Annotated in this window: 46 protein-coding genes and 2 pseudogenes (1 of these 48 running past the window's edge); 19 read left to right on the forward strand and 29 right to left on the reverse strand. The window is 62.0% G+C overall.

What is annotated here, in order from left to right:
* Positions 1 to 241: 241 nt before the first annotated feature.
* On the reverse strand, positions 242 to 2,251 hold the full coding sequence (locus KZX46_RS01410) for an amidohydrolase family protein (RefSeq protein WP_216711299.1): 2,010 nt from the start codon (positions 2,249 to 2,251) through the stop codon (positions 242 to 244).
* A gap of 29 nt (positions 2,252 to 2,280) precedes the next feature.
* Between KZX46_RS01410 and KZX46_RS01415 the strand changes: the two genes are divergently transcribed.
* Positions 2,281 to 2,640, forward strand: coding sequence for a hypothetical protein (locus KZX46_RS01415; protein WP_216711300.1), 360 nt, complete (start codon positions 2,281 to 2,283; stop codon positions 2,638 to 2,640).
* A 42-nt stretch (positions 2,641 to 2,682) separates the two neighbouring features.
* Here KZX46_RS01415 and KZX46_RS01420 read toward each other — a convergent pair whose 3' ends face one another.
* Positions 2,683 to 3,771 (reverse strand): YeiH family protein, encoded by a 1,089-nt coding sequence (locus KZX46_RS01420; protein ID WP_219774219.1) that lies wholly within the window; start codon positions 3,769 to 3,771, stop codon positions 2,683 to 2,685.
* A gap of 105 nt (positions 3,772 to 3,876) precedes the next feature.
* Between KZX46_RS01420 and KZX46_RS01425 the strand changes: the two genes are divergently transcribed.
* Entirely contained in the window at positions 3,877 to 4,788 is a 912-nt protein-coding gene (locus KZX46_RS01425) for a LysR family transcriptional regulator (protein ID WP_216711301.1), read from the forward strand.
* A 92-nt stretch (positions 4,789 to 4,880) separates the two neighbouring features.
* Complete coding sequence (locus KZX46_RS01430; protein WP_219774139.1) at positions 4,881 to 5,669, forward strand: hypothetical protein; 789 nt, start codon at positions 4,881 to 4,883, stop codon at positions 5,667 to 5,669.
* Positions 5,670 to 6,453: 784 nt separating this feature from the next.
* On the opposite strand, the gene KZX46_RS01435 is transcribed toward KZX46_RS01430, so the two are convergent.
* The 3 genes from KZX46_RS01435 to KZX46_RS01445 are packed head-to-tail and all read right to left on the reverse strand — an operon-like array spanning position 6,454 to position 7,691.
* Positions 6,454 to 7,023, reverse strand: coding sequence for a recombinase family protein (locus KZX46_RS01435; protein WP_219774140.1), 570 nt, complete (start codon positions 7,021 to 7,023; stop codon positions 6,454 to 6,456).
* Positions 7,024 to 7,032: 9 nt separating this feature from the next.
* Entirely contained in the window at positions 7,033 to 7,419 is a 387-nt protein-coding gene (locus KZX46_RS01440) for a type II toxin-antitoxin system VapC family toxin (protein ID WP_216711304.1), read from the reverse strand.
* Between the two features lie 14 nt (positions 7,420 to 7,433).
* The gene (locus tag KZX46_RS01445; protein WP_216711305.1) at positions 7,434 to 7,691 is read right to left on the reverse strand and encodes an AbrB/MazE/SpoVT family DNA-binding domain-containing protein; all 258 of its coding nucleotides are present in this window, start codon (positions 7,689 to 7,691) and stop codon (positions 7,434 to 7,436) included.
* Positions 7,692 to 7,918: 227 nt separating this feature from the next.
* Here KZX46_RS01445 and KZX46_RS23365 point away from each other — a divergent pair, with 227 nt between their 5' ends.
* Together KZX46_RS23365 and KZX46_RS01450 are read left to right on the forward strand one after the other, a co-directional pair.
* A complete protein-coding gene (locus KZX46_RS23365; protein ID WP_370647440.1) occupies positions 7,919 to 8,602 on the forward strand; it encodes a DUF4158 domain-containing protein in 684 nt (227 codons plus the stop codon).
* A gap of 10 nt (positions 8,603 to 8,612) precedes the next feature.
* Positions 8,613 to 10,598 (forward strand): annotated as a pseudogene (locus tag KZX46_RS01450) (Tn3 family transposase); the annotation flags it as partial.
* 88 nt (positions 10,599 to 10,686) lie between these two features.
* Here KZX46_RS01450 and KZX46_RS01455 read toward each other — a convergent pair.
* Entirely contained in the window at positions 10,687 to 10,989 is a 303-nt protein-coding gene (locus KZX46_RS01455) for a hypothetical protein (protein WP_219774141.1), read from the reverse strand.
* Between the two features lie 113 nt (positions 10,990 to 11,102).
* On the opposite strand from KZX46_RS01455, the gene KZX46_RS01460 reads away from it, so the two are divergent.
* Complete coding sequence (locus tag KZX46_RS01460) at positions 11,103 to 11,891, forward strand: IS110 family transposase (protein WP_226895883.1); 789 nt, start codon at positions 11,103 to 11,105, stop codon at positions 11,889 to 11,891.
* A 330-nt stretch (positions 11,892 to 12,221) separates the two neighbouring features.
* On the opposite strand, the gene KZX46_RS01465 is transcribed toward KZX46_RS01460, so the two are convergent.
* The 3 genes from KZX46_RS01465 to KZX46_RS01475 form a co-directional block, all read right to left on the reverse strand.
* Positions 12,222 to 12,737, reverse strand: a complete 516-nt coding sequence (locus KZX46_RS01465; protein WP_226895884.1) for an NUDIX hydrolase — start codon at positions 12,735 to 12,737, stop codon at positions 12,222 to 12,224.
* A 473-nt stretch (positions 12,738 to 13,210) separates the two neighbouring features.
* On the reverse strand, positions 13,211 to 13,690 hold the full coding sequence (locus tag KZX46_RS01470; RefSeq protein ID WP_216711624.1) for a CHRD domain-containing protein: 480 nt from the start codon (positions 13,688 to 13,690) through the stop codon (positions 13,211 to 13,213).
* Between the two features lie 247 nt (positions 13,691 to 13,937).
* Positions 13,938 to 15,923 carry a M1 family metallopeptidase gene (locus KZX46_RS01475; protein ID WP_219774220.1) on the reverse strand — a complete coding sequence of 662 codons (1,986 nt, stop codon included), beginning with the start codon at positions 15,921 to 15,923 and terminating at the stop codon, positions 13,938 to 13,940.
* Between the two features lie 325 nt (positions 15,924 to 16,248).
* On the opposite strand from KZX46_RS01475, the gene KZX46_RS01480 reads away from it, so the two are divergent.
* A complete protein-coding gene (locus KZX46_RS01480) occupies positions 16,249 to 16,878 on the forward strand; it encodes a hypothetical protein (RefSeq protein ID WP_216711623.1) in 630 nt (209 codons plus the stop codon).
* 219 nt (positions 16,879 to 17,097) lie between these two features.
* Entirely contained in the window at positions 17,098 to 18,261 is a 1,164-nt protein-coding gene (locus tag KZX46_RS01485; protein ID WP_216711622.1) for a hypothetical protein, read from the forward strand.
* 242 nt (positions 18,262 to 18,503) lie between these two features.
* On the opposite strand, the gene KZX46_RS01490 is transcribed toward KZX46_RS01485, so the two are convergent.
* From KZX46_RS01490 to KZX46_RS23135, 5 genes and pseudogenes are all read right to left on the reverse strand, one after another.
* The gene (locus KZX46_RS01490) at positions 18,504 to 19,808 is read right to left on the reverse strand and encodes an Nramp family divalent metal transporter (RefSeq protein WP_219774142.1); all 1,305 of its coding nucleotides are present in this window, start codon (positions 19,806 to 19,808) and stop codon (positions 18,504 to 18,506) included.
* A 319-nt stretch (positions 19,809 to 20,127) separates the two neighbouring features.
* Positions 20,128 to 20,778: a mechanosensitive ion channel domain-containing protein gene (locus KZX46_RS01495; protein ID WP_370647441.1), complete on the reverse strand. Its 651-nt coding sequence runs from the start codon at positions 20,776 to 20,778 to the stop codon at positions 20,128 to 20,130.
* A 197-nt stretch (positions 20,779 to 20,975) separates the two neighbouring features.
* Positions 20,976 to 21,800 (reverse strand): annotated as a pseudogene (locus tag KZX46_RS01500) (IS5 family transposase).
* 73 nt (positions 21,801 to 21,873) lie between these two features.
* Positions 21,874 to 22,830 carry a transposase gene (locus KZX46_RS01505; RefSeq protein ID WP_255614717.1) on the reverse strand — a complete coding sequence of 319 codons (957 nt, stop codon included), beginning with the start codon at positions 22,828 to 22,830 and terminating at the stop codon, positions 21,874 to 21,876.
* Positions 22,779 to 23,249, reverse strand: coding sequence for a transposase (locus KZX46_RS23135; RefSeq protein ID WP_370647422.1), 471 nt, complete (start codon positions 23,247 to 23,249; stop codon positions 22,779 to 22,781). The genes KZX46_RS01505 and KZX46_RS23135 overlap by 52 nt, the downstream gene beginning before the upstream one ends.
* Positions 23,250 to 23,347: 98 nt before the next feature.
* On the opposite strand from KZX46_RS23135, the gene KZX46_RS01510 reads away from it, so the two are divergent.
* Positions 23,348 to 23,632: a hypothetical protein gene (locus tag KZX46_RS01510; protein ID WP_219773769.1), complete on the forward strand. Its 285-nt coding sequence runs from the start codon at positions 23,348 to 23,350 to the stop codon at positions 23,630 to 23,632.
* Positions 23,633 to 24,372: 740 nt separating this feature from the next.
* Here KZX46_RS01510 and KZX46_RS01515 read toward each other — a convergent pair.
* The gene (locus tag KZX46_RS01515; protein ID WP_219774144.1) at positions 24,373 to 25,743 is read right to left on the reverse strand and encodes a DUF2254 domain-containing protein; all 1,371 of its coding nucleotides are present in this window, start codon (positions 25,741 to 25,743) and stop codon (positions 24,373 to 24,375) included.
* Positions 25,744 to 25,752: 9 nt separating this feature from the next.
* On the reverse strand, positions 25,753 to 26,781 hold the full coding sequence (locus KZX46_RS01520) for a hypothetical protein (protein ID WP_219774145.1): 1,029 nt from the start codon (positions 26,779 to 26,781) through the stop codon (positions 25,753 to 25,755).
* A 290-nt stretch (positions 26,782 to 27,071) separates the two neighbouring features.
* Between KZX46_RS01520 and KZX46_RS01525 the strand changes: the two genes are divergently transcribed.
* Positions 27,072 to 28,346 carry a mechanosensitive ion channel family protein gene (locus KZX46_RS01525; RefSeq protein WP_226895886.1) on the forward strand — a complete coding sequence of 425 codons (1,275 nt, stop codon included), beginning with the start codon at positions 27,072 to 27,074 and terminating at the stop codon, positions 28,344 to 28,346.
* On the opposite strand, the gene KZX46_RS01530 is transcribed toward KZX46_RS01525, so the two are convergent.
* From KZX46_RS01530 to KZX46_RS01540, 3 genes are read right to left on the reverse strand one after another with little or no spacing between them, the layout of a single operon-like run.
* The gene (locus KZX46_RS01530) at positions 28,343 to 30,055 is read right to left on the reverse strand and encodes an SLC13 family permease (RefSeq protein ID WP_216710894.1); all 1,713 of its coding nucleotides are present in this window, start codon (positions 30,053 to 30,055) and stop codon (positions 28,343 to 28,345) included. The genes KZX46_RS01525 and KZX46_RS01530 overlap by 4 nt on opposite strands.
* Positions 30,052 to 31,317: a sodium:proton antiporter gene (locus KZX46_RS01535; protein ID WP_226895887.1), complete on the reverse strand. Its 1,266-nt coding sequence runs from the start codon at positions 31,315 to 31,317 to the stop codon at positions 30,052 to 30,054. The genes KZX46_RS01530 and KZX46_RS01535 overlap by 4 nt, the downstream gene beginning before the upstream one ends.
* An 8-nt stretch (positions 31,318 to 31,325) precedes the next feature.
* Positions 31,326 to 32,879, reverse strand: a complete 1,554-nt coding sequence (locus tag KZX46_RS01540) for a DUF389 domain-containing protein (protein WP_226895888.1) — start codon at positions 32,877 to 32,879, stop codon at positions 31,326 to 31,328.
* Positions 32,880 to 33,055: 176 nt separating this feature from the next.
* Here KZX46_RS01540 and KZX46_RS01545 point away from each other — a divergent pair, with 176 nt between their 5' ends.
* Both KZX46_RS01545 and KZX46_RS01550 read left to right on the forward strand, forming a co-directional pair.
* On the forward strand, positions 33,056 to 33,847 hold the full coding sequence (locus tag KZX46_RS01545) for a DUF535 family protein (protein WP_216710891.1): 792 nt from the start codon (positions 33,056 to 33,058) through the stop codon (positions 33,845 to 33,847).
* A gap of 272 nt (positions 33,848 to 34,119) precedes the next feature.
* Positions 34,120 to 34,833, forward strand: coding sequence for a hypothetical protein (locus tag KZX46_RS01550; RefSeq protein ID WP_226895889.1), 714 nt, complete (start codon positions 34,120 to 34,122; stop codon positions 34,831 to 34,833).
* Between the two features lie 262 nt (positions 34,834 to 35,095).
* Here KZX46_RS01550 and KZX46_RS01555 read toward each other — a convergent pair whose 3' ends face one another.
* The 5 genes from KZX46_RS01555 to KZX46_RS01575 all read right to left on the reverse strand — a co-directional run bounded on the left by KZX46_RS01555 (position 35,096) and on the right by KZX46_RS01575 (position 41,680).
* On the reverse strand, positions 35,096 to 36,175 hold the full coding sequence (locus tag KZX46_RS01555) for a dipeptidase (protein ID WP_219774147.1): 1,080 nt from the start codon (positions 36,173 to 36,175) through the stop codon (positions 35,096 to 35,098).
* Positions 36,176 to 36,587: 412 nt separating this feature from the next.
* Positions 36,588 to 37,571 (reverse strand): transporter, encoded by a 984-nt coding sequence (locus KZX46_RS01560; RefSeq protein ID WP_226895890.1) that lies wholly within the window; start codon positions 37,569 to 37,571, stop codon positions 36,588 to 36,590.
* Between the two features lies 1 nt (position 37,572).
* The gene (locus tag KZX46_RS01565) at positions 37,573 to 38,280 is read right to left on the reverse strand and encodes a MarC family protein (protein WP_226895891.1); all 708 of its coding nucleotides are present in this window, start codon (positions 38,278 to 38,280) and stop codon (positions 37,573 to 37,575) included.
* A gap of 10 nt (positions 38,281 to 38,290) precedes the next feature.
* Positions 38,291 to 39,838, reverse strand: coding sequence for a putative glutamine/gamma-aminobutyrate antiporter GadC (gadC, locus tag KZX46_RS01570; protein ID WP_216710889.1), 1,548 nt, complete (start codon positions 39,836 to 39,838; stop codon positions 38,291 to 38,293).
* 66 nt (positions 39,839 to 39,904) lie between these two features.
* The gene (locus tag KZX46_RS01575; RefSeq protein ID WP_219774148.1) at positions 39,905 to 41,680 is read right to left on the reverse strand and encodes a pyridoxal-dependent decarboxylase; all 1,776 of its coding nucleotides are present in this window, start codon (positions 41,678 to 41,680) and stop codon (positions 39,905 to 39,907) included.
* A 617-nt stretch (positions 41,681 to 42,297) separates the two neighbouring features.
* Here KZX46_RS01575 and KZX46_RS01580 point away from each other — a divergent pair.
* A complete protein-coding gene (locus tag KZX46_RS01580; RefSeq protein ID WP_219774222.1) occupies positions 42,298 to 44,385 on the forward strand; it encodes a copper-translocating P-type ATPase in 2,088 nt (695 codons plus the stop codon).
* A gap of 61 nt (positions 44,386 to 44,446) precedes the next feature.
* Positions 44,447 to 45,064 carry a hypothetical protein gene (locus KZX46_RS01585; protein WP_219774149.1) on the forward strand — a complete coding sequence of 206 codons (618 nt, stop codon included), beginning with the start codon at positions 44,447 to 44,449 and terminating at the stop codon, positions 45,062 to 45,064.
* A gap of 3 nt (positions 45,065 to 45,067) precedes the next feature.
* Here the strand turns inward: KZX46_RS01585 and KZX46_RS01590 are convergent, their stop codons facing one another.
* From KZX46_RS01590 to KZX46_RS01600, 3 genes are read right to left on the reverse strand one after another with little or no spacing between them, the layout of a single operon-like run.
* Positions 45,068 to 46,174 carry an alkene reductase gene (locus tag KZX46_RS01590; protein WP_216710886.1) on the reverse strand — a complete coding sequence of 369 codons (1,107 nt, stop codon included), beginning with the start codon at positions 46,172 to 46,174 and terminating at the stop codon, positions 45,068 to 45,070.
* A complete protein-coding gene (locus tag KZX46_RS01595) occupies positions 46,171 to 47,157 on the reverse strand; it encodes an NAD(P)/FAD-dependent oxidoreductase (RefSeq protein ID WP_219774150.1) in 987 nt (328 codons plus the stop codon). The genes KZX46_RS01590 and KZX46_RS01595 overlap by 4 nt, the downstream gene beginning before the upstream one ends.
* Positions 47,157 to 48,644, reverse strand: coding sequence for an FAD-dependent oxidoreductase (locus KZX46_RS01600; RefSeq protein WP_216710884.1), 1,488 nt, complete (start codon positions 48,642 to 48,644; stop codon positions 47,157 to 47,159). The genes KZX46_RS01595 and KZX46_RS01600 overlap by 1 nt, the downstream gene beginning before the upstream one ends.
* Positions 48,645 to 48,966: 322 nt before the next feature.
* Here KZX46_RS01600 and KZX46_RS01605 point away from each other — a divergent pair, with 322 nt between their 5' ends.
* The 3 genes from KZX46_RS01605 to KZX46_RS01615 all read left to right on the forward strand — a co-directional run bounded on the left by KZX46_RS01605 (position 48,967) and on the right by KZX46_RS01615 (position 51,932).
* The gene (locus tag KZX46_RS01605) at positions 48,967 to 49,617 is read left to right on the forward strand and encodes a BON domain-containing protein (protein ID WP_216710883.1); all 651 of its coding nucleotides are present in this window, start codon (positions 48,967 to 48,969) and stop codon (positions 49,615 to 49,617) included.
* 52 nt (positions 49,618 to 49,669) lie between these two features.
* Positions 49,670 to 50,491 (forward strand): universal stress protein, encoded by an 822-nt coding sequence (locus KZX46_RS01610; RefSeq protein ID WP_226895892.1) that lies wholly within the window; start codon positions 49,670 to 49,672, stop codon positions 50,489 to 50,491.
* A gap of 487 nt (positions 50,492 to 50,978) precedes the next feature.
* Entirely contained in the window at positions 50,979 to 51,932 is a 954-nt protein-coding gene (locus tag KZX46_RS01615; RefSeq protein ID WP_216710881.1) for a L,D-transpeptidase, read from the forward strand.
* A 16-nt stretch (positions 51,933 to 51,948) separates the two neighbouring features.
* Here KZX46_RS01615 and KZX46_RS01620 read toward each other — a convergent pair whose 3' ends face one another.
* A complete protein-coding gene (locus KZX46_RS01620; RefSeq protein WP_226895893.1) occupies positions 51,949 to 52,446 on the reverse strand; it encodes a murein L,D-transpeptidase catalytic domain-containing protein in 498 nt (165 codons plus the stop codon).
* Between the two features lie 173 nt (positions 52,447 to 52,619).
* Positions 52,620 to 52,979: a PRC-barrel domain-containing protein gene (locus KZX46_RS01625; RefSeq protein ID WP_216710879.1), complete on the reverse strand. Its 360-nt coding sequence runs from the start codon at positions 52,977 to 52,979 to the stop codon at positions 52,620 to 52,622.
* 212 nt (positions 52,980 to 53,191) lie between these two features.
* Here KZX46_RS01625 and KZX46_RS01630 point away from each other — a divergent pair, with 212 nt between their 5' ends.
* Both KZX46_RS01630 and KZX46_RS01635 read left to right on the forward strand, forming a co-directional pair.
* Positions 53,192 to 57,535, forward strand: coding sequence for a CheR family methyltransferase (locus tag KZX46_RS01630; RefSeq protein WP_219774153.1), 4,344 nt, complete (start codon positions 53,192 to 53,194; stop codon positions 57,533 to 57,535).
* 64 nt (positions 57,536 to 57,599) lie between these two features.
* Positions 57,600 to 57,671: the beginning of an oleate hydratase gene (locus tag KZX46_RS01635; RefSeq protein WP_216710877.1), read on the forward strand. 1,539 nt of this gene lie beyond the right edge of the window; the window shows 72 of its 1,611 coding nt (coding positions 1-72); the start codon lies at positions 57,600 to 57,602; its stop codon lies off the right edge, out of view.

The following is a 57,671-nucleotide window of genomic DNA, read 5'->3' on the forward strand; positions in this document are numbered from 1 at the left end:
GCATTCACAATGGAACGACGCCGCATAAAACATGAAATAGCGGCGGCGCGACAGAAACCTCGTTGGGCCGAATCGACACAAAGCCCGTTAATCCACTGATCTTTAATGGCTCTACAGGTCCTGGCGTTTGTTCATTTTGGGCAGCAAGGCTGATAGCCCAACGGCGTGGCTCGGCGTTCGAGATGGTTGCTTAGCTCTCGCCCAAAAGCCGAAGCCGACACGACATCACGAGAGCGACCTCTCAATGCGGTATCTGAACCGTCGGTGCCTTCGTGAACGGCGTGATTCCGAACTTCGGATAGACCTCGGTCGGATAGTAGAAGACGCCGTCCTTGACGACCATCGAGATTGTCTTGATCGCCTTGAGGTCTTTGGTCGGATCGCCGGGAATCAGGAAGAAATCGGCGAGCTTGCCCTTGTCGATCGACCCCATCCGCTGGTCTTCGCCGACGTATTTCGCACTGTCATAGGTCGCGCGCTTGAGGATCTCGGGCGCTGTCATGCCAGCCTTTTGATAGAGTTCGAGTTCGCGGTGATACGTGAACGAGCCGCCGGTGTCGGTGCCAAACACGATGAAGACGCCGCGGTCGTGGAGCATGCGGACGGTATCGACCAGCTTGGTAAACGCCTGACTGTAGAGCTTGTCGTCGCCCGGGGCCGAGGTGTCGATCCACGCCTTCATCGCGTCGCGCCGCGTGCCGATCGGCATATGGTCGATGTAGTCGACCGCGCCCGGCGGAACCTTGCCGTCGCGGTTCTGCAACAGGTTCTCGTGGATACCGAGCGTCGGGTCGATCGCCTTGTGGCCGTCGACCATCAACTGCAGCGTATGCTGGACCTTGGGTTCGTTGAGGTCGAGCGCCGGTAGCCGTTTGAGCGCAGTCAGGCGGAACAGCGTGCGCGTGTCTTCCTTGGGACCGATGACCCAGCCGAGAACGAACTGATTAATGTGGGTCATCTCGTCGTAGCCGGCCGTGATCATCTGGTCGGCGTTGGCGAATGCGGGGACATGGCCCGCGACGCGCATCCCGAGCTTGTGCGCCTCGGCGACCATCGCCGGGACCCATGCCGGGTTCATGCTGTTGTAGATCTTGATCTGCCAGAAGCCCCGCGCGCCGTACCAGCGGACCGCGTCGACCGCCTGCTGCTGGCTGTCGACCAATATGCCATTGTTCGCGCTGAACGGGCTCTTCCCCTCGATGAAGCCCGAGCGGATGATGTGTGGGCCGCCGATCTCGCCGGCGTCGATGCGCTTGATCAGCGTCGCCAGCACCGCGTTGTCGTTGCCCATGTCGCGGACCGTCGTGATGCCGGCCACGAGGTTGAGTAGCGCGATGTCCTGCCCGATATGGCCATGCATCTCGTACATACCGGCGATCAGCGTTCCGCCGGCCCCGTCGATGGTGACCTCGTCCGGCGTAGCGGGGCTGTCGATCGGTTCGATCGCTGCAATGATCTTGTCATTGACCAGCACCGACACTGGTGCGGTCAGGCTGCTGGTCTTCGGATCGAATAGCCGGACGTTGCGGATGCGGACGGGCGCGCCGTAATCGTGGGCGACCTCCTTCTGCATCGAGGTGTAGCGTGCCGTCGTCCAGTCGGCGGCAAGGCCACGCAGGCGCTTCTCTTCGCCTTCGTAGCCGGCGCGGACGACGATCGAGTTGGGGCTGACCGAGGCGAACAGCAGGCCTTGATCGTCGAGCAGCATTGTTTCGGGCGTCAGGTCGATCCCACTCAGCGTGTAGCGCGTCACCTTGAGCGGGCCGCCCGCGCCGGCGACGGCAACGGTCTCGCCCTTCTCGAGGCGCAGCGTCCCGCCGGGGAGCGCTGCCATCGACATTCCGGGCGCCTTCAACAGCGCCGTCGCGTAGATCTGATCGGACCACGGGCTGCCGCTTTGCGCGACGTACAGGCCTGGACCTTTGACGGCAGCGGTGCCGCTGCCGGTCGAATCGGTCCACATCGCCTTGTCGTCAACGCGGGTAAATTTCTCCTCGACCTTGCTGCCGAAGGTCGTTGCGCCGGTGATCGCCCATGTCGTCGGCAGCCCGTCGGTCCCGAGGGTCAGGGCCTCCTTCATCGTCGGCCCGCGACCGTTGTTCTTGACGTCGTAATCGACGGTGACGTTGTCGCCCTGCCGGTCGACGATGACATGGCCGACGTTCTTGCCGCCGAAAATCGCGGTGTAGCGCACCGTCTCCCCCGATGCGGTCGTGGCGAGAAGGGCAGCGGCGATAAGGATTCTGGTCATTCCGTAAGGTACGGCGGTGGCGAGGGCGCATGCAACGAAATACGCATGAAGGTGTGCTGCGGTTGATGCCGCTTACGCCGGCGGTCTGCGCCTTTGGGCGTCGTCCCGATTCCGGAGCGCTGGAGTGGCATCGTCAGCTTGTCATTGTTGGCGCAAAGTATGCGCGCATCTGGGCAGCAATATTACGTCTGCTTCCTGACCACGATCCCCCGGCATACGTCAGTGATCGTCACGACCCGGCCAGACACGATCTCATCTCGAATTCAGCGGGATCCTTCTTCGGCGCCTATCCACATTTGTCTTTTCGCGCGCGCGACGGCGCCACGCTGATGCTGGACCGGTCACACTTATCATTTTGGATTCGAGCAATCATCATGTTGCAAGACTAAATCCAAGGACGATCTCGGTGGGTTGCGAGCCTTCACATGTAGCTAAGCCAGACGCAGGAGGGCGAGTAGCGCAAAACTGATCGCGCCGAGCCCGACTAGCGATATCACTACGGCGGCCGTAACCCGGCCCCCGGCCTTCACCACGGTGCGAACATCGACACCGAGTCCGAGCGCCGCCATCGACACTACGGTCAGCAGCGTCGCTATCCGACCGATCGGCGCGATCGCTGCGGTCGGCACGAGGCCCAGCGACCGGCAGGCAACTAACGCCAGGAAGCCGATGATGAACCATGGCACGAGATGCGCGAGGCCAGGCCGCTTCCCGGGGACGTCGCCGGCAACGAATTTGCCATCTGGCTCCGCCTGGGGTGAAAGCCGGGGAGCGATCAGTGACAGGATGAGGCTGACCGGCCCGAGCATCAGCACGCGCATTAGTTTCACCAGCGTGCCGGTCTGAACCGCTATCGCCCCCATCGGCGATGCTGCCGCAATCACCTGCGGCACAGCATAGACTGTTAGTCCGGCAAATGCGCCGTAGGCGATACCGCTCATCCCCAGAGCGACCCCAAAAAATGGCAATCCCACGACGACCACTACACCCAGCACCGCGGTGAAGGCGATCGAGGCGGCGACGTCGTCGCTGTCTGCACCGATCACCGGCGCCACTGCGGCGATTGCCGAATTGCCGCAAATCGAGTTTCCGCATGCAATCAGCAACGCCATGCGGGTGGGCAAGCCCAGCAAGCGGCCGATGCCGAAGCTCAGTAGGATGGCGACGGCGACCACGACGACAATGCCGACCAGCAGCGCCGGTCCGGCCGCGAGAATGGTCGCAGCACTGACCGAGGCACCAAGCAGGACGACGGCGACCTCGAGCAGATATTTGGCGCTGAAGACGATCCCGCCATCCCACCGGGCGCCAGGCATCCATACGCTGCGAACGGCGGTTCCGACCAAAATAGCGAGCACCAGTGCCTCAAGCCATGCCTTGCCGGCGACCGCGCGCTCGCCTGCTTCCAGTCCATAGGCGGCTATGGTCACGGCGGCGCAGAGCAGGATGCCCGGGATAAGTTCGCCATTGTATTGGTCGAACTCCGTATCCAGCTTCGACTGCGGATCGAGATTTGGCATCATGGTATCCTTCCACAGCGTTTTAACCGATGGGAATCGTTCAAACCAACGCATCATTCTTATCATTTCAATCGTCTGACCTGATTGGTCGTGCTAGGCGCCGCCATGACGTTCGAGCAACTTCGTATTTTTGTCGGCGTCGCCGAGCGCGAACACATGACTTTGGCTGCCCGCGCGCTTCATATTACCCAATCGGCCGCATCAGCTGCGATCGCAGCACTCGAAGAGCGGCACGGCGTAAAACTTTTTCACCGCGTGGGCCGCGGTATTGGCCTGACCGAGGCGGGAAATGTCTTCCTGATCGAGGCACGTAGTATTCTCGCCCGGGCCACGGCTGCCGAAACCATTCTAGATGAGTTGGGCACCCTCAAGCGGGGCACGCTTCGCGTCGTTGCCAGCCAAACGATCGCGGCATACTGGCTGCCGCCGATCCTTGCTGTCTTCCACGATCGTTATCCGTTGGTGTCGGTTGTGCTGACGATCGGCAACACTAGGCAGGCAGCGGTGCGCGTCCGCAATGACGAGGCCGATCTCGGGTTTGTCGAAGGCGAGGTCGACGATCCTACCCTCGTCGTTTGGCCGATCGGCGAGGACAGGTTGGTGTTGGTCCGATCAGTGCCGTTCGCGGAGGAGACGGTCGATGCCGACTGGCTGCGGCAGGCGCGTTGGGTTGAGCGTGAGCCGGGTTCGGGCACCCGTTCGACGCTCGATCGTCACCGACTTGCGCTCGGCGTTGATCCAGCGATGCTCGATGTGGCGCTGGTGCTGCCGTCCAATGAAAGTGTCCGAACCGCGGTCGAGGCCGGTGCCGGCGTCGCCGTGTTGTCGTCACTTGTCGTCGCACCGGCGCTAAAGGCGGGCTTGCTGTACGCGGCACCGATCACCTTCCGACCACGACCGTTCTACGGGCTGCGTCACAAGGAGCGATACCGGACCAAGGCGACGGATGCGCTGCTCGAATTGATCGGATCGTCCCGCCCTGGGCAAACAACTGAGATGTTTAGTCTTGGAATTTAATGGGTCGGATCTGACGTAAGTCGATGGGCCTCGCTGGGCCAGCGTTTGCAGATCGCTTCGTGTCAACTCGATCCCGCATCGATTGAAAAGGCTTGGCCATCATCAGCAGGCGGCGCATGATGTGCGAGATGACGCCTTTATTTGCTCGTATTGCAGTCGGCGTCCTCGCTGTCGCCGTTGCTTGCCCGACTACCGTGAGCGCGGAGCCGACGCATCTAATGGTCCGTGCCCAGAGTGTCGACGCCAAGTTTATGGGAACGCACACCGGCGGCGTGGCGGTCACGGTCACCGACGAGCGGTCAGGGAAGGTGCTCGCGAAGGGGATGATCAAGGGAGGAACAGGCGACACCGAACGGATCATGGAGAAAGCTCACGCACGTTGGCAGGTGATTTCTGACGCCGAAACCGCCGGTTATGACGCATCGCTTGACATTGAAGCGCCAACCCTCGTGCGAGTTGACGCGCGGGGTCCCATGGGTGCGTCTGCTGCCGCTATTACGGTCTCCTCGACCCTCTGGATGCTCCCCGGGCGCAACGTGCTCGGCGACGGGTTGGTCCTCACTTTTCCGGGTCTGATCATCACGCCTGCCACAACGCGCAATCCTGATGGTACGCTCCGCATCGACGCCCAAGTGACGATGATGTGCGGATGCCCGATCACACCCGGTGGGATATGGGACGCCAAGGACTACACGGTTACGGGCTATGTGCTGGATCATGGTCATGTCGTAGCAACGGCAACGATGCATTATGCGGGCCAGCCGAGCCAGTTTACATCCGGTGACTTAAAGATCGCCCGCAATCGTCTGTCGGTCCGACTCGTCGCCAGTTCCAATCTCACCCCTAACGTCGGCGTCGTCGAGACGGATATCGGTAACTAGAGACCTTCGCAGATGTAATCAGGCGGCGTGCGGGCCCCTTAGCGTCGCCAAATCACAAACATGCCAACCGCGGCCCCCAGCATCGCGGCCGTCTGTAGTCATCCGACCGATTGCAGCACCGGAGAGGTCCCGAATTCTCCAATCATTTTCGGCCGGTTTGCAAGATTCGTCATCGCGATTTCATGCGGTGGAGACACATGTGGCAGGCTAAATGTGCGAATAGGCGTTGAAGCGGGATCCTACCGCACTCGTGGCAAGTATTTGTAGTCAAACGCTTTCCCTCCTGCAGAGGGGGTCTCGATCGGCGCCGATTGGGACCCCTCTATGGCAAGAACCGTCAAAGATTACAGCTATTGCCCGAAACTGAAGCGGGACCCCACTCAACTCGGGGCAAGTGATTGTAGGCAAGCGCTTTTCCTCCCGCGAAGGGGGTCCCGATCGGCGCCGATCGGGACATCGCGTTGATAGAGGTTTCCAGCACGATTTCAAAGGTTTACGCAGTGAAACAAGTAACCGGGGCAAATTCCTGTGCGGGGTGTCTTCCCAGATTGGTCCGGGTGTGATTCACACTGCCGGTGACTCCTTCTGGCTCAGACTCGGTTGATGCCCTGCCGCTAGCGGATTTGCGGCGTGTGGTTTCGGCTTTGGTCGCACAGGTGGCGACGCTTCAGGAAACGGTCGACAGGCTGACCACCGAGAATGAGGTCATCGCAACGGATGTTGTCTGAATTGCGCTAGACGCGAACAGACCGGGAACGGCAGGCTAAGCGGCCTGCCAAAATGCCTACGCCGGTCGACTGATCCCCAAACGTCTCATCTCGCGGTAGATGGTTGAGCGCCCCAGTCCGAGTTGTCTTGCGGCTTCAGCAGGTGGCGTATTGGCCTGGATAAGCGTCAGCGCCGCATTGAGCTTTGTCACATCGAGCGGCTGTCGCCCCGGCTTCCTGCCCTTTGCACGTGCCGCAGCAATACCGTCCTTCGTTCGCTCTGAGATCAGTCGTCGCTCGAAATGGGCAATGGCACCGAAGACGTGGAAAATCAGTTCGCCGGCGGCCGAGGAGGTGTCGATCTTTTCCTCGAGGCTGAGGAGCGCGATCTTGCGTTCGCGCAGCATCGTGACCGTGGATAGCAATTCCGCCAGCGAGCGACCGAGCCGATCGAGGCGCACCACGGCAAGCGTGTCCCCCGACCGTGCATAGGCGAGAAGCGCCGTAAGGCCGGGCCGATCCATGCTTCTGCCCGACATGACATCGGTAAAGGTCTTGATGGCGCCGGCCTCGGTCAACCGCATGGTCTGGCCGGCGACATCCTGGTCGCCGGTACTGACCCGGGCGTAGCCAAGGATATCAGGCATGGGAGTCCTTTATCGCGCCAGCATCAGTTTCAGGCCCGGGATTTCGATCCTGGCCCATTCCCGATCCGCAGTGAGGACCGGCAGGCCTTCAGCGATCGCCAAGGCCGTGCAGGTACGATCGCCAAGGCCGCTGCCGAATGCCTTGGTCGCAGGATAGAGGTTGGCCGCGGCGACCGCATCGTCACGCCCGTGCGGACGCACGTCGAGATGCAAGGCGTCGAGCATCGCCAGCGCCGCATCGTTCGGCACCTCGCGACGCAACAGGCCCTTGATCACCTCCTGGAAGTTGACCGCCGAGATAAGCCCGTCACCGATGTACTGCGCAACAACATCGGCGCCTGGCTCATCGCGTAGCAGCGCCAGTATCGCCGAGGCGTCAAAAACGATCGATGCCATACTTGTTCCGGGGCCTAGTCGAGGTCTTCGCGCGCGGCTTCGGCCCGGCGCTCGGCAATGAAGTCATCCACCGGAAGATCGTTTGTTGCATGTTGACGGTATAGATCCTGGGCACGCTTGATGCTCTGCCGCATCGACGTAAGCTTCACGTTGTCACCGTCGATTGACAGCACGACGACGCCAGCTCCCGTAACGCCAAGCGCCTTTCGCGCCGATCGTGGCAGCACCATGCGACCGTTCTCGGCAATTCGGATATCGATCATTTCCTGCACGAGTGGCACCTCGCTGTTAGTGACATAGCTTGCATATCTGTCATATCGCAGTGATTGTCTATTGCTGTCACGTTGCACCGGCTTTTACGGGAATGCGCCGTCTCGCAACCGACCGTTCTGGGGACAGCAGGCGAAGCCGCGCTTTGATGGTCCCAAACCCGTCCAGAGACTACGTCTCTTTATTGCCTTATGTCCACAATCTTGTGCAACCTTGATGGACTGTTTTCATGGCCCGGCGCGATCTCCTGACTTCTGACGAACGGCAAATGCTGTTTGGCGTCCCGACGGACCGGGAAAACCTCGCCCGCCACTACAAGCTGTCCTCGCAGGACATGTCGCTGGTCGCGACGCGCCGCGGTGATACGAACCAGATCGGGTTCGCCGTGCAGCTCGGGTTACTGCGTCATCCAGGGTTCAGATTTACTCTCGACGAGGGCGCGCCAACCGAGCTTGTCGGGTTCATGGGCGAGCAGATCGGCGTTCCGCCAAAAGCGTTCGAGCGCTATGCGAGCCGGCCCGCGACCGCATCCGTCCACGCACGCGAAGCCGAGGCGGCACTTGGCCTGCGACCACCGGTCAACGCCGATCTGCCGCTCCTCATCGACGCCGCAACAAAAGCGGCCTGGGCGACCGATCGCGGCGTGCCGATTGTCGCCGGCATTACGGATGCCCTTCGGGCTTCGTGCATTACGCTACCTTCGCCGTCGGTGATCGAGCGTGCCGGGCTCGCCGGGCGGGCCCGTGCCCGACAGCGTGCCTATCAGGCAATGCTGGCCGGCGTGCCGGCCGACAGCATCGCCAGGCTCGATGCTATCTTGATCGTTGATCCAAAAAATTGGTCTGACGCCACTTGCCTGGCTGCGCGATATCGCCACCGCGCCGACCGCCGACAATGTCTGCGGGCTGCTTGAACGCCTGCACCGCATGCGCCTGTTCGATCGCACCGTCGCCGCGCTCGAGAAGTCGCAGGACAGCGGCATCGACGGGTTCGCTGCGGTCGATGCCGCGGTTGGCTGGGACAAGTTGCTGCGCGCGCGCAGCGAGGCGCGGATCATCGCTGATCTTGCCGAGGAGAACCCGCTGATCCGTGCTGCCGATCGGTGGAAGACGCTGCGCAAGTTTGCGCCGCTTCTCCTGGAGGCAATCGACTTCAAGGTGGGCCGGGGCAGCTCCTCGACCATCGCCGCCGTCAATGCTTTGCGCGAATTGAACCGGTCCGGCCGACGCGATGTGCCGGCGGACGCGCCGATGCCGTTCCGCAAGGAATGGCGCGCACTGGTGAAAGAGGGTGGCGACAAGCCCGACAGGCACCTTTGGGAAACCGCCGTCCTTGCGCATCTTCGCAACAAGTGGCGCTCGGGCGACGTATGGATCGAGCGGTCGGCGAATTACCGGCGCTTCGACAGTTACTTGCTTCCGCCGGCTCAGGTCGCGCCGATTGCAGCCGGTCTGAAGCTGCCGGCGACCGCTGACGAATGGCTAGCCGACCGGGGCCGCGAACTCGACCGGCGGCTGAAGCGATTTGCGCACCGGCTCGGGCGCGGCGAGGTCGAAGGCGTGTCCTTTGAGAATGGAAAGCTTTCCATCTCGCCGGTGCGCGCTGATGAGTCCGTCGCCGCCAAGCAATTGGCGGCACGGATCGACGGTATGATGCCGCGGGTGCGTATCACCGAGCTTCTCCACGAAGTCGCACGCTCGACCGGCTTTGCGCAGGCCTTCACCAACGTCCGGACCCGCGAACCGCACGACAATGAAAACGCGCTGCTGGCCGCGATCCTGGCTGACGGCTCCAACCTCGGTCTCGCCCGCATGGCCGAGGCCAGCCAGGGCGTCACCGCCGATCAGCTGATCTGGACGAAGTCGGCGTACATCGCCCCCGACAACTACAAGGCCGCCCTGGCGCGCATCATCGACGCTCATCATGGGCTGCCGATTGCAGCCGTCTGGGGCCAAGGCACGACCTCGTCATCCGATGGTCAGTTCTTCCGCTCGGGCAAGCGCGGCAGCGGCGCCGGCGATTTCAACGCAAAGTACGGGGTCGATCCTGGGTTCTCATTTTACACCCATGTCTCCGACCAGCACGGGCCGTATCATGCCACGGTCATTTCGGCGGCCACGCACGAAGCGCCATTTGTGCTCGATGGTCTCCTCCATCACGGCACCGGTCTCGAGATCGACATGCACTTCACCGATACCGGCGGCGCCACCGATCACGTCTTCGCGCTCTGCCAAATGCTCGGCTTTCGGTTCTGCCCGCGTCTGCGCGATTTTGGCGACCGCCGCATGGCGAGCATCGAGGCGCCAGGACAATATCCCTTGCTGAAACCGCTGATGGGCAACCGGATAAAGGTCGACGTCATCCGCGCGCACTGGGACGAAATCGTCCGCCTGGTTGCGTCGTTGAAAACCGGCACCGTCTTGCCCTCGGCAATGCTGCGCAAGCTTGCCGCCTACGAACGCCAGAACCAGCTCGACCTCGCGTTGCGCGAGATCGGCCGTGTTGAACGCACGCTGTTCATGCTCGACTGGTTGGAAAGCCCGTCGCTGCGGCGGCGCTGCCAGGCGGGCCTCAACAAGTCCGAACAGCGCCACTTTCTGACGCAGGCGATCTGCACGTTCAAGCAGGGCCGTATCGCCGACCGGACCCACGAGGCCCAGCAGTTCCGTGCCTCCGGCCTCAACCTGATCATCGCTGCCATCGTCTACTGGAACTCGACCTATATCGCCGATGCCGTCGCCCACCTCCGAGCGAGCGGCGAAATCGTGCCCGACGAGCTTCTGGCGCACACATCGCCTGTCGGGTGGGGCCACATCGCATTCTCGGGCGACTTCCTCTGGGACCGCGCCGCTGCGATGGCACCCGGGCGCCGACCGCTCAACCTTGGCCGAACGAGCCTTGCGGCATGAAACTCGGGAATGTTCGTGATACGTTCACGTCTAGCGCAATTGAGAGAACATCCGTTGCGATGACCTCTAGACGGTCGGGGAGGGGTGGTCAGCCGCAATCACTGTCGTGCTGAGCCGAGGCGAACCGAGCCTCGCCCACAGTCACTTTGTTCTGTTCTAGATAGCGCAGCCCGAAGAAGACTGCAGCACTCATAGCGATTAGGAAAGCTGCGAGAAAAATGTTCCAGATCAGATGATTAGGCTCGTGCAATTCTCGCCAGAGCGGGATTGCGAGGAATGCGCTTACCCAAAAAACCGCGTACCGTTTAGACATCGCGCCCACCAGTGTTCTGCTGCCGATCCTCATCATAGCGAGACAGTCTATGTCCGCCAGGGGGTCGGGAGCTGCCATCGGATCCGTGATCCGTTGAACGGCAGCTATTTGCATTTCATGCCGGAAAGCGGACAGGCAGCAAATGATGCGGTGGACGGCTCTCCTACCCGACCTGCGATATAATCTGCGGGTTGAGCCAGAAGGAGAGCGATGATGCGGCCGATGCCGAAGCGATCTGCGAGGCGGTGACAAGGCCGACGATGCGCTTCGTCGCAGTGAAGACGCCCGAGCAGCAGAGCGTGATGATGCTCCATCGGGTGCGACTGATGCTGAGCCGCCAGCGGACGCAGGTGTCGAACGCGATGCGAGCGCACCTGTCGGAGTTCGGCATCGTTGCCGCCATCGGACGCGGCGGGATCGAGCAGCTCCTGGCGGTGCTCGCGGACCCGAACGATGCGCGCGTCCCGCCCGACGCGCGGCTGTGCCTCGAAATGCTGGCGGCACAGCTGGCGGTGGTGAAGGCGCAGATCCTCGACAACGACCGCCGCATCCGGGAGAGCGCGCGGGAGACCGAGGTCGGTCGGCGGCTGATGGAGATCCCCGGCGTCGGCCCGGTGATCGCCAGCGCGTTCGTCGCCGCGGTCGCTGAGCCGGCGGTGTTCAAGAGCGGACGCAACCTCGCGGCGTGGATCGGGCTCGTCCCGAAGCAGAACTCGAGCGGCGGCAAGGAGCGGCTCGGCGGGATCACAAAGGCAGGCAACAGCTACCTCCGCCAGATGCTCGTTGTCGGCTCGATGGCCGTGATCCGCACCGCCGAGCGACATGGCACCCGGCGACCGTGGGTGCTGCAGCTGCTGGCGCGACGTTCGAAGATGGTCGCCGCCGTCGCGCTGGCCAACAAGATGGCGCGGATGATCTGGGCGCTGATGACGAACGGCGAGCGCTACCGCGATCCCGTCGTCGCGACAGCCGCGGCATGAGCATGAGGACACAGAAATAGGCGCACGCACCGACGCGCCGACGAGGTTGGAAAGGGCGGACACGAGTTAATGCACCAAGCCGGTCGATACCGCCGGATCAGGAAAACCCAGTGGGGCCGTGGCACTTAGAGTGCGAGCTACCGATCGGGACCTGAGACGCGCGAATGGCATTATGGCCAGCGGCACATGATAAGGCCGCACTACAGGTCGAACACATGGCCGCACCGACCAACGAACGTGCAGAAGCTCAAGAAAGCCCTTGCCAACGGAGAGCCGTCCACACACGGCCCCAAAGCTGCCGGACCGCTGACGGTTCCCGTACAATACCTCTCACGCAGGGAGCGGGTGGCGGAAAGCAGCGATGATCAATTTAAGTTCAGGTTCTTCGACCGCGTTGGCGGCGTCGTTCAGGCCAAACCATTCCGTTACGCGCTCATGCTGCTCAGGCCAATGCTTGGCGCGCCCGAGCACGGCGAGAGGAAATACATCCACCCGCGCCGCCCGAGTTGTGCCGTCGTTGATCACCTTGGCATAGCCGTAGCTGCCGATCGCCTCCGCCTTGACGACGCCAGAGATGCCCGCTTCCTCGAAGGCTTCGCGCGCCGCGGCCAAATGTGGTAACAATCCGCGGATTGGATTGCCCTTCGGAATAATCCAACGCTTGGTAGTACGTGATGTAATTAACAGCACCTCGAGCAAACCGCTCGGACCGTCACGGAATGGTAGCGCGGCAACCTGCTTGATGGCGATAGTCCTCCGTAAATCTACCAATGCGTTATACGCCGAAAGTGCTACCTTGTGAAATCCTGGAGTTGAGCCTTCTTCCACTGGATATACTGCGTTCACCGGTAGCGTCCTCAGGCCGCGCTCGAAACTCATGCAATGACGCTGCGGTTATCGAGAGGGCCGCCAATGTTTGGCCCCGAGCACAGAACGTCCACCTGTTCGCGATTTTCTCCATCGCTTCGGTCATCTGCTGGCGCAGCGGCTTCCCTGATTCCGACATATCCGACTGGGCCCTACCTTCTTGAGTTTGCTCGCCGGATGTCGACGCGTCATTCAATACCGATCCGATCGAAAACCGATCCACTGAAGATCGACTATGCGCCGATAGGTTCGCCGTAAATCGTGATCCGATGCATTAGCCGACGATCACCCTGATAGTCGTTCACCGCATAGTTCCATGTCGAGAGGTTATCCCACACCGCGATCGCGCCTGAAGCCTGGCGCACCAATTTTATAAGGCCAGGTGCTCAACGAAGCTGTCAGCCCCCCGACCCGAATAACCGTGCTATCCGGGCCGTTCACTCGTCTGAGCATTAGCGGCTTAACTGTCCTCGCATCGCTCCCTTCGGGAAGGCGGCCGTATGGACGTTGACGTAATAATCCGAGGGAGTGGCGATAATTGCACTCATTACGTCCGCGGCAACGGGTGTGCAGCCCTTCGCGCGGCCGTTTGCGGGAGCGGTTAGCGAGACGACTACAGGACCAGGCGTGCCGATCGCGCCCTTGTGGATGTGAGCCATCGTGGGCGTGTCAGTTCCGCTAGCGGTCAGCGTGTAGCAGACATGACCCTTCTCGCTATCGAAGGCCAACTTGGCCAAGCCGGTTCCCTTCTCGGCACCCGGACCCGGCGCTTCGGCCGCGCCTATCAGCTTGGTCGACATTTTTGTGGTGGTGGCGACGGCTGGCACCGCGAGGACAACGGCCATCAAACTCGGCAGAAGATATCGCATGGGGTACTCCTTGTTGCCTGCAACAAACACCTCGGTGATCGAGCGGTCAAGCGCGATCGCCATTGTTTGGCTATAGACGTCGAAGCGTATCCCCCTACGTTCCACTAAGTATCCCTTCGAAATGATACCGAAACCGCTATTACAATGATCTGAATTCTCGATTGGGAACCATTTTTCGTGAAGAACGATCGGAAATTACACGCCCTTGCATAGAGTTTGCTCGGCTGTAATCAGGCGTCGAAGCGGGATCCTAATCCTTAATAGCCTATTGTGAGTCTTCGATGCAATTAAGTGGATCTTCTCCGTTCTCTCAAGGCACGAAGCTGTTGTTGCTTCGATCACGGTCCGGCAAAAGATGGTCGGGGTCGAGCATGACCAATGTTATGCGGCCGGCAGGTGCCGCGATGACGGGCTTAATCCGCATCCATGTTTCGACGGGCAGCTTAATCCGCGTGGCGTGTCCGTCAGCATATTTAACCTCCAGCACCGCCGGCATGACCAGCTTGTCGCGGCTCTCCAGCGTGATGCTGGCCCCCTTGGCTGGGTCGCCATCGGTATAGGCGATGTTCGTCACCGCCAGATCGAGCTGCCAGTTGTTGAAGAACCAGCCGCGCCAGAACCAGCTAAGGTCTTCGCCAGATTCGCTCGACATTTCGCGGAAGAAGTCGGACGGGCTGGGATGTTTGAACGCCCAGTCGGCGGTATATTTGCGGAAGGCAGGATCGAACCGGTCGGGGCCAAGGACGACATCGCGCAACAGGCGCAGCCCCAGCGCGGTCTTGAAATAGCTCACCGAATGGCGGTATTTTTCGCCCATGACGTCGGGATAGCTCATGATCGGCGGCGCATCCCGGTCGGCGAGCAGCGGCAGAATCTCGTCCACCGGATTGCCGCCGTCCGGCGCATATTCGCTGTCGCGCTTGGGGCCGAACACACCGCTCTTGAACTCGTCGCTTTCGAACGTGTCGATGAAGGTGTTGAAGCCTTCGTCCATCCAGGCGTCGCGGCGTTCGTTCGAGCCAACGACCATGGGGTACCAGCTGTGGCCGATCTCGTGTGCCGTGATCCAGAACAGCTCCTTGCCCTTGTCGGGGATGCCGTCGAACGCCATTCCCGGATATTCCATGCCCGTCGACCCGCCGGCGATGCTCCACGCGGTCGGGTAGGGATAGGCGAACCAATGCTGCGAGAAGCGCTCGACCGAATCCTTCAGATATTCCGTCGACCGTCCCCAGCCGGCGTCACCGGCACTCTCAATCGGATAGACGCTTTCCGCCAGCGCGGTCTTGCCGCCGGGCAGGTTCATCCGCGCCGCATCCCACACGAATGCGCGCGAGGCGGAGAAGGCCACATCGCGGGTATTGGCGAAGTGATAGCGCCACGTCTTCTCGGTTTTCGCCGCCGGACGCGCACTGTCGCGCGCCACTTCATCGGGCGTGCGGATCATCACCGTCGCGTCGCTGGCAGCCGCCTCGGCGAGGCGTGCGCGCTGAAGCGGTGTCAGGACTTCCGCCGCATTGATCAGCACGCCGCCGCCGGCGACGATCATGTCGGCGGGTACGGTGACCGCGTAATCCACATCGCCATATTCGCAGTAGAACTCGGACCCGAGGTAGGGGAGCGTGTCCCAGCCGCGCAGATCGTCATAGACGGCCATGCGCGGGAACCACTGAGCGATATCGAAGATCGTCCCGTTCGGCGTGTCGAGCCACGAGTTGCGCCCGCCCCATATGCCCGGGATGGCATAATGGTAGGCGATCCGGAACTTAAGCTTCGTCCCGCCGCCCTTTATCGGCTGATCGAGCCGGAGGTTCATGCGCGTATCGGAGACAACAAAAGGAATATTCAACCAGGCCTTGCCGCGCAGCACTTCCACTGACGCGATTTCATAGCCGTCGCTATGCTCGCCCCCGCCGCCGCCCTTACGCCGGCCGCCTATCGTCGCCGCGCGCGAGTCCGGACGATAGATATTCTGGTCTAGCTGCATCCACAGGCTTGGCAGGACGTCGGGACTGTTGTTGGTGTAATCGATCGTTTCGGAGGCTGTCAGCGTTCTGGCTGCAGCGTCGATCCGTGCGGTGATCGCGTAGTCAACCCGGTTCTGCCAGTACCCTGGCCCGGGTGCGCCGTTGGACGAGCGATAGACGTTCACCCCGTGCGGCAGCGGCTGCGCGGCGAAGGCAACCTTGGGGTCGAAGTCGGCAGCCCGCATCGGAGCCGAGCACAGAACCGCAGCAGCGCAGGCGCAACGTAGAATCGCCCGCGACAAATGATGTCTCACCGACCCTCCAGGCATTTGAACTTGCGCATAATGACCGTTCAGCAGCACTTTGAAAGCGGTCAAATGCCCGCAAATCCGGATATCGATCAAGTACTCAGCACGATGCCGGCTTTGCGTGTTCGGCGCTAAGGTTTGCCGGTCCGTATTCCACAAGGCAGTGTGGAGTAGCGAGTAATTAACACCGACAATAGCGATCGCCTAGACCAAATTTCGTTGCCTGCATCGAACATGCATGGGGAGCGGAAGTCGGAGGGATAACGACGTGCCAGGAACGACGGAGATTAGCTCCTCGGCCAGCATTTAAAGTGACACGTCGGTGGGCGCCGGTTAATGTAAATTGGTGGCTACGAATGACATCGAAGCAGGGCAATCGCGAAGCCAGTCCGATGCGCTGCGAGGCCGCGCCAGCGGCGTGGTTGTCGGTTCGGTGATTGCCTTCGGCTGGGCCGTCTACGCTGCATCGAGCCTAGCCTCCACCTCCCGATATCTTCTCATCGCCGTTGCGGCGACCTTGAGTTCCTCGCTTTTTATTGCTGGCGCAGCGATGATGCGTCTCGCGCGATTGTTACCGTCGGCGACAGCGGGTCAGGTTTTGGCAAGACGACGCATTTGGCGAATGTTCTGGCTTAATCTGGTCGCCGAAATCATCTTGCTCAATGTTGCTGTTTCCCTTCTAGCGTCGCCAGATCGGCGGGCGTTTTGGATACCGGCGATCTCCGTTGTAGTTGGGCTGCATTTCTGGCCGATGGCCGTCTTCTTTCGGGTGCGAAGTTACTGGTTTGTTGGCGGTGCGATGATCGCGATCGCAGCCGTCGTCTCCTTCGTCGTTATCAACCATCCTGATAGCACCTCCGCTGCGGTGCACGGAGAGGGTTTGGGTAATGCTCTGGTCTTGTGGATCGCGCTAGCGACAGGTGCAGCATTTGCACTGCGGCAGCGGCGTGAGCATTCTGCAATTGACGGTGAATAGGCGTCGAAGCGGTCCCCCCCTGTTTCGCTGTGTAACCCTTTGATGTAGCGCTGCACCTCTATCAACGCGGTATTCCGATCGGCGTCAATCGGGACACCCTCCTCAGGAGGACGAGCGCTTGGCTACAATTACTTGCCCCGCATTCGGTGGGGTCCCGCTTCGTCACCTATCGATGGTCGACCCTATTTTTCGATACGAGAATCGCGAAAGAGACGATCGTTGAATCGTCAGGCTGCAGGTCGAATTTCGGACGCGAGTTGGCGGCTTCGCCTATCGGCGATGACGACGCCGCTCGCATCGATCTTCGGCAGCGGGTTCCTCGTCATCGTCTCAGTCCTGGGCGGCAGCGTGGGCGCGTGGTCTGTACCGGCAATGGCGGGAATATGTGCGCTCGCATATGCTGTCGGCGCGGTCGTCCGCCACAATATCCGGCGTGCCGAGCCGGTGCTTGCAGCCGAGGACACGCCACGACTTGTGGCGATCCTGTCGACCGTCGCTCAGCTGGCGTTGATCCCCGCCTATATGATTTCTGTCACGCTCTACATCCGTATCCTTGCTTCATATGGGCTGGGTTTTTTCAAACACGATGGCATGGTCGCAGAGCAGCTTTTGACAACCGGGGTGATCGGCGCCGTGCTCGCGATCGGGGTCACAAAAGGCTTGAAGGCGCTGGAGGCGGGCGGGAAGTGGGCGCTGGCGCTGACGGTCGCGATTATGGTCCTGCTTCTTGCTGCTTTTGGTTTTCACGACGTAAGATTGCTCTCGACAAGCGGCATCGTGCTCCCTGCGGCATCGAGCGCCGGGGCGTGGCAGATCGTGACCACACTCGCGGGCGCGCTCATCGTGGTTCAGGGTTTCGAGACAACCCGCTATCTTGGCGGACAGTTCGACGCTGACACGCGCGTCCGTGCGGCGCGCGATGCGCAGATCGTTTCGACTGTTGTCTATCTGTTGTTCGTGGCCAGCGCGACGCCGCTGCTGCACTATCTGCCACGCCACGTTGCCGACAATTCACTGATGCAGCTCGCAGGAATCGTCGCGGTCTGGCTGACCTATCCCCTGGTAGCGATCGCAATCTTCAGCCAGCTCAGTGCCGCAATCGCCGATATCATCGGCGGGTCGGGTAGCCTGATCGAGGTTTCACGGAGCGCGTTGTCGACGCGTGCTACTTATTTCCTGATCTGCCTGTCGGCGATTGCATTATGCTGGGCGACGACGACGCTGACGATCCTCGCGCTCGCCTCGCGGGCTTTTGCATTTTATTATCTGATGCAGTGCCTTGTCGCGATCACGGTATCGGAAAAGCTGACGCACAAGCTTGTGTTCGGGGGGGTTGGGGTGACACTCGCGTTTATTACGGTCTTCGCGGTGCCTGTCGACTGAAATCGGCAAAGGCTTTTGGGGAGAGGTTTAGGGACAGATCATACAATTAAAGGCTCTAACGATTTGAACCAGGGATTATAGTGATGATGAGTGGTGTTGCCTCGAAGGGGTGGACCGACAGCCGCCGCTGCAGCTCGCGATCAGTCAAACGTCCGCTATGCCGCCGTAAATTCTCGAAAACAGTCAGGCGGCTAGGAGCCCCGAGCCAGACGCAAAACCTAAACTCACGTCCGGCGCCGCGCTCAGTGGTACACTAAATTCCAGAGCAACGCTGCGTTCAGGACGACGATCAGACCGGTTGCTACCCAAGCAGCACACGCCAGCCATCGCGGATTGGCAAAGCGGCCCATTACCTCGCGTCGATTGGTGAACGAGACGAGCGGTACCACTGCAAACGGCAGTTGCAGGCTGAGGATGACCTGGCTGAGGATCAGGAGTTCGGTTGCGCCGCGATCACCCTTCGCCGCGACGATGATCGCCGCCGGCACGACGGCAAGGAGCCGTGTTACCAGCCGGCGGAGCCAGACCGGAAGCCGAAGGTCGAGAAAGCCCTCCATCACGATCTGACCGGCGAGCGTTCCGGTGACAGTGGAGTTCTGACCCGAGGCGAGCAGCGCCACCGCGAACACCGTGCTCGCGACGCCGACGCCGAGCAACGGCGTCAGGAGATCAGAGGCCTGTGAAATATCGGCGATCTCGGTTCGGCCTGCGCGATGGAACGTCGCCGCCGCTAGCATCAGAATGGCGGCGTTGATGAAGAAGGCAAAAAATAAAGCGATGGTGCTGTCCAGGGTCGCGAGGCCGATCGCCTGCGCCTTGGCGTGATCATCGTCGGCGATGGTTCTGGTCTGAACGAGCGCCGAATGCAGGTAGAGATTATGCGGCATGACCGTCGCGCCAAGAATGCCGATCGCCAGATACAGCGCCTTGGGGTCGGTGATGATCTGCTGGGAAGGGACCAGTCCGACTGCAGCCTGCATCCAATTGGGCCCGGCGATCGCGAGTTCGAACGCGAAGCAGCCGGCGATCACCATGAGGAGGGCGATGATCACCGCCTCGAGCTTGCGGAAGCCGAAGCGCTGCAGCGCCAGGATCAGGAAAACGTCGAACGCGGTGACGATGACCCCCCACAGCAGCGGCAGGTGAAACAGCAGTTGCAGTGCGATGGCGGTGCCGAGCACCTCGGCGAGATCGCAGGCGACGATCGCGATCTCACACAAGATCCATAAGCCGATCGATACAGGTCGGGGGTAGAATGCGCGGCAGGCCTGAGCGAGATCGAGGCGAGCGGCGACGCCTAGCCGGACCGACAGTGCTTGCAACAGCATCGCCATAACGCTGGCAGCGAGCACGACCGAGAGGAGCATGTAGCCGAACGCCGAGCCGCCACCGATGTCGGTCGCCCAGTTCCCCGGGTCCATATAGCCGACGGCGATGAGGTAACCGGGTCCAATGAAGGCGAAGAACCGCCGCCACCACGGCGCGTTGCCAGGAACCGAAATGCTACCTTGTGCTAGCGCGGCGAACGCAGAATGTGGGGCTTGCATGGCGTCGGTCTACAGAAGGCGCTGATAGCGACAAGCGGTCGCCGGTGACGCGGCAGATCATAAGAGCATGCAAATATGCCGGCGTGACCCTTAATATTGAAACGGTTTGGGTGGGAAGCAATATGCCCGAATATGGGTCATCCACCGTACGAGGGTTTCGGTGTCCTTCTTCCGCAGTGCTGCAGTGGCGCAAACCCGGCCGCAATTAGGACGCCTTCGACGATCATTCCGAGCGCGCTAACGAACGCGGGCTTCGCGTAGTGCAGGTTCGGTGAATGAATATTTGGATCCACGCAGGGGCATCCGTCGCTGCATATCGCTAGGCGTTTACGTCAGCTGACCGCCGCACCTCGATCGGCGGAAAGCCGACGATGTCGTAGGTCGCCGAGGCGATGCCAATTCCGGCCTTGTCGAGCTCGGCGATGATAATTCGGCTCATCTCATCCTTTACGGTCCGAATACCGTGCAGGTGTACGGCGAAGCGCACCGTCAGCTCGAGCCAATTGTCGGTGATGCGAAAGAATACGCGCGGGGTGAGATCGACCGGCACGACGCCGAACCGCTCTTGCAGATTGCGCTTGGCATCTGCGGCGAGTGAGTCGGCATCCACCGCATGCTTTTGAGCGGCGGCGAGCATGATGTCCTCGACCTTCGCTCGGTCTGCGGCATAGGTAATCGGGATCACCATTTCCTCCCAGATGAATGGGAAGTCGCGGGTATAGTTGAACACTGGCTCAGCGAATATTTTGGCGTTGCTGACAGTGACAATGCGACCAGTAAACTGCCGACTGTGGACCCACATTGCCGGGGTTGCAGCTTGGACCGCCGGCGGTTGACCCATTTCCATGATTGTCGTCTGGATGAAGCCTAACCGAATGACGTCGCCACGCACCCCGCCCATCGAAATCCGGTCGCCGACCGTGAAGGTTCCGCCCCGCAGAATGACGAAATAACTCGCGATCGCGGTCACCGGCTGCTGGAGGGCAAAAGCCAGACCGGCCGACACGAGGCTGAGTGCCGTCGCCAGTCGCGTCGGGTCACTGAACCAGATCGACAGAAGGCCGAGCAAAAGGATGATCGTCGCGAGTAGGCTTACTGCCTGGCGCATCCAAAACTTGGACTGAACGGTAGCATGTTCTGTGCTTCTGAGAGTCCGTTTGAGAATGCTCACGGGTGCACGATCCGTCTTAGCATCAGGCTGCCGAGGGCGACGTGGACCATGGCTTCGGAGACATCGATCCGCTGTTCGTAATCCCGCACGAGGCGCTTCCATCGTGTCATTTAGCCAAAGGTGCGCTCGACGACCCATCGCCGCGGCAGCACTTTGAAGCCGGGCTCCTTGTCGGTGCGGCGGATGATCTCGAGGACGAAGTCCTGGTAGATGGCCGCGTCCATCAACTTGGTGCGGTCATAGGCGCCATCGGCGAACAGGTGCTTGAGCCAGGGCCACCGCTTGCGGATCGCGGCAACGATCGCCTGCGCGCCGGCGCTGTCGGAGATGTCCGCCGTCGTCAGGTTGATCATCAATAGCCGCCCGTCGGTGTCCACGGCGATGTGACGCTTGCGGCCGAGGACCTTCTTGCCGGCGTCGAACCCACGGCTTTGCGCTGCCGGAGCCTTGATCGACTGACTGTCGATCACTGCTGCACTCGGGCTTTGCTCACGACCCTCGCGTGCCCGGTCCAGCATCAGCGTGACGTCGTGGAGCGTGCGAAACAACAGCCGCCGCACAAGCCGCCGAAACCACCAATAGACCGTCTGCCATGGCGGAAAGTCGTTCGGCAGCATCCGCCAGCCCCCACCCGTCCGAGCAAGATAACGCAAGGCGTCAAGCACCGCGCGAAGATCCGTCGTCGGCTTACGCCCTCGTTTTGGCGCGGGTGGCAGAAACGGCTGGATAAACCGCCACTCCTCGTCCGTCAGATCGGTCGGGTAGCGCTTCGCTCGCTGCTCAAATCCAGCCATCCGGCCACGGCTCGCTCGGGTCCACATCCCAAGCTTGAATCACAACCGCGCCACCCCTTCAAGCCATTCTCAAACGGTCTCTTAGCTCGACTTTGTACGTTTATGTGGCGAAGCAGAGTGCCTCTGCCATACGCACAAGGCGCGATGCTGGGATATTGTGGATTTCCCGGTCGGACGGGGAGCGTTGATTAATGTCGCCGACCCACAGCGCCATGCGCACGGCGCCGATGGCATCGCTGAACGTGAGACTGGTTTTTTGATACCAGGCGGCAGCGTACGGGGTGGATTTGCTGTTGAGCAATTCGCCGGCCCATAGGGTGACGAGGCTGTAAAGGCCAAGGAGCGCCGGCGTCGTTCGAGCGATGGCGTTATCGGACCATTGTCGCTGTGTCTCGACGCCAAGGTGGGCGCGGGTTTCGGCAAAGGTGACCTCGATCTGCCAGCGGCGGACGAACAGGGCGATGATCTGTGCCGCATCGAAGCTCACGTCCGTGCTGAAGAAGGCTTGGGGTGCGCGCCGGTTATCGGGATCGCGCACCAGCACCCATCGCACTGGCAGTACCGGCGTCCCGGGACGATACCACAGCGCAGTGCCGGTGGTGATGTCGAGGGCTTTGCCTTCAGCCTGACCGTACCAGGCGGAGACAATGATCCTGCTCCACACTGTTGCCGGATCACTGAGCAGGGATTTGAGCTTGGGCAGCGCCTTTCCCTTTTGTGCTGGACGGCCTGGGGTATTGCCTGTCCGCGCGGGCGGCGGCGCGAACAGGCTGGCGTCGAGCCTCAGCCGGCTGATCAGGGTTGCCCGTCGGGTGATGGCGTGGGCTAGTTCGTGCACAGCAAAGCTGCTGTCCCCGACGAAGATGATGCGCCTGTCGGGCAGCCAGCGGCACAGTTGCAGCGCGCCCTGCCGGGCCCAATCGGTCAGCACCTTGTGACGTCGTCCGGCCTGCAGATCGGCGCGTTCGGATGGCGCCAACAAGGTCAAGACCGGCAGGGCTTTCATCAAGCGTGTCCACGGCACTGGGGTAAGCACCATGAAGCTGAGCCAGCGCAAGCCGCTCGCCTTGACGAAGTGGCCATGGCTAGAGCGCACTGGATCCCGGTAAATGCCCCGGGCGCTGATCTTGCGCCCCAGCGGCGTTCGATCGTATCGTCAAGTCCCACAACAATGGGCCCGTCGGGAACAAGATGCCCGATCACCATCGCGAGGATGTGTTTGGCAACGGCGCGCGGGCACCAGCGCGCGCGACTGAGGATCTGGTGGTAACTTGCGAAGTTGGCGGCTTCGGCGCGCCCGGTCATCCGCAGGCAGGAGGTAACGGTTCGCTTGCCGGTGGCCAGCAACGCCCCCATGGCCAATACCAGCAGGTGTTCCCAGCTCGGAGCGGTAAAGCATTGGCGTAGAGGGCCCAGCCAGTCGCGCAGGATTTGCGGAACGGGGTCGCCAATAGCGGGTCTGGGATGGTGCAGCATCCCCTGCTTCGAATCCCGCTGCAAACTGGTTGCAATGCAAGTGCGCTGCGGCGGATTGACTCGGGCAACGCTTGCACAGCACCGGCTATGACTGACCCATGGACAGGAACGACATCGCGGCCCGCATCGAGGCGTTTGACGCTGCCAGTGGCGGCGGCGTGGGTTGGTATCAGGACAAAGGTGCCTTCTGCCTCTATCTCCTGACAACCGAAGCCCCGATCGCCCGCTTGAAGCCGACCGGTAACGGCGACGACGTCCGGATCAACTACTGGTCACACCGGCGCAAATGGGAGGACATCGACGACATGGGCGGATGCGTTCTGCCCATCGATCAGGCCCTCGATCATATCGCTAACAATGGCCTGTTCTGGACCTGGACCTGACCAAAAATCGTACAAAGTCGAGCTTAGGGCCAAACCTATAAGCCAGCGAAGGAGCCAGCTTGTGAATAACACGATGACGATAAAAGCGATCGACAGGAGAAGCTTGCGGCCGTTGGCAGCATCGACTCCGACCCAGGTGATTCCAAGGAAGTGCATGCAGTATAAACCTGTTACGCCAATGGCGGGCTCTGGTTGCAGAAACCAGGTGCCCCGTTCGCCCAACGACGAACGGGGCACTCACCTAACCTTTTACGCCGGACATTTCGCAATATTAAATGGTACGGTTGTCAAATCTTATTAGTAGAAGTTTTCGACCCGTGGGGTCGGAGCTCGGCATGCGCGATGGTTGCCGTGCCGACATGCGCGTACCTGAGTCCGCCAAGATGCCATCGCATCCGCATATGCCATTTGCTGCCGAAGGTATCGGCGATCGTACCGGTTGACCGCTCTGTGATGAGCCCTCATCGCGGACATATAGGCTTGCCGATCGGCCTGGTACCGTGCGCCGCGATGCACACGATGCCGGTAAGCCCGGCGTGCGGATACATAATTTGATGCGCGATTGAGCTGACTGGTCGTTGGCGCTCTGTTTTCCGACGATGTGCTAGCCGGTGCGTTTTGGATCGATGGTGGTGGGTTCATCTCTGACTGAGCAACAGCTGGCACCGAAAGAGTAAATATGCTGGCAAAAGCCAGGAAGGCGCTCGCCGATTTTATAAATAAGCTCATGAAACGGTTTCCTAAAATGAGACATCGTTGGAGATGCCGGACATTATAATAACCGGCGCTCGCTCGACAGGTTCCGTCTGGAACTGCCGTCCGACCATGGTCGCGTCATCAAGCTGTGAATTTGCTTGGCGCGAAAGCAACTCGGTCAGATCTGCGGAACTGCCAATCGTCCGTTTTGCGTCGTCAACGACGAGGTCGGCATGCCGCCGAAGCGTTGCTAAACGCGTCGCGTCACGCTCGCAGCTGGCGACCGCAGCCAATACCTCGATCATTCGAATGAGGACAGCTGCGCTACCGGCAGCGTTTTGCCGGATCATATGGAACATCGCATCAGCAATGCCGTCGTACGATGAAGCGGATGTCCGCAGTGCCGGAGTGCCCTCGTGGTACGTGATGCCAGTCGGCAGAAACCGGGGGACGATGTCGAAGAGGGTCGCACCCATGCGGTCCAGCACGCTGATTGCGGTGTGCGGGTCGTTGATCCCGGGCGATAGCGCCCGCACCGCAATCTCAACAAGCTGCCGAATCGGATATTCAAGATCGGCGCGACTGACGCGCTGCGCGCCCAGCGCTGTCGCTCGCCGGATCGCTTCGCCGATGCCCTCGACCCCAGGCTCGACACGAGCGATCACCGCCCCCGGGAACACGAAGTCGCCCGGACGGACGAGCAACTCGATTCTGACCCCATTTGCTGCGGCCCACTCGGCGAGCGCATCGCGATCAAGCTTTTGCAGATAGCCACGGCGCGGATCGGTAACGGCAACTGCCGCTGTCCCAAGCTTAGACCATAAGACCGAATGAGGCGCATTTGCCAGCGTCGACGACGCGAGTGCCTCGTTGACGTCTTCGCTGACTAATTCGATGACGGTGTCGACGTTGATCCGGCCGGCCATATGACCGACGAAGAAGACAAGCGTTCCGACGCACAGGAAGGCAAGAAGGATGCCTACCGTCATGGACACGTGTGGGACGAAGACGCCTTCGCCCTGCGTTCGGACGGTGCGCAAAACCATCAGCGCGTAGGAAAATGTGCCGAGAAAGGCACCAAGCGTAAATTGGTTGCCGCGGTCGCTGACGAAGTTGCGAAGTAAGCGCGGTCCCATCTGCCCGGCTGCCAGCGAAAGCGCAGCGATGGTGATCGAGAACACCGTACCTGCGACACCGATCGTCGAGGAGGCGACCGCGCCGAGCAGCGTCCGCGCGCCGGTCCCGCCGCCATTGTAAAGCCACGGACTGTCGATCAGAGCCTGAGAAATCCGCCCGCTACGATCGAGCTCGACGAGACCGAGTGCCAGTGCGATGCCGGCGACGACCAGCATGGCCGGAACCAGCCAGAATGTTTCGGCGAGATTCCCCAAGAACTGTCTGATGCGGGCGTTCATACATCCCCTCTAGCCGCCAGCGGGCGCGCCGACGAGAGCGGCGACGATGCAGATCAGCCCCACCAGGGCAAAACCAGACTGGAGCAGCGCCGAACCGGCCCGGGTCCGGCGCGACACCCATACCGCGAGGCCGGCCTGGACCGCGTAGAACAGCGCGAAGGCGCGCGACGATAGTGCGATGACTTCGAATGGGTCGGTCAGCCAAACCACCGAGATCGTGAGCGCATTGGCCACGAGGAAAGCAGTCCGCACTCCCAATTTTCGGCGCGACACCTCGATGATGAGTCCGCCCGAGCCGATCGAGTCAGCGATCGCTGCACTGAGCTGGCTGAACACCGCGCCCACGAGCACGAACACACCCATGATTGGCGCGACGAGCGCCATGATATCGAGGATGCCGGCGACCCCTTCGGCATGGGTGGCCTGCTGTAGAAACGGCGTCAGCAAGCCAAGAAACGCGAGGTAGATCGCCGACGATAGCAATTGCGCGTAGCGCATGGTGCGAACTCGGGTCGCCTGATCGTAGCTCTCTCCGAGATAACGCGACGTCTCGAAGCCCTGGACCGTAATCAGAAGGCCGAGCAGCAGCGGAATCGAGGTGAGCGAGACTTTCGCCGGCGGCAAGTCGAGCGAGGCTGCGGCGTGGCTCGCCCACCATACGGCGAGTCCGGTCAGCAGTCCGGCGATAATGCCCAGCTTGACTGCAACGGTCGCATGCGCAGCATGCTCGATGCGTTTGAGCTCGCCGGAATAGGTCAGCAGGGTAAGGGCGACAATGATCAGGGATACGAGAACATTCGCGACGATAGCGTGATGGCTCACAGGGAACGGCACCGACTTGAGCACAAACTCAGCGAGCAACTTGAGATAATATGCGACGGACACCGAGTAGGCGATTGCCAGCAGGAATTGACCGACCCGCATCGCCCACGCGAACGGGTCATTGAGCGTCAAGGTTGCCGCGTGGTCTTCAACATGGACGATATTGAATCGTATGACGACCCCAACGGCATAGGCGAGCGCCAGAAGGGCCGCCATTGCGGGTAGAGCCGCCGCGCCGAATTCACGCGCGAGCAGGGGGCCGCAGATCAGGAAGCCACTGCCGATGATCGAAGCAAGCGGGGTCACCGTCGCTTTCCAGCCGGTCGAGCGCGCCAGGGGACCGATGCTGAGCAGAGCGGTCACCGCAAGTGCAGCGACGCAGGCGAGAATTACGATCAGCATCGACGGGCCGCCTTTCGGGCAAAACCCGTTAGATGGGTGGAGAACTTTAGCGTCGTGCCATTACGAGCTGGTTGTGCCAAGCCTCGACGCTCTCGGGAGAAGACGTGGATCTATTGCTGAAATTGCGCGCGCTCGGACTGCCCCTCCCCGCGGTGCCGGAATTCCGCGATATTGCGACTACGGTCACGGTGATCCTCGTCGCCGTGACGGTCGGGTGGCTCACTGGGCGTGCCGCGGCGCTGCCGCTGACTCGCCTCCTTCAGCGCGCCACCGGGCGCCCCGGCGGCGCGACGCTCGGCGACCGCATTCGCCGACTGCTGCGCAGCGGAATCGCCGGACTGCTGATGGTCGTTGGCAGCGCCGCAATTCCTGCGGGTGGATATGCAGCGCTGCTGCTCGCGGCAACGACTGGGCTGACGCTTGCCGTCTTCGCATATCGCGTCGCCCAAGCTGTCGGTTTGCGTTCTGGAGCGGCGATGACCGCCGGGGCGGTGGTCCTCGTGACCGGTGCGGCATCAATGCTCGGCGGACTGCATTCGCTAACGGTGAGCCTCGACGCTTTCGCGTTTAAAGTCGGCACGCATCGCCTGTCGCTGCTCGGCGTGATCAATTTTGGATTGGTGGCGGTTGTCCTTTTCGTGCTGGCGCGGTTCCTCAACCGCGTCCTTGGTCACACGATCGAGCGGATGAGCGGGTTCGATTCTTCCCAACGCGCATTGTTGCAGAAATTGGCAGGCATCGTCGTCGTCGTGGCGGCGATCCTGTTCGGCATCGATCTTCTCGGCATAGATCTGACCGCGCTTACCGTCTTCTCGGGCGCGTTCGGCTTAGCGGTCGGTTTCGGGCTGCAGAAAACCTTTGGCAACCTGATCGCCGGGGTCATTCTGCTGATGGATCGGTCGATCAAGCCAGGGGACGTCATCGTCGTCGGCAACACCTTCGGCAGCGTCAACAAGATCGGCGTGCGCGCGGTCTCGGTGGTCACCCGCGACGGTAAGGAACACCTCATTCCGAACGAGAAATTGATGACCGATCCGGTTGAGAATTGGTCGTACAGCAGTCCGAACATTCGCGTGCACATTCCAGTCGGCGTTGCCTACAACTGCGACCTCGCTCTGGCGCAGCGTCTCATGATCGAGGCGGCGACCGCGTCCGAGCGCGTTCTCGCCGAGCCGCGACCGACCGTCTGGCTGATGGCGTTCGGTGAAAGTTCGGTCGACCATGAAATCCTTGCGTGGATCAGGGACCCGGAGGCGGGCGTTGGCAATGTCCGCTCCGAAATTCTCAATCGCCTGTGGATTTCATTCCGCGAGCACGGCATCGAAATTCCGTTCGCGCAGCGTGACATCAATATTCGCAGCCTGCCGTCTCAGCCCTAGCCAAGCGTCAGCACCGCCCCAGTGATCAGGACCACCAGCATAACGAGCGGTGCGCCCATCCGGGCATAGTCGCTGAACCGGTAGCCGCCGGGGCCCATCACCAGCAAGTTGTTCTGATGGCCGATCGGCGTCAGGAAGTCCGCGGACGCTCCCACGAGAACGGCGAGAAGCGCGGCATCCGGGCTGACACCGAGCATCCCTGCGGCGTCGATCGCCAGCGGCCCCATGATGATCGCGGTGGCCACGTTGTTGAGAAAGATCGATAGCAAAATGGTGACGGCGCAGATCGCCATCAGCACCAGCGGTAGCGGTGCGCCTGTCAGCAATTGGGCAAGAAGCTTGGCCGCCGTTGCTGCGGCTCCGCTCGTCTCAAAGCTTTGGCCCACCGGGATCATCGCCGCGAGCAGCACGACCACGCTCCAGTCGATCGAGCGGTAGATTTCGTCTGCGGCGATCAGCCGGGTTGCCGCCAGTGTGACCGCAGCCCCGAGAAACGCCAACGCTGGCGAGACATGGCCTAAGACGATTGCGGCGATCGCGCAGATGAATATCGCTAGAATTGCCAGTGCGCGCCGCCGATCAATCGGCACGGGATCGAGTCGATCGATCTCCAGCAACCGTGCGCTGGTCGAAAACCGCGTCAAGGCATCCGGTTCGCCTCGCACGAAAAGCTGGTCGCCGGCTTCGATGCGAAGCGTCGCGAGCGGCACGCGCTGGCGAGCGGCCCGGGGACCGGCGGCGACCACGGCCAGTTCGTGGTTGCTCCGAATCCGAACAGCTTCATGACTTAGACCAATGAGGAATGAGCCATGGGCGACAGCCACGCGGGCGGTCACCCCGTTCGCTACTAACGCGGGATCGAGCGAACTTAGCAGGCCGGTCGCTTCGGCTAAGCTCCACTGATTACCCCGTGACAAAAGCAGTAGCGTATCGTCCGTGGCGAGATCGCCGGTCGCAGGTAAGCGGGCATCGTTCCGATAGGCTGCAAGCAACCGCACCGACATGCTCCGCAATCGCGCCAGAAGGGCATCGCGGGGCAATGCGGTTTTCGCGGTCAACTCAAAGACCCGCCATGGCACCCGAGCGAGGTCGCGGGCCGATTGACGAATCGGCAGCAGCCGCCAGCCGATTAGCCCTAGATAGATAAGGCCGGCCACGGCCACAGCGCCGCCGACCGGGGCCATCTGGAAAAAGCCGAAGGGTGCGCCCAACTCGGTTTCACGGACTGACGAAAGGATCAGGTTGGCCGGCGTGCCGATCAGCGTTGTCATGCCGCCGTGGATCGTCGCGAAGGCGAGAGGCATGAGCGTGGCTGCCGGCGCGCGCTTGCTTTGCCGCGCGATTTCGGTCGCGATCGGCATGGTGATGACCAGCGCCGCAATATTGTTCATGAAAGCGGACAACGCCGCACCGACCAGCAGCAGGGTAGAAAGCCGGACCGCGAAACCGGCGGTTGCGGGCACAATATTTCGCGCAACGGCAGCGGCGATGCCCGACAACTCGACCGCACGCCCGACAACGAGGACCGCAGCAACCGAGATGACCGCAGGGTCGGCGAATCCTGCCAGCGCCTTCTCCGGCGTCGTCAATCCGGCGAACAGGCAAGCGAACAGCGCCAATAAGGCAACGAGGTCGTGGCGAACCTTTTCTGAGACGAACATTGCAAGGGCAAACACGAGGATAAGCGTGCTGAGGATCGCGGGGCTCAATCGTCTGCACCGTCGGCGCGGCTGGATTTCCAGCGCAGCACTCGCTCGATACTGCCGCCCTGAACGATAACCGAAAACAGCACGATGATGTAGGTTGCCGCCAGCGCTGTGCTGCGTGCCGGGCCTTCGGGCAGGCTCAGCGCGAGGGCAACCGAGATGCCGCCGCGTAGACCACCCCAGATAAGCGTGGTCGGAGCAAGCGGGCCCAGATTTAGCCACGGCCGCAAAGCATTTAGCGGCACAAGGACCGATACCGCGCGTGCAATCATGACCAATGGGATCGCGGCGACGCCGGCCAACAAGAGGCGGGGATCGGCAGGAATGGCGACGACTTCGAGCCCGATCAGTAGGAAAAGAACCGCATTGAGGATCTCGTCGATGATCGACCAGAATTTAAGCAGATACTCGCTGGTCTTGTCGCTCATCGCCTTGTCGACGACATGGTTGCCGATCAGCAGTCCGGCAGTCGCCATCGCCACCGGGCCGCTGATGTGCAGCCAGCGGCCGAGCGTATAGCCGCCCATAACCACGGCAAGGCTGATCATGACCTCGACATTGTAATCATCGATTGAACGCATCGCGACGAATGCCAACCAGCCGAGGACAAGTCCCATCGCCAGTCCTCCGCCAGCCTCGCGCGCGAACAGCAGGACCGCCCGGCCGGGTTCGAACGCCTGCGAGCCGAGCGCTGTACCGAGAATGATCGAGAACAGGACGACCCCGACACCGTCGTTGTAAAGGCTCTCGCCCGCGACCGTCGCTTGCAATGTCGGTGGAACGCTTGTGCGTTTCAACACCGCCATCACCGCCACTGGGTCGGTCGGACTGATTAGCGCGCCGAAGACAAGGCACCAGACCAGTGGCACCGGCAACCCGATCGCTGCAGTGATGAGCAGAAAGCCGCCAGCGACGATCGCCGTCGACATGAGAACGCCGACGGTGCTCAGCGTGACGACCCCAAGACGGCCGCGCTTCATCGCGGTCCAGTCGACATGCAAAGCGCCCGCGAACAGCAGGAACGACAGCATTCCGTCCATCAAGGTCGCGTGGAAGTCGATCGCTCTTAAGAAACGCACGATATCGGCGTTGACGGTCACGTCCGGCAACAGCAGGTCGAGACCGATCACCCCCAGCGATGCCACAGCTCCCATAACCGTCAGGCCAACCGACGGGGGTAACCCGATAAAACGTTGGTTAATGTAGCCGAGCAGGGCAGCCAGCACGATCAGGATCGCGGCCGCGTCGAAGGGGGTGATCGACACGCCACCGATCACGGTTCGTCTGTTCCCGACGGAGCGACCCGCATGTTGATGATCTGTCCCTGCGGCGGAGCAGCTACCGCCGCGATGTTCTGAGCCTTGAGTAATGCCGCGATCGCGAGGGCCCTGCGTTCATCGAGCTTTGGTCGAACCGGCACGACCCCGCGCGCCGGTAGGCCGGGCACGATCAGCGCTGGCGCATTCCATCGCTGCGAGGCCCAGAGTGCGAGTGCGACCGCAGCACGTGCGCGATCATCGAGGGTATCGATGTTATTGGCAAATTGGACTGGTGGGAGGGCGGCGAACGGTGGGACGATGACGATGTCCCAGCCTTCGGCCGCCGCTGCCGCGCGCGCCTCGAGGGCGCGATATGTCGCGAGACCGGCCCCTGCAAGCGGTGTCGCGGTTGTGGTCGCCCGCTGATGGTCACGGTCCAAAGTAACACGCGCGGCTGTCGTCCCTGCAGCGAGACCGACCAGCCGCGCTATTTCGGATGCATCCCGCTCCGCAGCATTGTTGGCCTCGGCCTTCTCGACCTCGGCCCGTTGAGCGGCGAGGGCATCTGCACCGGGTTCGAGCAAGACGCGATCGAGCTGCAGGCTTATTGGCCGGCCGAGCTTGTCGACAAGCGCCGAGCGAAGATGCGCGTTGCTGATCTGTCGTGCGCGCGGTGCGATCACGACCGCACGGACGACGAGTGGATCACGGGCAAAATCGACGTCGAGCTGACTGACTCGAGCCTGCGCACCGAAGCGTTCGATCAGCAGTGTCCTAACCTGACTCACTGTCACAGCCTCGCTTGCGATCTGGCGGAGGGCGAAGGCGAGGGGAACCGAGAGTACGACGAACGCTGAGATAAGCAGCAGCGTCTGCATCATACTCTGACGAACCGACAGGGCATGGCCGAAGCCAAAGAAACGCGCCATCGCGGTCGCTGTCAGTGCAATTGTGACAAAGTTGGTTGCAAATAGCTCGATCGCGCCGGAGAAAACCGGCATATTTCGTGTCGCTAACCCGTAGCCCACGACCGCCAGCGGGGGCATCAACGCGGTCGCGATGGCGACACCGACGATCGTCTCGCCGCGACCGCGGATGATCGCGAATGTTCCGGCCAACGCAGCGAACAGCGCGACCAGCAGATCGAACAAATTCGGCCGGGTGCGCGCTAGAATCTCGGCGGTTGGCGCTTTCAGCGGCGAGGCCAGTACGACTAACGCCGTGAACAAGACGGCAAGTGCCGCGCCGCCCGCGAGCGCGAGCGATGACCGCCGCACCTCGGCGAAGTCGAAGGTTGCGAGGCCGAAGCCCAGCCCGAGGATGGGGTTCATCAATGGCGAGATCAACATCGCGCCGATGACGACCGCAGGCGATGACAGCAGCAGCCCCAGCACCGCGATGCCCGCCGACATGAGTGTCATGAAGATGAACCGCGCCGACCAACCGCTTTCTCCCTCGATCCGCGCGACCACTTCGGCATGATCGATCCCGGCGACGAGCGGCGCGCGCCAGATGTGGAAGAGCCCATTCTTCGGCATAGGCATAGCGGCGGCCGGTTGGTCGATCATATTCATCCTTAGTCGGCACAACTACGATGGCTCGGCAACCGAATTTTCTCGCCTAATGCTTTCGAGGGGAAAAAGATGGATCAGGTACATGCTCCGCAGCTGGTGGTTTAAACCTTATTCGCATTCAATCGTCGGCTTACAGGCTCGCCGGGCTGGCAACTCGGCTGATCGAGCTATTGGCCAATTTCGGCCGACATCGCGCGGTTCGGGATGCGGTAGGGCGGCCCGTCGTTGCGCCGATACGCGCTCGCCAGCCTCAGCTAGCTCGAAAGTATCTCAACCCGCTCCATCTCGCGATTGGTCTGAAGAGCGACGAACGGGCCGCAGTGATGATCCATCACTATGACTTCCTTGCGACGCGATTTCCTCCGGTCGCGCTCGGTACGATTTTTGCTCAGGGCATGTGCGTGTGCACACGTGAAACTGTCGTCGGCCAACACCGCGTCGACCTGATTTTTTCGCATCCCACCGACAACGAGGGTGAATTGACACTCAACTACACACTCGACGGTGTTCTCTTATCGATTTGCTCGTTTACCTTTGCGCCTGGCTCACTCGTCGCGGCTCAAGATGAAACGATCATCGCGGTGACGCTCATCGAGGGCGTTCGCGCCAATCTTGATAGCCTGAAGGGAGCGATGCGCACGCTTTGCGGCGTTTCACCTGCAATGATCTTCGGCGCCGTTCTGGCGGGAATCGCCGGCCGCTTCGGCATATCTACCCTAGCCGGCGTTGCGGCGAGCGCCCATCCTGCGCGCGATGCGACAAACGAGGCGGCGTTCGCTCAGGTCTACGACCTGTATTTCGAGAACATCGGCGGTGTCCAGGCAACGTCGATCTTTTACCGCATCGGGCTACCGCGGCTAGAAAAGCCGCTCGCTGAGGTTAAACGCAACCGCGCCAGGACAAGGGCGCAACGCGAAATCCGCGCCGGCATCGCGGTTTCTGCCGGCGCGGCTTGTACGTAGGCGTCGACGCGAGACCGCATTTTCTGTTTCGTAACTCTTCAAATAGTGCTGGAGACCGGCATCAGCTCAGGCTCAATCGCACCAACCTGAACCCCCCTTCTCAGAACGATGCTGTGAGATTCCATAAGGAAATCATGACCTTGGTTGGCCCGGTTACAATACCTTTGTAATTTGTGGTGTGTAGAGCTCACTTGCTGAAGGTCCGCTTTTCGCAAGCTGACGTCTTGAAGCGGCCAGTCCGGCAACGGGCCCAATCCGAAATGCTGGGGCGCTTGAACGAACGCCTGTTCCTGAAAAGTGGGCATGAGCCTCTGAGCGGCCGGAACTGGTTCCTCGGCGACCCCAACCATTTGTCCCAGCCACGATTTCATCGATCTTCGCGGCGCGTTCCTTGCATCCAACTTGCCGCCGGCGGCGTTATGACCGCGTTCATAAAAGGATTTGCGATGCGGTTCACGACAGCCCTGCTCCTGTGTCTTGCCATTCCTGTGGTCGCGATGGCTCAGACCCCGGCGCCAGCGAGCGCCGCGGCCCAGGTCAAGGCCGGCGCGAAGGTGTTCGACACGAGCGGCGGCGAAGTCGGCACGATCGACGCGGTCAACGGCGACGTCGCCGTCGTCACGACGGGGACCAATAAGGTCTCGATCCCGACGGCGTCGTTCGGCGCCGGGGCAGCCGGGCCGGTTCTGGCCATGACCAAGGTGCAGCTAGACGCCGCGGCCAGCGCAGCCGCCGCCAAGTCGGCCGAGGCGGCGAAAGCCGCGTTGAAGCCCGGTACTGAAGTGCACGGCTCGGCGGGCACCGTCATCGGCACGGTCAAAGCGCTTGATGGCGAGTTCGCCATGGTCACGACGCCCAAGGGTGACGTCCGCCTTCCCACCACACTTTTCGGCATGGCCGCGAGTGGCCTCACGATCGGCATGTCGTCCGCCGAATTCGACAAGGCAGTCAGCGCGGCGACCGCCGGGGGGGCCCCGGCGCAGTAATCAGGCGAGTTTGGCGAGGGCGGCGTTGACCAGCGACCCGGCCCGCCATGCTTTAGCGGCCCGTGTCTGAGCTGCTGCCAGTTCCGTGGACACCGAGATTAGGTTATTTTGGAACCGGAGGGTGCGCTAACGTCCGCAACCGGGGCGCAAGCCGCCGTCGAATCCCCGATTAGTTGAACGTCAGCTATGCCCTATTGACGCCGGGAAGCGGACAGACCGCTTACGGCCCCATTCGAGGCAAGAAGTGCGCGTGGACCAATCGTCAGGCTGCTGTCCAGCTCCGTTCGAACGCTGCCACCCAGTTGCTCCCCAAGACTTTTTCGATCACGCGAGCCGATAGACCTTTAGCTGCCAGCGCGTCTGCGATCACCTCCGCGCGACGCGACGTGTTCATCCCGATTACGAAGGGTGGACGTTCCTCGCCAGGGGCGCCGATACCGCGCGCCTTGCGATCGGCGACGACTTGCAGATAGCCGCGCATATTTTCAGGTGATGTGTCGAAGCCCGCGAACATCGCATCGCTACCGATCCCGACGTGATCCTCGCCGCACACATTCAGCGCGTGAAGCAGGTGGGCGATATAGTCGGTAACCGTTGGCTGACGGTCAAATGGTGCCAGGAAGGGCAGGTCATAGATGCCAACGACGCCACCTTTTTCGGCGACGCCGCGCAAAAGTTCGTCGGGCTTGTTGCGTGGATGAGGATTAACCGCCGCGCAGCCAGCATGCGAGATAATCGGAGAGGCCCGCGAAGCCGCGAGAACATCCATCGTCGTCTTGGAATCAGAATGGCTCAGGTCGATCGTGACGCCCAGCTTGTTCATCCGATCGACCGCGCTGCGACCGAGCTCGGTCAGCCCGGTGCTAACGATCGCCGGTGTCAGCGCGCCAGAGGCGAATGGTGACGCCTGATTGTAGCTTAGCTGCATGACCCGCACGCCAAGCGCGCGGAAATGGTCGATGCTCGCGACCTTGTCGTCGAGCTGCCCGACCTTCTCGAAGGAGAAGATGATCCCGAGCTTGCCCAACTCCTTGCAGCGACGGATGTCCGCCACTTCCTGAATCTGTGCCAGGATCGCGCTATTGCTGGCGATCGCCGACCTGAAGTCGCGGATCATCTCGGTAGCGCTGTCGAATGTGTCCGACCCGTCAACATCCGCCTTCAAAGCAGTAAGTCCCGAACTCTGGATGGCGATTACGGCTTCGGCCGATAGCGCGCCGCCCCCTTCGATCGGCGGCACGAGATTGCCGTCGATCACGAGCGCCCTCTTATAGAGGTCCGCGGTGCCGGCTCCCGGACGGGAGAGAGCGGGTTCGGCTAACCCAGCGATGCCGATGGCCACGAAAGTTCGGCGGTCAATCATATTCTGTCGGGCTCCACTCAAGGCATGCATGGGCTTCCCCAGGATTGCGAGCAAACGATCCTTGCTGAACTGTGAGCCGGTAGCCCCTGGCGGATAACAACGATCGAGCGCGCGTTTGACGGCAGTCAAGTGGAAACCGAAGTGACCGCTTTGGAGCGGTGGGTTTGAGGAAGGCGCCCGTTCGTTGGGCAACTCTAGGACGGTAGTTATGCGCCCCAACCCGAACTCACTGAAGTTGTCGTAACTCATCAACAGCCTTCGTTGCATACAGGTCTCGAAGCGAGTCGCTCCGCTGAAAGAGGGTTATTATTGCGGTTACTTACCTCGCATTCGGCGGGGTCTCACTTCGACGCCTATCTCCACGTCTGCGCTGCAAAGAACTTGCCCGTCGTCAGAACGAGAAAGCAAACGCAACTTGGGGTGCGACGTAGGACGCGCTGTTTCGGCCTGCCAGGGTGAAATCAACGCCGACGATCAGGCCGACATTGGCCGACCAGTTGTATTCTACTGCGGGTGCGATGCTCGTTGTGTAGCGGCGCATCCGAGAGGTGGAGACGAATCCGCCTCCGCCATCGGTGCCGAGCAAGCGAGCGCCGTCGGCATAGTCTTCAACAACATCGGCTGCAAACACCCATCGTTGATTAAGCGCCCAACCGCCCGCAAAGCCTACCTGCGTCGTAATCCCAGGCTTGACGCGGCCGAAGAATCCCGGGCCGGTACCATAGGCAGTCTGGCCGCGGAGACCGACGTCGGCGAGCGGTTCGTTCACCGACCCAAACAGGCGCAACCGGACCGGATGGTTCCCCCAGGTGGAAAAGAGCGACTGTACAACCAGGCCCTGTTTCAGCGTGAAAGCACCGCTGCCGATCCCGTCGATCGGATCGCGCAGGTTCTGGTAGTCGCCGATTGGAGCGGTGATCCCCACACTGAAAGTGACCGAGGGCGCGCCGGTGCGGTTGTTCTCATCGAGAATTCGATATTCAAGCTCAATGGGAAGATCGGCGACACCTGATCCATGGCTAAGGGCCTGATCGGTCCAGCCGCGCAGGAACGTGGGTAGTGCCTCGATCGTCAGTCGGTTTGTAATCCCGTATTTCATGACGACCACCGATTCGACGAGGCTGCTGTCGTGCGCGACCGCCGAGTGATGACCGGCGCCATTATAAGCTCCGGTATGCGTCTCAAGAATGAAATAGGGTTCGAGCGCAAATGCCCCAGCCTTTGATAGCGCCGGGGACGAGGCTTCGAGCGAGCCGGTGAACCACTGCTTGTCCACATTATCCAAGGGCTTTGGCGCGGCGTCGGGCACAGTCTGCGCCGCCGCTGTGCCGGCGATTGTGAGGGCGAGGAGCGCGAACGCTGTGGTCGATTGCATCTTAATGCGCCGTTCCGGCGAGGCCAGGAAAGAGCACGAGGAGCCCACTTGCCATGCCGCCGACCGCGATCGCGACGACAATGAGGCCGAACACTTTTTCGGTGACGAGCAACGCCTGCGCTCCGATGAGGCAGGTGATCGGCGTCGCAAGGAAATCAAGCGCGAGGATGATTGCCGCGTTGGCGAGGATGGCGATGGCAGCCGCGAAATACACCGGGCGGGGCCCCGAGCCCCACGCGATGATGATCGAGAGAACGCCCGGCCCGGCATAGATGGGAAAGCCGAGCGGCATGATGCCGACCGAAAATGGCGATGGTGCCGGCTTGCCATGATTGGCGCCGGCGGCGGGTACCTTGGTGTTCGACGCGGCGTGGAGATGATGGGTATCGGGCGTCGTGGCGTGCGCGGCGACGATGGGGGTTGGCGCGTTAAGCATCTGCCAGCCGATGACGGCGATAACTGCCATGCCCGCGACGCGGAGCGCCGGCACGCTGATGCCGAATACCTCGAGCGCGGCCTGACCTGCGAACAGCGCGAGGAATCCGAAGACCAGGTACGTGCCGGTCGCAACGAGGGCGGTCATTCGACGTTGCCCACCGGTCTGCCCATCGGTCGCGCCGATGAAGATCGGCAGGACGGCAATTGGTGCGGTGATCGCGAACAGTCCGACGATCATCGTCAGGAACATGCCGTGGTTGATGCCGCTCACTTTGCCACTCCTATTCAGCCGGGACGGGGGCCGCGGCAATGGCCGGTGGGCGAGCAGCAAGTGGGTTCGTTTCGAACGGCTCGAAGTCAGAATCGGCGGCCTTCCAACCAGGCTTGTGGAAGAGGAAGATCACAAACGGAACCGCGGCGAAGGCAGCCGTTCCGACGACGAGAATTGCGACATAGGTAACCGGATTGCCGCTGCTGATCTGGGAGGGCGGTATGAAACTGAAGAAAGTTGCGATGAGTGCGCCCGCAAGCCCGACGAGCCCAACAGCCCACATACCCATAATGCCGCCGGGAATTTTGAAGGGCCTCGGCTTGTCCGGCTGGCTATAGCGCAGGTGGATCGCGGCGATGTACATGATGAGATACATGAGCAGGTAGATGATCGTCGCCATCTGGCTCAGGAGTTGATAGGCTGACTGGACGGATGGCAGGATCGTGAATGCCGCGCAAAGCGCAGTGACCAGCGCGCCCTGCACGAACAGGATCGTCGTTGGCACCCCGTTCTTGTTTGTCTTCTGGAGGGCGTGGGGAAGATAGCCCGCCTTCCCGACCGCGAGGATACCGATTGAAGGGCCGGCAACGATCACGCTCACTTGGCCAAGCACGCCGAAGGCTAGCATCGCTGCCATCACGTTGCCGAGCCAGGGCAGGCCGAACGCCGCCCATAGCTCGCGGTATGCGATAAGCAGGCTCTGGTTGAGCTCGATGGCCTTGGTCTTCACGACGGTTTCGACCGCGACGGTGCCGGCGACGAAGAGGACGAGCACGACGACGGTCGCGATCAGGACTGACAGCGGATAATCCCGCGAAGGGTTCTTCAATTCTTTTACATGGACGGCCTGCATCTCCATGCCGGCGAAGAAGAGGAAGACGCTGGCGGCAAGCACCATATTCTGGAAGTGACTGAAATCCGGGATCAGACTGCCGTGAAGATCGACCGCCACCGGGTGACCGGTAGCGATGTAAGCGATGCCGAGGAGAATGAGGATCGCGCCCGGGATGATCGTGCCGAACAGACCGCCCAGAGAACTGAGTTGCGAGGATGCCTTGACGCCGCGGAAGGTGAACAGGGTCACGCCCCAGTAAACCGCGAGCAGGACGATTATAGTATAGACCTTATTGCCGGCGAGTGCTTTGTCGAAGCTCTGGGGCCACCAGATATAGGCGAGCGCGGCAGCGGCAAAGATAAGAACTGTCGGAAACCAAATGACGATAGCCTGCCATTGGTAATAAATGGCAGCAAAGCCCCATTTGGGGCCGAACGCTTCTCCCACCCACCGGAATACGCCACCCTGATTGGGGAAAGTTGATGCCAGTTCCGCAGCGACCAGCGAGACCGGGATAAGAAACATGACGGCCGCGAAGATATAGTAGAAAATCGAGGTCAGCCCGTATTCTGCCATCGAAGGCAAGCCGCGAAGGCTGATGATTGTCGCGATGTTCATCACCGCGAACGTCATCATGCCGATTCTGGCAACGGCGACTTGCTTTTTGGGCGCGGCGCCGCTGCCGCTGACGGGCAGCGCGGCCGCTGCCTTCACGGTGGCCATAGTCGCTTTTCCTTTTCGCACGGGTGGCTGTGGCGCGCGAATAATCGCGCGCCACAGCCGGGCGCTTTAGGCGGCGAGCACCGCGTCACGCGCGGCACGCACGCAATGGATCGCCCATTGCATGATCTCCGGCGTCACGAAGACGTTCATCGGAAAGGCCTTCAGCGCGTAGATGACAGCCTCAGGGTCGGCTCCTTCGCGATTATACTCAGCTTTGCGGAAGCCGGTGCTGAAGCTCATGTATGGCGTATATTTGCCGTCGATCTGCTTGCCCTCGCGATACCAGGCGTAGAGCTGGTCACCGATCGCTCGGGTTAGCGCATTATGTTTGATGAGATCGGTCCGCGAACTTTCCTGCGTCAGCTCGCGATGAAATTGCGCCTTGGCGTCGATGTCTTCCGGGTAAGCGCGGAAGAGCGTGATGAGACCCGTGTCGTCGGAGTTGACGCAGACCATATCGCTCTGTGTATTGACGAGGTCGGCCAAGTAATATTTCGTCTCGAGAATACCGCCGAGAATCGACTGCATTCCTTCCATGCCGAAATACTTGAGTGTCGCCCAACCCGCCAGCGAGCCCGATGCGGTGCGCGACACCTCTAGCGTATAATACATCGGGTTGTAAGGCGTCCGCACTTGGAGATAGGCATCCCCGCCCCAGCGGTGAAGCGATTCAAATTCTTCGGCGTCCTTGTAAAGGAAGCAGCTGCTGACATACGGGGCCCAGCCGACCTTGTGAAAATCGATGCCGACCGCGTCGGCATACATGATTTCCTTCAGCTGCTCGCCGTTACGCTTCAGGACCGGCAGGATCCGATCCGAGAAGCCGAGCGGATTTTTGGCAAAATCATAGTTGGCGAAATACACCCACGACCAGCCGACAACCGCGTCCGCATAAAGAACCGCCTTCCCGTAGCCCTCCGGATTTGGATACCGATCCATAAGTTCGCGCACTTCGCGGATGGGATCGATAGCGCTCGCGTCGGTCGTGCCCATGGTGCACACGATCGTTGCGACGGGGATCTTGCGGGCGGTAAAATCTTTCAGGATCTCTTCGAGGTGGGCCGTGTCCATCTGGTTGGTGGCTACATCGGTTCGCACGTGAACGATGTTGTCGGTGCCGAGGCCTAGCCAATCGGACGCGTTCAGCTGAACGAAGTGCGCCTGCTGCGAGCAGATGACCTTGGCATCCGTCCGCACGCCGGCGGTGCGCGAATGCGGCATCGAGCGTGTGATCCCGTATTTCAGACCATAGGTCCAGCATCCGCCGCCGCCCCAGGTGTAGATGGCGCCCGTCTTGACCGGATCCCAGCCGAACAGGTTACCGATCATCCCGGCGGTTTCGAGTTCCGCCTTGTGGACGTTCTGAGCGTATTCGCCTTCCAGAATGTTGGCCGAGAATACTTGCGACAGCATCGAGGCGATGAGCGCGGCTGTGTTCGACTGAGGAATGACGTTGCACATTGTGAGCGGATTGCCCCAATTTGCCATTCCCTCGAACAGGCCGACCACGTCGTCCAAAACGGCATCAAGGTCGCCCATCTTCTGGCCGATCCGAACATTTTTGACCTCAGGGTAGGTGTAGGTCAGGGCCGCGTTCTCGCCGAGATAGGCTGGTCCGCCTTTCTCAGGCCGCAGTTGATCGAGCTTTCCAACAAATTTTTCGATCTGTCTCGCCAACGGATCCGAAGTGCCGCGAAACGGCGAGGGGAACTCGCTCGCCATCTTGGCGTGATACTCCGCCCATTTGGGCGGCTGAAACGCGCCGCCAATTTCGACGCGTGGCGCATCGTCGTCTGTTGAAGACGCGTGTCGGATCGCTGCTGCCTGTGCTGGGTTGTCCATGGTGGCCTCGCTTGGGAGTGTGACTTACACCGCCCAATGAACCGGCTGCCTGATCTCAGGGAGGTTCGGAATTTACCTATGGGCATGGGGCAAAAAATGTGGGTAGTTTCCGTGGAATGACACGTCGAATTTCAGAGCGCTTGTTGGCGGCTTCGAAGCCGGCCTAATTTACGGCAGGCTCGTGCGCGGGTAGATCGACTTTGATCCGTCAGTGTAATTCGATCTGAATGGCTCCGAAGTAAGCGATGCGACTAATGGCAAGCGAATGCTCCTGTGAGTTTTGCGATCCGACCTGGCGCTGACCGGGCCAAATACGGTTGTGGCCAAGGAATCTGCGGCCCATGCCGTGCTGATCAACGGTGAGGCGAATATGTCATGAAGGATTCGTTCAGCGACGTGGCCCGTGGGCCTGATATCGCGTTGGGACGCGCGGTATATGCCGCTGGCGAACGCGGAACGACGACCTTTTTACGACCTTCCAAAGTGCGGATCGTCATTTCGAGGATGCCGGCGACTGCGTCCACCGATGACGTCTAAGCGCATCGCCGCAGCGCTCGGGGCAAGGACCTAGCGTGGCGGCACGGCGCGACGCCGTCGCCGCGATCTGGACGTGCCCGATGCACCCGCAGATCAGGCAGGACGGCCCCGGCGCTTGCCCGATCTGCGGGATGGCACTCGAGCCCAAGGAAGCGACGCTCGACGATAAGCCCAACCCCGAGCTGATCGACTTCACGCGGCGGCTGTGGGTCGCCGGCGCCCTGTCGATGCCGTTGTTGGTCGTATCGATGGGCGCCGAGATGTTCGGCTGGCACTTGTTCGCCGCGCCGACCTCGGCATGGGTCCAGCTCGCGCTGACCGCGCCGATCGTGCTGTGGGCGGGCGCGCCGTTCTTCGTCCGGGGCTGGACCTCGCTCGTCACCCGCCGCCTCAACATGTTCACGCTGATCGCGATCGGCGTTGGCGCGGCGTTCGCCTTCAGTCTCGCCGCGACATTGGTCCCCGGCATCTTTCCGACGGGCTTCCGCATGAAGGGTGGCGTGCCCGTCTACTACGAGGCCGCCGGCGTCGTCGTGACGTTGGTGCTGCTCGGTCAGGTCCTCGAACTCCGCGCCCGCGCCGCGACCGGCACTGCGATCCGCGCGCTGCTCAACCTCGCGCCCAAGACCGCGCATCGGGTCGCGGCCGATGGCAGCGAGAGCGTCGTCGCGCTCGCCGAAGTTCGCGCCGGCGACCGGCTTCGGATTAAGCCCGGCGAGGCGATCCCGGTCGACGGCATCGTCCTAGACGGCCTTTCGGCGGTCGACGAGTCGATGCTGACCGGCGAACCCGCGCCGGTCGAGAAAATGGCCGGCGCGACTGTCACCGGCGGCACTGTCAACGGCACCGGCAGCCTGCTGATGGAGGCCCGCGCCGTCGGTGGCGACACGATGCTCGCGCGGATCGTCCGAATGGTCGCCGCCGCCCAGCGCAGCCGCGCGCCGATCCAGGCGGTCGCCGATCGAGTGTCGGGCTGGTTCGTCCCCGGCGTCGTACTCGTCGCGGTCGTCACCTTCATCGTCTGGAGTTTGGTTGGTCCCGAACCGCGGCTCGGCCATGCCCTGCTTAACGCCATCGCCGTGCTGATCGTCGCGTGTCCGTGCGCGCTCGGCCTCGCGACGCCGATGTCGATCATGGTCGCCGCCGGGCGCGGCGCGCAAGCGGGCGTGCTGATCAAGAACGCCGAAGCGCTCCAGGGCTTCGACGCGGTCGACACGCTGCTGGTCGACAAGACCGGCACGCTGACCGAGGGCAAGCCGCGTCTCGTCGCCGCCGTCCCGACGGACGGGTTCACCGAAGACAGCGTGATCGCAGCCGCCGCCGCGATCGAGGCGCAGTCCGAGCATCCGCTCGCGCAGGCGATCGTCGTCGCCGCGCGTGAGCGCAAGCTGGCGCTCGGCGCGGTAACGGACTTCGCGTCGCAGACCGGGCTCGGTATCAGCGGCGCGGTCGATGGCCGGGTCACCGTCGTCGGCAACGGCGCGCAGATGCGCCGCGTCGGCGTCGATCCGTGCTGCATGGAAGCCGCAGCCGACGCGCAGCGCAAGACCGGGGCGGGGACGCTGTTCGTCGCGGTCGACGGCAAGCTCGCCGGGTTTTTGGCGGTCGCAGATCCGATCCGCGCCGATGTCAGGCAGGCGATCGCCGCGCTCCGCGCCGATGGACTGCGGGTGATAATGCTTACCGGCGACGACGCGACGACCGCGAACGCGGTGGCCGCGGCAGTCGGCGGGCTCGACGACGTCCGCGCCGGACTCAAGCCCGAGGACAAGGCGCGGATCGTCGGCGAGCTCAAGGCCGGCGGCGCCAAGGTCGCGATGGCCGGCGACGGCATCAACGACGCCCCCGCGCTCGCCGCCGCCGACGTCGGGCTGGCGATGGGCACGGGCACCGACGTCGCGATCGAGAGCGCCGGCATGACGCTGACCAAAGGCGACATCTCGGCGATCGTCCGCGCGCGCAAGCTGTCGCAAGCGACGATGCGCAACATCCGCCAGAACCTGTTCTTCTCGTTCGTGTTCAACGGTATCGGCGTGCCGGTCGCGGCCGGCGTGCTCTATCCCGTCGCCGGCATCCTGTTGTCGCCGATGTTCGCCGGCGCGGCGATGGCGCTGTCGTCGCTGACGGTGGTCCTCAACGCGCTCCGGCTCAACCGGGTGAAGCTCTGATCACCGGCTGGCGATCTTTGACTGTGCCGGACACGGCCTGCCGCGACAAGGATGCCCGCCGATGACACAGCGCATGCACGAGCTGGCCGCTGAGATCGTCCGCCTGCAGGTCGAGCTCGACCGCGAAATCCATAAACGGCGCGACCAGCTCGGGTTTCGCCTCCATGCCGGGCTCGTCGAGTTCGCGAGCGATGTGACTGTCGAACATCGTCGCCTGAGGGTTGGCGTCGCCCAATTCATGGCGCAGGCCCAGCTCGGAACGGTGCTGAGCGCACCGCTGATCTATTCGCTGATCGTCCCATTCATCGTCATCGATGCGTGGGTGAGCCTGTATCAAGCGATTTGTTTCCGCGTATACGCAATCCAGCAGGTACGACGCGCCGACTTCATCTCGCTCGACCGCCGCCATCTCACCTACCTTAACAGCATCGAGGCGTTGAACTGCATGTTCTGCGGCTATGGCAACGGCGTGATCGCCGACGTCCGCGAGGTGGCGGGTCGCACCGAGCAGTATTGGTGCCCGATCAAGCACGCTATGCGGGTCGCCGACCCGCACCTGCGCTATTATGAGTTCCTCGAATACGGCGACGCGGCGGGCTACCGCAGCCGTCTCGACGCGTTCCGGGAACGCCTTCGGGCGGCGGCACCGGCTGATGGCGCGGCACCGCCAGCATCGTGATGGTCAGCTTTGCTCGCCGAGCGTCGGATAATCGGTGTAGCCGTGCGCGCCGCCTCCGTAGAGGGTTTCGCGGCTCATCAGCGAATTGAGCGGGGCGTCCTCGCGGAGCCGGCGGACGAGGTCGGGATTGGCGATGAACAGCCGGCCGAACGACACGAGGTCGGCGCGGCGGCTGGTCATCTCGTTGATCGCCATCTCGCGATCATAGCCGTTGTTGACCATCCACGCACCGTGGAAGCGGTCGCGGAGTGCAGAATAATCGAACGGGATATTGTCGCGCGCGCCGCCGGTTGCCCCCTCGACGACATGTACATAGGCGAGGCCGAAGGCATCGAGCGCTTCGACGACGTGCTCGAATAGCGGCTGCGGGTTGCTGTCCTTCGAATCACCGGCCGGCGACACCGGCGACAGCCGTACGCCGAGCCGTCCCGCGCTGATTTCGGCGGCGACGGCCGTGGTGACTTCGATCAAAAGCCTCGCGCGGTTGGCGACCGAGCCGCCGTAAGCATCGGTGCGATGGTTGGTGCCGTCGCGCAGGAACGCGTCGAGCAGGTAGCCATGAGCGCCGTGCAGCTCGACGCCGTCGAACCCGGCATCGATGGCGCAACGCGCGGCGTGACGGAAATCGGCGACGATCCCGGGGAGTTCGTCGAGCCGCAGCGCGCGCGGCGTCGAGACGTCGACAAAACCTTCGGCGGCGACATAGGTCTTGGCGTCGGCGCGAATGTTCGACGGGCCGACCGGTGGCTCGCCGTTCTGGAAGACGCTATGCGAGATCCGGCCGCAGTGCCACAGCTGGATGACGATGACCCCGCCCTTGGCATGGACCGCGTCGGTGACGACCTTCCACCCCGCGACCTGCTCGTCGGTGTAGCAGCCCGGCGTGTCGGAATAACCTTGCGCCTGCGCCGACACCTGCGTCGCCTCGGCGATAATCAGGCCTGCAGTGGCGCGCTGGGAATAATATTCGGCGGCGAACTTGCTGGGCACCAGCCCCGGGCCGGCGCGGTTGCGGGTCAGTGGGGCCATGACGATGCGGTTGGCGAGCCGAAGCTCGCCAACGGCGACGGGCTCGAACAGCGACTGAGCGGCGACGTCGATATCGGTCATGACAACTCCATGGCGGGCCGCGCCTGCATCGTTCCGGGCGGCGCTCCGTTGCCTGGTGGCATATGAGAGATCGTCGTTACAACGTCCTTTGAGGCGAGAATGGCAACGGCCCGAGGGAGGCTGTTATGGATCGCCGTGGCTGCGATCGCCGCCTCACCAGCGGCGACGCTAATCTGGTTGAGGCCTCGGACGAGGTCGCCGGCAGCATATAATCCGGGAACCGAGGTTTGCTGATGCTCGTCAGTATAGAGACGCCCGGCGGCATCGACCCGCGCGCCGACAGCGGCTGCGAGCGCACCCTGCGGCGTTGTCCCGAACGCCGAATAGACGACGTCGAAGCGATGCTGCCTGCCGTCCTCGGCGGTGAGCACGGTAACGCCATCCTGATCGATCCCGACCGAGCCGATAATGACGTGGCTGACGTGGATATCCACTGCCTGTAAGGCCGCCCGCGTCAAAGATAATAAGCTCGCGGTCTCCGCCGCGGTCAAGAGCAGCGTGATCCGCGCCGAATAAGTGCGCAGGAACAATACGGCGATCGACTTGTCGATTGCCTCATAGCCGTCGCAGATCGGGCAGGTCCGGATCAGGCCGCGCTTCACCGCATCGGCGAGGTGCGCCAGCGGCGGCTTGTTCTCGACGACGCCGCTGGCGAGCAGCACCGAGCGCGGCGTCCGCGACGTGCCGGCGTATCTAACCGTGAACAGCCCGTCGGCATCGAGGGTCAATGTGTCGATCGTCCCGTGCTCGATGCTGGCACCGTAGCAGTGTGCCTGAGTGCGCATCAGGTCGAGCAGTACGGGGCCGCCGACGCCGGCAGGAAATCCCGGTACATTGCGGCTGCGCGTGATCCACTCAGCGCGGCTCCAGCCCTTGTCGACGACGGTCACGCGTCGACGGAAGCGGCCAAGATAGGTCGCCGCCGTCAGACCGGCCGGGCCGCCACCGATAATCAGGCAGTCGAGTGGGACGGTGTCGAGCATCACGCAGCCGCCAACTCTTTGGCCGGACTCACCTCGCGGGCTTCGGCTGCCGCATTCCGGCCGGCGATCCGGCCGAAGGCGAAGCACTCGCCGATGTTGCCGCCACCTTGGTAGAGGAACGAATAGATCGAACCGAGCTCCCCCGCCGAATAGAGCCGTCCGATCGGCTCGCCGTCGACGCCGATCACCTGCGCGTGCTCGTTGCGGCGCGGACCGCCCTGTGTGTTCACGAAGGCCGGGGTCAGTTCCATGGCATAATAAGGCGGGACGGCGAGCGGGGCCATCTCATTCGCGGCTCGGTCCCAGTCGGCGTCGCTGCCGGCGGTCGCGAACCCGTCGAACCGGGCAACGCTGGCTTCCAGAGCTGCTGCGGGAATGTCGATCAGTGCGGCCAGTTCGCCGAACGTATCGGCCCGCTTGATCCAGCCCTTTGCAACCTCGCGGAGATTGTCGTCGCTCCAGTTATAAAGATTGCCGTGGCTGACATCCCAGTCGGCCGCAGCCTTGCCGATGTGGCCCGATTTGCGAAAGGCGTTATCGAAGATCATGTAGATGGGGACCGGCAGGACCTGCTGACCCCACTCGCCGTGCCGCTTGACCTTGCCGTGCAGGTCGCCAGTGAGGCAGGGATCACCTTCCATCGTGAAGCGCGATCCATCGCCGGCGACGAAGAGGTAACTCTTGCCGTGCGGCAGGTTGAGCCACTGCGCGACGGCGATCTCGGGGGCCTTGAACGACAGCAGCGGGCCTGAGATGTTATTCATGTGCCAGAGCTGGGCCCCGACCTCGAGGCCCATCCGGATGCCGTCGCCGGTGTTATTGGGTGTGCCGTTTGGAAAGATGCGGGGCAGGCCGTCGACGTAGTTCCGGACCATCGCCGGATTATTCTCGAAGCCGCCGCACGTGAGGATAACGGCGCGGGTTGCCTTGATGGCGACGCGCTTGCCGCCCTGTTCGGTTATGACGCCGACGATGTCGTCGCCCGCTTTCACCAGATTAACTGCGGGGGATTCGTAAAGTACGTCGATGTCGCGCGCGGCGACAGCGGCCTCGACGACACGCCACAGGCGTTCGCCGCCCATCGGGCCGGGACCGTTCATCAGCACGCGAACGCATTCCGACCCTGCCATCTCGGGAAACTCGATAGACGGCAAGTCGAACGGCGTCATGCCGAGATCTTCGAGCCAGGCGCGGTTCGCATGCATCTCGGTCGCCCATACGTCGACCATCGTGTTGGAAATGTCATCCATGTAGGGCCCGGCCAGCGCACGGAAATACGCCTTGCCGAGGGCAATATCGTTCGGCCAGAAGACGAGATTGGCGGAAACCCGGCTGTTGCCGCCCTTGTCAGTTTCGGGAGCTTTTTCGAGCAGCAGGACTTTCGCCCCCGCCTCGCAGGCAGTGATCGCGGCAGTAGCCCCGGCGAAGCCGTAGCCGACGACGATGACGTCATACTCGCTCGACCAGATCGGCAAGGTTTCGCGCATGATGGATCTCCAGCGGGTGCGGCGCGCCGCACTACTGCGAAACGCCGGACTCATAATCGCAACCTAGCGGCGCCCGGCCCACAACCAGGAGCATCGGAAACTACTTACTTTGTCTCGGTCTCGTCCGCGGCTCCCGCTGGCGCAGCAATCCTCGGGGTCAGGTTCGGACTAACCGAGAGAAGTATGCCGGCTCCTCACTCGCTCGAACACGCCTAGGTAATTTCCGACGCTGCCGCGCACCCATCCCACCGCATAAATCCAGAACAACGATCGGCGCTGCCGCCCGCGCTCGGACGCATCGAATGATCGACTGGAGGACGCTATGCTGACCGACAAGCAATTGCAGAACAATGTGCTGGCCGAACTCGACTGGGCACCCGACGTTGCTGCCGCGCACCTTGGAGTCAGCGCGCGCGACGGGATCGTTACGCTGAGCGGACAGGTCGGCAGCTACGCCGAAAAGCACGCCGCGGAAACCGCCGTGCGCCACGTCCACGGCGTCAAGGGCGTCGCCGAGGCAATCGAAGTGCTGTTACCCTTCGACCGCCAGCGGACCGACGCGGAGATTGCGGCTGCCGTCATCGACCGCCTCGCCTGGGACGTGTCGGTCCCGCACGATGCGCTGACTGTGGTCGTCGAACACGGCCAGGTGACGATCGGTGGTGACGTCGAGTGGCATTACGAGCGCGACGCCGCCGAGCAGGATATCCGACGCCTGATGGGCGTGACCGGCGTCGTCAATCGGATCGAAGTCAGGCCAACCACGACTGCCGAGCAAATCGGCGACGACATCACCCACGCGTTGCACCGCTCGTACTTCTTCGATCCCAAGACGATCGCGGTGACCGCGGTCGACGGCCGCGTCGAGCTGACTGGTTCCGTCAAGTCGTGGAACGACTGGGAGACCGCTGCCGCGACCGCCTGGGGAGCGCCGGGCGTCCGCGCGGTCGACAACCGTATCACGATCATCTGAGCTCGCAGGCGAACCACCGATCGGACCGGATATGAGTTATGGGACGCTTCTCGTGCATCTCCAGATCGGTTGCCTGAATTCGGGGCTGCTGAATATCGCTCGCGACTTGGCGCCACGGTACGACTCAAGGGTAATCGGCATCGCCGCTGGCCGGCCCTTGGACTTCGGTGCGACCGACGGATTTGCGGGCGGCATGGTCTATATTTCGGGCGAAGCCATCCAGCAGGATCGCGACGAGCTCGATCGCGAGATCGCGGCCGCCGAAGCAGAATTTCACGCCGCTCTGAGCGGACGGGTCAGTGCCATCGAATGGCGTTCCTCGGTGACCTACGAGGCGCTCAGCGATTGCCTCGTTCGACAGGCCCGGAGCGCCGACCTGATCGTGAGCAACATGTCGTCGCGCGGTATCGACCCGTCGCGTCGGGTCGATACGGGCGACTTCGTGATGCGCGCCGGACGTCCGGTACTGATTGTGCCCCGGACGTTGACATCGCTCGACCTCGACCATGTTCTTGTCGCCTGGAAGGACACGCGCGAGGCTCGGCGCGCGGTGGCGGACGCACTGCCCCTGCTGAAACAGGCGGCCCGCGTTACCGTTCACGAAATTGCTGCCGAGGTCGATCTTGCTTCGGCCCGCACGCACGTCGATGATGTCAGCGCATGGCTTGCCCGGCATGGGATCGTTGCGGAAACGAGTGTCTCGACGTGTCGCCACGGCGATGCTGCTCACCTAGATGCGATCGCTATTGAGCTGAGCGCAGGCGTCATCGTCGCGGGGGTCTACGGCCACAACCGGATGCGCGAATGGGTATTTGGCGGCGTGACCCGCGACCTGCTGCTGGTCGAGAACCGCTGCGCCCTGGTCTCACACTGACCAAGTGAAAGGCGCCGAGTAGCGCAATTCAGAAGACTGACGCGCTGGACGGCGAGCTCTCGGCAAGACCGGAGAGATCAACGCTCGGAGGTATTTAAACTACGACGGCCGTGTCCCGAATAAAATGACGTGGGCTGTGAGTAGTATCCGAACCACGACAGCCTGGGCCAGGCGACCTAATGTTTAGGAGAGCGAAGGGGATTAGTGCCATGTTTCGAGACGATACTGACGAGATCTATCTTCGCGGTCGTGTCCGCGAATCCCGCGAAATGGCAAAGAATGCGACAGACCCGCGCGCCGCGCTGGCACACGAACAGATGCACCGTGGCTACGTCGCCCGCCTCGCCGCATTGGAACGTCGTTCCGGACCGGTCTGAGTGACGGGTTTCCAGGTAGAACCGGATCGCGTTGATCCGGCAGTTTCTGCGTCAACAGGATCGGCGCACAGCCGTCGGTACCCACGTACGCCGACACTACGGAGTGACCGATGACCGCATATATCAGATGCGCCGTGGCGCTCACGCTGGGCTTGGCGGTCGCCGCCGCGGCCCCTTCGCCGCCGCCCGCGACGAACATGGCCGAGCCGCTTAAGGCGGGACAGTTTTCATGGGCGCCGCAACTCGCACCGGAGGGGCCGGTGACGATCATTGTCAGCCTCAAGGCGCAACGTGCGTATACCTACAGAAACGGCGTACCGATTGCGGTCTCGACGGTATCGACCGGCAAGCCCGGCCATGCCACGCCGACGGGGGTGTTCACGATCCTGCAGAAGGATCTCGCTCATAAATCGAACCTCTACCACGACGCGCCGATGCCGTTCATGCAACGCTTGACCTGGCAGGGCATCGCCTTACACGGCGGGCATCTGCCGGGCTTTCCGGCGTCGCACGGCTGCATCCGCCTGCCACCGAAATTCGCCGAACTGCTATTCGGGATCACGAAACTAGGGCTGACGGTGGTCATCACCGACGATTCCGATGCGCCCCAGGCTGTCTCGCTGCCGATCGTGCTCGCGGGTCCCAAAGGCGTCGAGCGGTCCCCGGCTCGCTATAGCTGGGAACCCGAAAAATCACCGTCGGGTCCGGTGTCGATCGTGATCAGTGGCCGCGACCGGCGGATCGTCGTGCTGCGAAACGGCATCCAGATCGGTACGAGCACAGTCGCGATCGATGGGCCGGTCGAAACGACGATGGCGTTCATGCTCGGGTCGGTCGTCGGTCAAGACTATAACTGGCTGCGGCTGCCGATCCCCGGCACGGGCATCGCGAGCGGTACGGACATGACCGCAGCAGAGCGCGCCCGCGTGCATCTCCCGGAGGGGTTTCGCACCGCGCTCGACAGCGTGCTGCAAGCGGGCACAACGCTGCTGGTGACGCGCGACACGCTGCGAGCATCGGGGCTGGGTACGCGCCTGACTGTCATCTCAACAGATGAAGAGTGATGATCGACCGGTCGAGTCAGGTCGACTTGTCGGCAAAAAGCAGGCGACCGGGCCCCAGCCGTTCGAGAACCTGCTCCAGATCCGTAGGGGCGACAGCGAAGCATCCCTCACTTCGACCGAGCTTGCCGGTCGCGCGAGCAATCTCAGGCGACACATACCAGGCGGCATGGACCACGATGGCGCGGGCGGCGGCATTGCTGTTATTTGCATCGAGACCGTCGAGACGCATCGAGCGCCCGTGCGTGCCGACATAATAGCCGCCCGTTACGTAGGCCCCGCCCGACGACGCATAAGAACCAGGTTCGTTCGACAGGCGACTAACCCAGCCGGTGTGCAGCGGATCAGAGCCTCGCCCGTGCGCGACGAGGAAATGCTCAGACCGTCCGTTCGCCAGATCGACGATCGACAGGCGCGGGACGTTCGATGCGCTCGAGAAGTCGACAATTCCGATCCGGTCGCGATATGTCAGGTGTTGCGCATGCCGATCAACGGCGTCGCGGGCCTTGTCGAGCAAGCTTGCGGCGTCCGGTATTCCGGCATCTGTTGTTACCGGCAGAGCCGCGACAAACGCAATCGCCGCGCTACCAAAGCCGAGCAGCCGACGCCGAGATAATTTTCTCATGGTCCAGATATAGGCCTCCGCGCGTCATCAGCAACGTGCGGCTGGTGTTACGGCGGTCGTTCGCGTCAGTATTCATATGTGAAACGCGGTAACTTTCCCAGTGCGGCTCGTGTCGCGCCATGCAGAACCAAGCCCTTGGGCGATCTGTCGAGCGCGGTCGCTGGCAGCACCACGAGGCGAGGTGCAACTCTGGGAAAGATACCGACCGCCAACACGACATACGGCACCTTGCCAGATAATGTAACGATGAGGTCGTCGACCCGACCGACGGTCTCGCCAGCGTCGTCGATGACCTCACTACCGACCACACGCGTGATGCGATACCCTTGTGCAAGCGTTTTAGGATCGACGACGACAAGAGGGGGCTTTTGCGGGAAAGCTGCGCTAGCAACCTCGACGGCAATTAAGACACCAGCGGCTGTCACTAAAATCGAGCGCTTTTGCTATCCCGGAGGGGACTTCCCGACGCGCTTTTCGCCCGTCTCATGCGACCTCGCCAGTATCGGAAAATACGCAGCCGAACTCAAGACGCGGCAATTTAAAGCGATGATTGTTTGACAGTGTACCGTGGATAGCGGTTAGCTATACGTCCGCCCGTCGACGAGACGCCCTGCGGATATTGAAAGCGATCATTTCAATGAGCCGTTCGCAGAGTGCCGCGGCCGATACTGCAGCCAGCTCCCTAGCCAGCCTGCTGATCGTCGCGGTCGGTGCATCGGCGGGCGGGCTCGACGCGTGCACGCGGCTGGTCGAGGCGGTCCCCGACGGCACCGGAATGGCTTTCGTCGTCGTCCAGCACCTCGAACCCACCCATAAGAGTATGATGGTTGACCTGCTCGGGTCGCATACCGCAATGACGGTCGTCGAGGCGGTCGATGGGATGCGGGTCGAGCGGGACCATATCTATCTCATTCCGCCAGGAACCTACCTCGCGGTAATCCGCGGTCGACTGAAGTTATCGCCACCGACGGTCCGGCACGGCGCGCGGATGCCGTTCGACTTTCTTCTCAACGCTCTCGCCGCCGACCCCAGTTCACGCTGCGCTGCTATCATTCTGTCAGGCACAGGTAGCGACGGGAGCCTGGGATTGCAGGCGATCAGGGCCTCGGGCGGCCTCATCATTGCCCAGGACCCCGGGGAGGCTGCCTATGACGGCATGCCTCAAAGCGCTATCGATACTGGCGACGTCGATCGGGTGCTCAGGGTCGCCGATATGCCAGCAGCGCTGGCGCAGTTTCAGGCGGCTATGCCGAATACCCGCAGCGCGGAACCGGCAGACAATCTCGCGGCGATCATCTCGCTGTTGCGCAGCGGCACCGCTCACGATTTCACCCAATACAAGCCGGGCACGATTGCGCGTCGTATCGATCGGCGGATGGCGATGCTGGGAATGCCATCCGGCGACAGGTCTGCGTATCTCGACGTTCTGAGCAGGGAAGCGGGCGAACTTGACCAGCTCGGCAAGGACTTGCTGATCAACGTTACCTCCTTCTTCCGAGATGCCAAGGTATTCGAGACGCTCGCCAAGACCGTCGTACCGGCGCTCGTCCGCGACCAGCGCCCCGGCCAGCCATTACGCATCTGGATTGCCGGCTGTAGTAGTGGCGAAGAGGCCTACTCGATTGCGATCCTGTTCCATGAGGAGATCGCGCGCTCGAAGCGCAGTCTCAAGCTGCAGATCTTCGCATCCGACCTCGACGAGGATGCCGTCGCCACCGCGCGCGATGGCCGCTATCCGGCGGCAATCTCGTCTACCGTATCGTCTGCGCGCCTAGCCCGATTTTTCGTCAAGGGCGACGATGATTGCTACACTGTCACACCCGCTTTGCGCAGCGATGTCGTGTTCACCGTGCAGAATGTTTTGGCCGATCCGCCATTCTCCCGGCTCGACATGATTTCATGTCGCAACCTGCTGATCTATCTCGACCCCGAGGCCCAGCAAAAAGTCGTCGCGCTGTTCGCTTTCGCGCTTCGTGACAATGGCGTCCTTGTCCTCGGCAACGCCGAGACGACCGGCAGCACGGAAACGTTGTTCACCGTAACGTCGAAGAGCGACCGGATTTACGAACGCCTGCAGCGCGCCGGTCCGAGGAACGAGCCGACCGGCGCGCGGGCTGCGCCATTACCTATAATCGCCGATCGCTCGGCACTGACGCGATCGCGGCACAATATACTTGCCGACCTCTGTCGGCGACTCGTCCTCGAGGCGCACGCTCCCGCGGCTGTGCTCGTCAACCGGCGGTTTGAATGCCTCTATTCGCTCGGTCCGACCGAGCGTTACCTGCGCGTTCCTCCGGGACATCCAACACAAGACATTCTCGCCATGGCCCCCCATGGGCTGCGGGCCCGCCTGCGCGCCGCGATCGATCAGGTCGGACGAGATGTGCAGCGCCACGTCGTCACCGGCTGCCGGACGACGTACGACGGCCATCCGCTGCATTATAGCCTCGACCTTCGTTCGGTGATGTGCGGTGGTGAGGAGCTTATCCTGATCGCGTTCATTGACGTGTCCGCCGAACGCGCCTTCGACATGCCCGACAAGCCGCCACGGTTGATCGGCGCCGACCAGCTCGACAGCGAACTCGCGACGGTCCGCAGCGAACTCGAGGCGATGACGCGCAGCTTCGAAATCGCGGAGGAGGAGCGAAAAGCGACGAGCGAAGAAGCATCATCGGTCAACGAGGAGTTTCAATCGACTAACGAGGAGCTTCTGACATCGAAGGAGGAGCTCCAGTCGCTGAACGAGGAACTGACCGCACTCAACGCTCAGCTCCAAGAAACGCTCGATCGACAGCGTACGACGGCAGACGACCTCCAGAACATCTTATACAGCACCGACGTCGCGACCCTGTTTCTCGACCATGACCTCAACATCCGTTTTTTCACGCCCGCCACCAAGGCATTGTTCAATGTCATCCCTGGTGATGTCGGCAGGCCGTTGGCCGATCTGCGCTCGCTTGCCGCCGACCCGCACTTGCCCGCGGATGCACGCGCAGTGCTCAAAACCGGCGAGGCGGTCGACCGCGAAGTCGCCGACTCGACCCGGTTGTGGTGCCGAACGATCCAGCCCTACCGCGTGCAGGGCGGTGGCGTCGAAGGTGTCGTAATCACCTTCGCCGACATCACCGATCGCATCCATGTCGCTGAAGCGCTCGAAGCCGCCAAGCATCAGGCGGAGCTCGCCAACCGCGCCAAGTCGAGCTTTCTCGCCGCGGCAAGCCACGACCTGCGTCAGCCGCTGCAGACACTGAAACTGCTCGAAGGTCTTCTCGAAAAATCTGTCGAGGGCGAAAAGCCGAAGGATCTCGTTGAGCGCTTCGGTCAGACCCTCGCGACGATGGCGCAGATGCTCGACCGGCTGCTCGATATTAATCAGATCGAGGCGGGTACCGTCACCGCCAGATTCGAGCGTTTCCCAGTCATGCGCGTGCTCGACACACTGCGCGACGAGTTCGGCCTTCATGCGCAGGCGAAGGATCTCGAGTTGCGGGTTGTGCCGTGTAGCCTCGAAATCGACAGCGACCCGCGCCTGCTTGAACAGATGCTGCGCAATCTCCTCAACAATGCGCTCAAGTACACCAGCAGCGGCAAAATCCTGATTGGTTGCCGGCGCCACGCAGACCGTCTGAGCATCCAGATCTGCGATACCGGCATAGGGATTGCAGCCGACGATCTTGACACGATCTTCGAGGAATATCGTCAACTGGCGAGCGGCTTCTACAGCCGCGATCACGGCTTGGGCCTCGGCCTGTCGATTGTCCAGCGCCTCGGCAGACTGCTCGGCCATTCGGTCAAAGTGGCTTCGCAAATCGGCAGCGGTTCGACATTCTCGATCGATATTGCATGCACCTCACTAGAGGTTATCCGGCCCGCAGAACCAATCGAGCCAAGCGCGCCGCGCGGCGGGGAAACCACCATCGGAACGATCTTCGTGATCGAAGACGATGATAGTGTCCGCGAGACCAACGAGCTTGTCCTGCAGGACGCCGGCTACGCCACCGTCGCGGCCGCCGACGGTGCAGAGATCCTTCGACTTGCGCTGAAATCAGTGGTGCCCAGCCTCATCTTGACCGATTTCAATCTGCCGAACGACATGGACGGGCTTGCCGTCGCCGCGGCACTGCGTAAGCGCTTTGCTCGATCGATCCCGACGATCGTCTTGACCGGCGATATCTCGACGGCGTCATTGCGTGCAATTGCCGAGCAGGACTGCGTCCACCTGAGCAAGCCGGTCAAGCTGAAGGAGCTGCTCGCCGCCATCGCCAGCGCCTTGACGCCCGCGGCGGCGGCCATTGCACGGCCGGCGTTCGACCTGACCAACGCCCCGGTCATTTTCGTCGTCGACGACGACGATCAGATCCGCACCCTCCTGCGCGTCATGCTCGAAGACGAGGGTCTGGCGGTCGAGGACTTTGCCAGCGCCGAGGATTTCATCGCTGCCTACCGCCCAGGTCGCGAGGACTGCCTGCTGGTCGATGCCTATCTGCCCGGGATGAACGGGCTCGACCTGTTGCGAACATTGGGAAATGCCGGGCATCGCATCCCGTCGATCATGATCACCGGAAGCGGAGATGTGACGATGGCGGTGCAGGCGATGAAAGCCGGTGCACTCGACTTCATCGAGAAACCGGTCGGCACGGCCGAACTGCTTGTTGGAGTCGCGCGCGCGCTGGAACAGTCACGCGATGCCGGCAAATTGTTTGCATGGCGGAGGTCGGCGGCCGATCACGTCGGCTTGCTGACCTCCCGCCAGCATCAGATCATGGATCTGGTGCTGGCGGGTCATCCCAGCAAGAACATCGCTGCCGACCTCGAGATCAGCCAGCGCACGGTGGAAAACCATCGTGCCGCGATCATGAAGAAGACGGGGTCGAAGTCGGTGCCCGAACTCGCCCGGCTGGCGCTCTCCGCGGCGTCGGTCGGTTCTGGCGGCGTACTCATCGCGAGTTCCATGAAGGTGCCGGCGGTGCCGGCTGAGTAGATTCCGAATCGCGCGGCGGTGACCGGGTAGGTCTAACCCTCTTCCGGCAAGAGGAACGCGCAATATGGTCAGTCACGTCACCGGAATCGTACCCCCTGCAAGCCACTCCAAGGCGTATCTGGTAGGCGGCGGGATC

This window comes from Polymorphobacter sp. PAMC 29334 (genome assembly GCF_019431245.1).
GTDB lineage: Bacteria > Pseudomonadota > Alphaproteobacteria > Sphingomonadales > Sphingomonadaceae > Polymorphobacter_B > Polymorphobacter_B megasporae.

Excerpts from the sequence above, each read along its gene's own strand:
- gadC (WP_216710889.1), bottom strand. The coding sequence starts at position 39,838 with ATGGCCACCGTGAAGGCAGCGGCCGCGCTGCCCGTCAGCGGCAGCGGC.
- KZX46_RS01440 (WP_216711304.1), bottom strand. The coding sequence starts at position 7,419 with ATGGCATCGATCGTTTTTGACGCCTCGGCGATACTGGCGCTGCTACGC.
- KZX46_RS01515 (WP_219774144.1), bottom strand. The coding sequence starts at position 25,743 with ATGAACGCCCGCATCAGACAGTTCTTGGGGAATCTCGCCGAAACATTC.
- KZX46_RS01425 (WP_216711301.1), top strand. The coding sequence starts at position 3,877 with ATGACGTTCGAGCAACTTCGTATTTTTGTCGGCGTCGCCGAGCGCGAA.
- KZX46_RS01590 (WP_216710886.1), bottom strand. The coding sequence starts at position 46,174 with ATGACCGATATCGACGTCGCCGCTCAGTCGCTGTTCGAGCCCGTCGCC.
- KZX46_RS23365 (WP_370647440.1), top strand. The coding sequence starts at position 7,919 with ATGGCCCGGCGCGATCTCCTGACTTCTGACGAACGGCAAATGCTGTTT.
- KZX46_RS01615 (WP_216710881.1), top strand. The coding sequence starts at position 50,979 with ATGACCGCATATATCAGATGCGCCGTGGCGCTCACGCTGGGCTTGGCG.
- KZX46_RS01605 (WP_216710883.1), top strand. The coding sequence starts at position 48,967 with ATGCTGACCGACAAGCAATTGCAGAACAATGTGCTGGCCGAACTCGAC.
- KZX46_RS01435 (WP_219774140.1), bottom strand. The coding sequence starts at position 7,023 with ATGCCTGATATCCTTGGCTACGCCCGGGTCAGTACCGGCGACCAGGAT.
- KZX46_RS01600 (WP_216710884.1), bottom strand. The coding sequence starts at position 48,644 with ATGCGCGAAACCTTGCCGATCTGGTCGAGCGAGTATGACGTCATCGTC.
- KZX46_RS01520 (WP_219774145.1), bottom strand. The coding sequence starts at position 26,781 with ATGGCGGCCCTTCTGGCGCTCGCCTATGCCGTTGGGGTCGTCATACGA.
- KZX46_RS01510 (WP_219773769.1), top strand. The coding sequence starts at position 23,348 with ATGGACAGGAACGACATCGCGGCCCGCATCGAGGCGTTTGACGCTGCC.
- KZX46_RS01540 (WP_226895888.1), bottom strand. The coding sequence starts at position 32,879 with ATGATCGACCAACCGGCCGCCGCTATGCCTATGCCGAAGAATGGGCTC.
- KZX46_RS01575 (WP_219774148.1), bottom strand. The coding sequence starts at position 41,680 with ATGGACAACCCAGCACAGGCAGCAGCGATCCGACACGCGTCTTCAACA.
- KZX46_RS01420 (WP_219774219.1), bottom strand. The coding sequence starts at position 3,771 with ATGCCAAATCTCGATCCGCAGTCGAAGCTGGATACGGAGTTCGACCAA.
- KZX46_RS01490 (WP_219774142.1), bottom strand. The coding sequence starts at position 19,808 with ATGCAAGCCCCACATTCTGCGTTCGCCGCGCTAGCACAAGGTAGCATT.
- KZX46_RS01560 (WP_226895890.1), bottom strand. The coding sequence starts at position 37,571 with ATGCAATCGACCACAGCGTTCGCGCTCCTCGCCCTCACAATCGCCGGC.
- KZX46_RS01455 (WP_219774141.1), bottom strand. The coding sequence starts at position 10,989 with ATGGCAGCTCCCGACCCCCTGGCGGACATAGACTGTCTCGCTATGATG.
- KZX46_RS23135 (WP_370647422.1), bottom strand. The coding sequence starts at position 23,249 with ATGCTGCACCATCCCAGACCCGCTATTGGCGACCCCGTTCCGCAAATC.
- KZX46_RS01585 (WP_219774149.1), top strand. The coding sequence starts at position 44,447 with ATGACACAGCGCATGCACGAGCTGGCCGCTGAGATCGTCCGCCTGCAG.
- KZX46_RS01580 (WP_219774222.1), top strand. The coding sequence starts at position 42,298 with ATGCACCCGCAGATCAGGCAGGACGGCCCCGGCGCTTGCCCGATCTGC.
- KZX46_RS01630 (WP_219774153.1), top strand. The coding sequence starts at position 53,192 with ATGAGCCGTTCGCAGAGTGCCGCGGCCGATACTGCAGCCAGCTCCCTA.
- KZX46_RS01415 (WP_216711300.1), top strand. The coding sequence starts at position 2,281 with ATGCAACGAAATACGCATGAAGGTGTGCTGCGGTTGATGCCGCTTACG.
- KZX46_RS01410 (WP_216711299.1), bottom strand. The coding sequence starts at position 2,251 with ATGACCAGAATCCTTATCGCCGCTGCCCTTCTCGCCACGACCGCATCG.
- KZX46_RS01475 (WP_219774220.1), bottom strand. The coding sequence starts at position 15,923 with ATGCCTGGAGGGTCGGTGAGACATCATTTGTCGCGGGCGATTCTACGT.
- KZX46_RS01470 (WP_216711624.1), bottom strand. The coding sequence starts at position 13,690 with ATGGCGATCGCGCTTGACCGCTCGATCACCGAGGTGTTTGTTGCAGGC.
- KZX46_RS01595 (WP_219774150.1), bottom strand. The coding sequence starts at position 47,157 with ATGCTCGACACCGTCCCACTCGACTGCCTGATTATCGGTGGCGGCCCG.